At 72.6% G+C, this 57,671-nt stretch carries 40 protein-coding genes and 3 pseudogenes (2 of these 43 cut by a window edge); 18 read left to right on the forward strand and 25 right to left on the reverse strand.

Annotation, left to right across the window (positions count from 1 at the left end; translation table 11 throughout):
• From AC3ET4_RS06740 to AC3ET4_RS06750, 3 genes are all read right to left on the reverse strand, one after another.
• Positions 1–250: the beginning of an amino acid ABC transporter permease gene (locus AC3ET4_RS06740; RefSeq protein ID WP_431946952.1), read on the reverse strand. Its footprint begins 392 nt before the window's first position; only the first 250 of its 642 coding nucleotides appear in the window; it begins with the start codon at positions 248–250; its stop codon lies beyond the left edge, outside the window.
• Between the two features lie 6 nt (positions 251–256).
• Positions 257–1,219, reverse strand: coding sequence for a glutamate ABC transporter substrate-binding protein (locus AC3ET4_RS06745; RefSeq protein ID WP_431946954.1), 963 nt, complete (start codon positions 1,217–1,219; stop codon positions 257–259).
• 139 nt (positions 1,220–1,358) lie between these two features.
• On the reverse strand, positions 1,359–2,147 hold the full coding sequence (locus AC3ET4_RS06750; RefSeq protein WP_431947027.1) for an amino acid ABC transporter ATP-binding protein: 789 nt from the start codon (positions 2,145–2,147) through the stop codon (positions 1,359–1,361).
• A 130-nt stretch (positions 2,148–2,277) separates the two neighbouring features.
• Here AC3ET4_RS06750 and AC3ET4_RS06755 point away from each other — a divergent pair, with 130 nt between their 5' ends.
• From AC3ET4_RS06755 to AC3ET4_RS06775, 5 genes and pseudogenes are all read left to right on the forward strand, one after another.
• Complete coding sequence (locus tag AC3ET4_RS06755; RefSeq protein ID WP_431946956.1) at positions 2,278–3,264, forward strand: LysR family transcriptional regulator; 987 nt, start codon at positions 2,278–2,280, stop codon at positions 3,262–3,264.
• A 372-nt stretch (positions 3,265–3,636) separates the two neighbouring features.
• Positions 3,637–4,539 carry a metallophosphoesterase family protein gene (locus AC3ET4_RS06760; protein ID WP_431946958.1) on the forward strand — a complete coding sequence of 301 codons (903 nt, stop codon included), beginning with the start codon at positions 3,637–3,639 and terminating at the stop codon, positions 4,537–4,539.
• Between the two features lie 264 nt (positions 4,540–4,803).
• Positions 4,804–6,666, forward strand: coding sequence for an alkaline phosphatase family protein (locus tag AC3ET4_RS06765; RefSeq protein WP_431946960.1), 1,863 nt, complete (start codon positions 4,804–4,806; stop codon positions 6,664–6,666).
• A 282-nt stretch (positions 6,667–6,948) separates the two neighbouring features.
• Positions 6,949–7,712: pseudogene (locus AC3ET4_RS06770) on the forward strand (dienelactone hydrolase family protein).
• A 232-nt stretch (positions 7,713–7,944) separates the two neighbouring features.
• Positions 7,945–8,805, forward strand: coding sequence for an alpha/beta fold hydrolase (locus AC3ET4_RS06775; protein ID WP_431946962.1), 861 nt, complete (start codon positions 7,945–7,947; stop codon positions 8,803–8,805).
• Here AC3ET4_RS06775 and AC3ET4_RS06780 read toward each other — a convergent pair.
• Positions 8,800–9,693, reverse strand: coding sequence for a class I SAM-dependent methyltransferase (locus AC3ET4_RS06780; RefSeq protein WP_431946964.1), 894 nt, complete (start codon positions 9,691–9,693; stop codon positions 8,800–8,802). The genes AC3ET4_RS06775 and AC3ET4_RS06780 overlap by 6 nt on opposite strands.
• A 164-nt stretch (positions 9,694–9,857) precedes the next feature.
• On the opposite strand from AC3ET4_RS06780, the gene AC3ET4_RS06785 reads away from it, so the two are divergent.
• Together AC3ET4_RS06785 and AC3ET4_RS06790 are read left to right on the forward strand one after the other, a co-directional pair.
• Positions 9,858–11,735, forward strand: a complete 1,878-nt coding sequence (locus AC3ET4_RS06785) for an ABC transporter ATP-binding protein (RefSeq protein ID WP_431947029.1) — start codon at positions 9,858–9,860, stop codon at positions 11,733–11,735.
• Positions 11,736–11,825: 90 nt separating this feature from the next.
• Positions 11,826–12,155 carry a hypothetical protein gene (locus AC3ET4_RS06790; protein WP_431946966.1) on the forward strand — a complete coding sequence of 110 codons (330 nt, stop codon included), beginning with the start codon at positions 11,826–11,828 and terminating at the stop codon, positions 12,153–12,155.
• 159 nt (positions 12,156–12,314) lie between these two features.
• Here AC3ET4_RS06790 and AC3ET4_RS06795 read toward each other — a convergent pair whose 3' ends face one another.
• Positions 12,315–13,208, reverse strand: a complete 894-nt coding sequence (locus AC3ET4_RS06795) for an endonuclease/exonuclease/phosphatase family protein (protein ID WP_431946968.1) — start codon at positions 13,206–13,208, stop codon at positions 12,315–12,317.
• 461 nt (positions 13,209–13,669) lie between these two features.
• Here AC3ET4_RS06795 and AC3ET4_RS06800 point away from each other — a divergent pair, with 461 nt between their 5' ends.
• Positions 13,670–14,758, forward strand: coding sequence for a DNA polymerase III subunit beta family protein (locus AC3ET4_RS06800; protein ID WP_431946970.1), 1,089 nt, complete (start codon positions 13,670–13,672; stop codon positions 14,756–14,758).
• 52 nt (positions 14,759–14,810) lie between these two features.
• On the opposite strand, the gene AC3ET4_RS06805 is transcribed toward AC3ET4_RS06800, so the two are convergent.
• Positions 14,811–15,254 (reverse strand): HupE/UreJ family protein, encoded by a 444-nt coding sequence (locus AC3ET4_RS06805; RefSeq protein WP_431946972.1) that lies wholly within the window; start codon positions 15,252–15,254, stop codon positions 14,811–14,813.
• A 199-nt stretch (positions 15,255–15,453) separates the two neighbouring features.
• Here AC3ET4_RS06805 and AC3ET4_RS06810 point away from each other — a divergent pair, with 199 nt between their 5' ends.
• The 3 genes from AC3ET4_RS06810 to zwf all read left to right on the forward strand — a co-directional run bounded on the left by AC3ET4_RS06810 (position 15,454) and on the right by zwf (position 18,642).
• Positions 15,454–15,774 (forward strand): WD40 repeat domain-containing protein, encoded by a 321-nt coding sequence (locus AC3ET4_RS06810; RefSeq protein ID WP_488175909.1) that lies wholly within the window; start codon positions 15,454–15,456, stop codon positions 15,772–15,774.
• A gap of 371 nt (positions 15,775–16,145) precedes the next feature.
• Entirely contained in the window at positions 16,146–17,177 is a 1,032-nt protein-coding gene (gene gnd, locus AC3ET4_RS06815) for a phosphogluconate dehydrogenase (NAD(+)-dependent, decarboxylating) (RefSeq protein WP_431946976.1), read from the forward strand.
• Between the two features lie 7 nt (positions 17,178–17,184).
• Positions 17,185–18,642: a glucose-6-phosphate dehydrogenase gene (zwf, locus tag AC3ET4_RS06820; protein WP_431946978.1), complete on the forward strand. Its 1,458-nt coding sequence runs from the start codon at positions 17,185–17,187 to the stop codon at positions 18,640–18,642.
• A 54-nt stretch (positions 18,643–18,696) separates the two neighbouring features.
• On the opposite strand, the gene AC3ET4_RS06825 is transcribed toward zwf, so the two are convergent.
• Genes AC3ET4_RS06825 through AC3ET4_RS06835 form a run of 3 tightly spaced genes read right to left on the reverse strand, consistent with a single transcriptional unit; the run spans position 18,697 to position 21,403 of the window.
• Positions 18,697–18,939: a hypothetical protein gene (locus AC3ET4_RS06825; RefSeq protein ID WP_431946980.1), complete on the reverse strand. Its 243-nt coding sequence runs from the start codon at positions 18,937–18,939 to the stop codon at positions 18,697–18,699.
• A gap of 41 nt (positions 18,940–18,980) precedes the next feature.
• Positions 18,981–20,681 (reverse strand): hypothetical protein, encoded by a 1,701-nt coding sequence (locus AC3ET4_RS06830; RefSeq protein ID WP_431946982.1) that lies wholly within the window; start codon positions 20,679–20,681, stop codon positions 18,981–18,983.
• Positions 20,678–21,403, reverse strand: a complete 726-nt coding sequence (locus AC3ET4_RS06835) for an ABC transporter ATP-binding protein (protein ID WP_431946984.1) — start codon at positions 21,401–21,403, stop codon at positions 20,678–20,680. Before AC3ET4_RS06835 ends, AC3ET4_RS06830 begins: the two co-directional genes overlap by 4 nt.
• A gap of 76 nt (positions 21,404–21,479) precedes the next feature.
• On the opposite strand from AC3ET4_RS06835, the gene AC3ET4_RS06840 reads away from it, so the two are divergent.
• The gene (locus AC3ET4_RS06840; RefSeq protein ID WP_431946986.1) at positions 21,480–21,671 is read left to right on the forward strand and encodes a hypothetical protein; all 192 of its coding nucleotides are present in this window, start codon (positions 21,480–21,482) and stop codon (positions 21,669–21,671) included.
• Positions 21,672–21,768: 97 nt separating this feature from the next.
• Here the strand turns inward: AC3ET4_RS06840 and AC3ET4_RS06845 are convergent, their stop codons facing one another.
• From AC3ET4_RS06845 to AC3ET4_RS06865, 5 genes are all read right to left on the reverse strand, one after another.
• Entirely contained in the window at positions 21,769–23,019 is a 1,251-nt protein-coding gene (locus tag AC3ET4_RS06845) for an MFS transporter (RefSeq protein WP_488175910.1), read from the reverse strand.
• Between the two features lie 398 nt (positions 23,020–23,417).
• On the reverse strand, positions 23,418–24,680 hold the full coding sequence (locus AC3ET4_RS06850) for a TIGR02679 family protein (RefSeq protein ID WP_431946990.1): 1,263 nt from the start codon (positions 24,678–24,680) through the stop codon (positions 23,418–23,420).
• 266 nt (positions 24,681–24,946) lie between these two features.
• The gene (locus AC3ET4_RS06855) at positions 24,947–29,107 is read right to left on the reverse strand and encodes a TIGR02680 family protein (protein WP_431946992.1); all 4,161 of its coding nucleotides are present in this window, start codon (positions 29,105–29,107) and stop codon (positions 24,947–24,949) included.
• On the reverse strand, positions 29,104–30,387 hold the full coding sequence (locus tag AC3ET4_RS06860) for a TIGR02678 family protein (protein ID WP_431946994.1): 1,284 nt from the start codon (positions 30,385–30,387) through the stop codon (positions 29,104–29,106). The genes AC3ET4_RS06855 and AC3ET4_RS06860 overlap by 4 nt, the downstream gene beginning before the upstream one ends.
• A complete protein-coding gene (locus AC3ET4_RS06865; RefSeq protein WP_431946996.1) occupies positions 30,384–31,940 on the reverse strand; it encodes a TIGR02677 family protein in 1,557 nt (518 codons plus the stop codon). Before AC3ET4_RS06865 ends, AC3ET4_RS06860 begins: the two co-directional genes overlap by 4 nt.
• 263 nt (positions 31,941–32,203) lie before the next feature.
• On the opposite strand from AC3ET4_RS06865, the gene AC3ET4_RS06870 reads away from it, so the two are divergent.
• Together AC3ET4_RS06870 and AC3ET4_RS06875 are read left to right on the forward strand one after the other, a co-directional pair.
• Positions 32,204–32,503, forward strand: a complete 300-nt coding sequence (locus tag AC3ET4_RS06870) for a hypothetical protein (RefSeq protein WP_431946998.1) — start codon at positions 32,204–32,206, stop codon at positions 32,501–32,503.
• Positions 32,500–32,898 (forward strand): PIN domain-containing protein, encoded by a 399-nt coding sequence (locus AC3ET4_RS06875; protein WP_431947000.1) that lies wholly within the window; start codon positions 32,500–32,502, stop codon positions 32,896–32,898. Before AC3ET4_RS06870 ends, AC3ET4_RS06875 begins: the two co-directional genes overlap by 4 nt.
• Before the next feature lie 116 nt (positions 32,899–33,014).
• Here AC3ET4_RS06875 and AC3ET4_RS06880 read toward each other — a convergent pair whose 3' ends face one another.
• The 3 genes from AC3ET4_RS06880 to AC3ET4_RS06890 form a co-directional block, all read right to left on the reverse strand.
• Positions 33,015–33,419, reverse strand: a complete 405-nt coding sequence (locus tag AC3ET4_RS06880) for a type II toxin-antitoxin system VapC family toxin (RefSeq protein WP_431947001.1) — start codon at positions 33,417–33,419, stop codon at positions 33,015–33,017.
• On the reverse strand, positions 33,412–33,690 hold the full coding sequence (locus AC3ET4_RS06885; protein ID WP_431947003.1) for a type II toxin-antitoxin system Phd/YefM family antitoxin: 279 nt from the start codon (positions 33,688–33,690) through the stop codon (positions 33,412–33,414). The genes AC3ET4_RS06880 and AC3ET4_RS06885 overlap by 8 nt, the downstream gene beginning before the upstream one ends.
• Positions 33,691–33,897: 207 nt before the next feature.
• Positions 33,898–34,803: a phosphorothioated DNA-binding restriction endonuclease gene (locus AC3ET4_RS06890; protein ID WP_431947005.1), complete on the reverse strand. Its 906-nt coding sequence runs from the start codon at positions 34,801–34,803 to the stop codon at positions 33,898–33,900.
• Between the two features lie 395 nt (positions 34,804–35,198).
• Between AC3ET4_RS06890 and AC3ET4_RS06895 the strand changes: the two genes are divergently transcribed.
• Positions 35,199–35,990, forward strand: a complete 792-nt coding sequence (locus tag AC3ET4_RS06895) for a hypothetical protein (RefSeq protein ID WP_431947007.1) — start codon at positions 35,199–35,201, stop codon at positions 35,988–35,990.
• A 103-nt stretch (positions 35,991–36,093) separates the two neighbouring features.
• Here the strand turns inward: AC3ET4_RS06895 and AC3ET4_RS06900 are convergent, their stop codons facing one another.
• Positions 36,094–36,606, reverse strand: coding sequence for a DUF402 domain-containing protein (locus AC3ET4_RS06900; protein ID WP_431947009.1), 513 nt, complete (start codon positions 36,604–36,606; stop codon positions 36,094–36,096).
• 244 nt (positions 36,607–36,850) lie between these two features.
• A complete protein-coding gene (locus AC3ET4_RS06905) occupies positions 36,851–38,020 on the reverse strand; it encodes a hypothetical protein (protein WP_431947011.1) in 1,170 nt (389 codons plus the stop codon).
• 175 nt (positions 38,021–38,195) lie between these two features.
• On the opposite strand from AC3ET4_RS06905, the gene AC3ET4_RS06910 reads away from it, so the two are divergent.
• Positions 38,196–40,130 carry a GmrSD restriction endonuclease domain-containing protein gene (locus tag AC3ET4_RS06910; RefSeq protein ID WP_431947013.1) on the forward strand — a complete coding sequence of 645 codons (1,935 nt, stop codon included), beginning with the start codon at positions 38,196–38,198 and terminating at the stop codon, positions 40,128–40,130.
• Between the two features lie 297 nt (positions 40,131–40,427).
• Here AC3ET4_RS06910 and AC3ET4_RS06915 read toward each other — a convergent pair whose 3' ends face one another.
• The gene (locus tag AC3ET4_RS06915) at positions 40,428–42,311 is read right to left on the reverse strand and encodes a DNA/RNA helicase domain-containing protein (protein ID WP_431947014.1); all 1,884 of its coding nucleotides are present in this window, start codon (positions 42,309–42,311) and stop codon (positions 40,428–40,430) included.
• 2,019 nt (positions 42,312–44,330) lie between these two features.
• Between AC3ET4_RS06915 and AC3ET4_RS06920 the strand changes: the two are divergent.
• Positions 44,331–44,657: pseudogene (locus tag AC3ET4_RS06920) on the forward strand (Kelch repeat-containing protein); the annotation flags it as partial.
• A gap of 38 nt (positions 44,658–44,695) precedes the next feature.
• Here AC3ET4_RS06920 and AC3ET4_RS06925 read toward each other — a convergent pair.
• The 3 genes and pseudogenes from AC3ET4_RS06925 to pnuC all read right to left on the reverse strand — a co-directional run.
• A pseudogene (locus AC3ET4_RS06925) lies at positions 44,696–44,950 on the reverse strand (ATPase); the annotation flags it as partial.
• Between the two features lie 104 nt (positions 44,951–45,054).
• Entirely contained in the window at positions 45,055–46,158 is a 1,104-nt protein-coding gene (locus AC3ET4_RS06930) for an AAA family ATPase (protein WP_431947016.1), read from the reverse strand.
• Positions 46,155–46,814, reverse strand: a complete 660-nt coding sequence (gene pnuC / locus AC3ET4_RS06935) for a nicotinamide riboside transporter PnuC (protein WP_431947018.1) — start codon at positions 46,812–46,814, stop codon at positions 46,155–46,157. Before pnuC ends, AC3ET4_RS06930 begins: the two co-directional genes overlap by 4 nt.
• Before the next feature lie 256 nt (positions 46,815–47,070).
• On the opposite strand from pnuC, the gene AC3ET4_RS06940 reads away from it, so the two are divergent.
• Positions 47,071–47,553, forward strand: a complete 483-nt coding sequence (locus AC3ET4_RS06940) for a ribosomal maturation YjgA family protein (RefSeq protein ID WP_431947020.1) — start codon at positions 47,071–47,073, stop codon at positions 47,551–47,553.
• A gap of 23 nt (positions 47,554–47,576) precedes the next feature.
• On the opposite strand, the gene AC3ET4_RS06945 is transcribed toward AC3ET4_RS06940, so the two are convergent.
• Both AC3ET4_RS06945 and AC3ET4_RS06950 read right to left on the reverse strand, forming a co-directional pair.
• Positions 47,577–50,012 carry a helicase-associated domain-containing protein gene (locus AC3ET4_RS06945; protein WP_431947021.1) on the reverse strand — a complete coding sequence of 812 codons (2,436 nt, stop codon included), beginning with the start codon at positions 50,010–50,012 and terminating at the stop codon, positions 47,577–47,579.
• Positions 50,013–50,533: 521 nt separating this feature from the next.
• Positions 50,534–57,671 carry the 3' portion of a hypothetical protein gene (locus tag AC3ET4_RS06950; RefSeq protein ID WP_431947022.1) on the reverse strand. The gene runs 1,085 nt beyond the window's last position, so only the last 7,138 of its 8,223 coding nucleotides appear in the window; its start codon lies off the right edge, out of view; it ends in the stop codon at positions 50,534–50,536.

A 57,671-nucleotide genomic window follows, 5' to 3' on the forward strand; every position in this document is an offset into this window, starting at 1 on the left:
ACAGCGAGTAGACCAGCCCGATCTCGGGGAGCCCGAAAACGAACAGGGTGAGCAGCACGAGCAGCGGGACACTACGGACCGCGGACACGTAGAACCGTCCGAGCAGTCGCAGCGGCACAACCGGGCTGACACGGCAGAACGCCAGGAACGCGCCGATCAGTGCCGCGAGGACGAAGGTACAGGCGCTGATCTCCGCGGAGACCAGCAGCCCGTGACCGAACACGCCCAGGTGGGCGACGACGAAGGTCATGACAGATCAGTCGATCGTGGGCGGGGTGGGAGCCGGGCCGGGCACCTGGGTACCGACGGTGGCCTTCCACACCTTCGCCCAGGTGCCGTCGGCCTCGACCTGCTTCAGCCAGTTGTTGACGAAGGCCTTGAAGTCGGGGTCGTCGAGCGAGAGCCCGATGCCGTAGGGCTCCTGGCTGTAGGTGCCGGGGAGTACCTCGAGGCCGGGGTTGGACAGTGCGTTGCCCGCGAGGATTCCCTGGTCGAGGACGTAGGCGTCGGCCCGGTGCTGGCTGAGCGCCTGAACGCACTCGGTGTTGGTCTCGAACAGCTGAATCTTGGCCGAGGGCGCGGCTGCCTTAATGGCCGTCGGCACAGTCGACCCGGATTGGGTGATCACCGTCTTGCCGGCCAGGTCCGCCAGCGACTTGATGCCCGTGGTCCCCTTACGGACCTGGATGGCAAGGCCGTCGGTGTAGTAGGGGCCTGCGAAGTTGACGAGCTTCTCGCGCTCGGCAGTGATCGTGTAGGTGGCGAAGACGGCGTCCACCTGGTGGCTCTTCAGCAGCGCCTCGCGCGTCTGTGCGGTGACGTTGACCAGCTTCGTCGACGGCTTGCCGATGATGTACTTGGCGAGCAGCCGGGACATCGCCGCGTCGAAACCCTCGACCTTGCCGGTCGTCGGGTCGAGCAGGGAGAAGAGCGCGGCGGTCTGGGTACCGCCAACGGTGAGCGTACCGCGCTCCTTGATCTTGGCCGCGGTGGATCCCGCCGGTATCTGCGAGGCATCGGCCGGCTTCTCAGCGGCGATCAGCGCATCGATGGCCGATCCGTCGATGGCCGCCGGACGGGCTGCCTTCCCTCCCGGCACGGCCTCGGTCGTCGCGGATCCGCTGGAGCAGGCGGTCGAGAGCAGGGCGACCGCGGCGAGGGCAGCGGCGGCGGCGGCACGGCCTCTGCTGGTACGGGGGACTTCTCTGGACGTGGTCATGTGCAATCTCCTGTCGGGATGACGAGTTGGCGGATCGACGTACGAAAACCACGGCGGTCGGCGGTCGGAGCTGTGGCGGAAGCGGGGACAGCCGCTGCAGGAACAGCCGCGGACCTGGAGGGGCCCATCGGGGTGTCCGTCAGTGCTGCAACACCCTCGACAGGAACTCCGTGGCCCGTTCGTGGCCGGGTTGCTCGAAGAAGCGTTTCGGCGGGGCGATGTCGAGGATTCGGCCCGCGTCCATGAAGACGACCCGGTCGGCGACCTCGCGGGCGAAGCCCATCTCATGCGTGACCACCAGCATGGTCATTCCGCTGGACGCCAGCTCGGTGAGCACATTGAGGACTTCCTGGATCATCTCCGGATCCAGGGCCGAGGTGGGCTCGTCGCACAGCAGGACCGACGGTTCCATGGCCAGCGCCCTGGCGATGGCGACTCGCTGCTGCTGGCCTCCGGAGAGCTGAGGGGGGTGGGCGTCGGCCTTGTCGGCCAGGCCGACCCGGGCCAGCAGCCGTCGTCCCCGCTCCTGCGCCTCCGCACGCGACAGGCCGCGCACCTTCACCGGAGCCAGTGCGATGTTCTCCAGGGCCGTCAGGTGCGGAAAAAGATTGAACGACTGGAAAACCATGCCCGCGTCGGCCCTCAAGCGGGACAGCGCACGCCCCTCGGCCGGCAGGGGGACCCCCGACACCTCGATGGTGCCGGACGAGATCGTCTCCAGGCGGTTGACGCAGCGGCAGAGGGTCGATTTCCCTGACCCCGAGGGGCCGATGATCGCCACCACCTCTCCGCTGTGCACGTCCAGACTCACATCGTGGAGCACCTGGGCCGTGCCGTAGTACTTGTTCACGCCCCGCAGACGCACCAGCGGGGCTCGGTCCGCCCCCGCGGCGGCGGAAGAGGCCACGGGGTTGTCAGAGGGTTCGATCACAACGGGGCTCCTGCGATACAGCGCCGAGACAGCCTGTCGAGGGCCAATTCCAGTCGATCACCCGCGCATATGTCCAACGGGTCATTTTTCGTGGACTCATCAAAAGTCTTTATGGTTTCATCTGCGTGTGGACGTACAGCAGCTTCGCGTGCTCGCCGAGGTCTCGCGCACCGGCTCCTACACAGCCGCGGCCCAGGCCTTGGGCTACACCCAGCCCGCGGTGAGCTACCAGATGCGCCGCCTGCAGCAGTCCGTGGGTGCCCCGTTGGTCGTGCGCGTCGGGCGGGGGCTGCAACTCACCGAGATAGGGCACGCGCTGGTCCGCCACGCCGACACGATCTTCTCTGCTCTCAGAGCGGCCGACCAGGAGATCTCCGCGACCGTCGCGCGCAGGGGCGGCCTGGTGCGCCTGGTGGCCTTCCAGAGCAGCTGCGTCACGCTCATGCCACGCGTCATCGAACGGCTGGGCACACTGAGTCCGGATATCCGCATCACCCTGACGCAGGCTGAACCGATCGACGCGCGGAAACTGATCAGGAGCGGCGAGGGAGAACTCGGCCTGCTCTGCAACTGGGAGAACGAAAGCCTGCCGGAGGGAGAGGAGACCATGCTCCGGCTGGAACTGTTCACCGACCGCCGTTGCGTCCTCATGCGCGAGGATCACCCCCTGGCCGGCCAGGAGACCATCCACCTCGCCGACCTGGCGGACAGCGACTGGGTGATGGAGAGCATCCGGGACCGCTTCACGGCCGCATGCACCAACCTGGGTTTCTCACCCCGCGTGGTCGCCACGGTGGACGATGCACTGGCCATCCAGACCCTCGTGGCCTCCGGGCTCGGTATCAGTCTGATGAACGAACTGGCCCTGCGTTCCTACGTCGTTCCCGGGCTCGTCCATCGCCCGCTGAAGAGCTGGCCGCTTCGTCGCACCTACCTGCTCCTGTGGCCGGACATGCTCCAGGTCCCTGCGGTAGCCGCTACGATCCGGGCGGTGCAGTCCGTGGTCCGGTCCGAGTGGGAGCCTGTCTGGGGCCCGGAGAAACCAGCGGCCGACGGCACCCCGATCATCGACCTGGCCCCCCGGTGTGATGGGCCCGCGGGGGCCCATCCGTGAACCGCGGTGGCCCGGGGGATGCGTGCGGTCACTGGGCGACTCCGAGGAGCTGACCGCCCGCGCGCGCCGGTCCCGCGGGATGAGGCGGGACCGGGCGACCGGACCCTCCCGCACCGCGGTGAGGGGATCCACGCGGGGACGAAGAAGCCCCCGAAGACAAAGCACGCCCCAACCCGGAAGTCCAGGGTGGGACGCCCGTCGTGGCGCCGTCAGCTGGTACCGGCACCAATACCGGGATGAGCCCGGCCGCGCACGTCATGCGGTGGCGCAACCGCCTCGCCGCCCCGTGACCGGGTCCCGTCGCGCGCTGCCCCGCCCGCTGCGCGACGCCGCCCGGTGACGGCGCGGCGCGATCCGGGTACCGTACGCGCAATGCGGATCCTGCATCTCTCGGACACCCACCTCGACCGTTTCGGCTCACCGCAGGCGGGTGGGGTCAACGCGAGGGAGTCGCTGCGCGGACTGCTCAACGACCTCGAGCCGGTGGCGGACATCGACGTCATCGTCATCAGCGGCGACATCGCCGACGACGGGTCGCTGGACGCGTACCTCTCCGTGCGCGACATCGTCCGGGACTTCGCCCTGCGCCGCCAGGCACCGGTGTTCTACAGCACGGGCAACCACGACGAGCGGCGCGCCTTCGCCCGGGCGCTGGGCAGCGGGCACCTGCGCCCGGACGGCCGCAACCACGCCCTGACGATGCTCACCTCGCCCGCCGGGGAGCGGGCGGCCGTGAGCCTGGTGGACGGCTACCGCTTCGTCACGCTCGACTCGCTCGTGCCCGGGATGGGTTACGGCCTGCTCGGCGGGGCGCAGCTCGCCTGGCTGAGGGAGGTCCTGTCCGTACCGGCCCCCATGGGCAGCGTGCTGGTGCTGCACCATCCGCCGATCACGCTCGACGTCGAGGTGCAGCGTGCGCTGGGCCTGCGCAACCCCGGTGAGCTGGCCGACGCGATCCGCGGCACGGACGTCCGGCTGATCCTCTGCGGCCACTTCCACCTCCAACTGTCCGGGCACCTGGAGTCCGTGCCGGTGTCGGTGACGCCCGGGGTCGTCGGCCGGGTCGACCTGACCGCGCCGACCGGCACCGAGCGCGCCGTCCGGGGAGCCTCCGCGACCTTGGTCGAGATCGGCGCCCACGGCGGGCCGCTGATCCACACCCTGCACGCGCGCGACCCACGCGCCGGCGAAACGATCTACGAGCTCGACCGGCAGGAGGTCCGTACGATCATCGAACGCCTGGGACCGGGCGCCCGGACCGAGCACGGCGGCTGACCTCATGCGGGTGTCCCGCCGTTGCTCCCACCCGCTTCCCTGGCGACTCCTGACGCCGTCCGCTCGACGGCGGGTCAGGAGGGGCCCGGGCCGCCCCGGCCTGCCCCTTTCCGTAAAGATCCGCCCATATGTTGGGCCGTTCTCGTGATGCGCCGAGTCCGGGTGAACGGGGGCGGCCGGCGGGCCGTACAGGCTTGTCGGCGGCCCGGGCTCTCCCGTCCGGGTCGCCGTCCCTCACTGTGGCTCGCTCGGAAGGAACGTCGGGTGTCGCTCTCCAGCGCTCATCAGCGACCGTCAAGGGACCAGGCGGCGTCGACGGAGCGACAGCCCCCGGACGGGACCCCGTCGAAGACGGCCGAAGCGGAGCCGGGGGAGCCGGCGGAAGCGGCAGAAGCGGATTCACCCGCCCCGGAGGCAGCCGCCGGCGGCGGTGCGGAGGAGGAACAGGGCACGCAGGGGGACTCCGGCGCGCCGGGCTCGCCCACCCGCCGCCGGGAGCGGCATCCGGGCGTCCGGCGCGCCGCGTCGTGGAGCCTCACGGCCCTCGCCGCCGTCCTGGTGCTCTCCGCCTTCCTGATGCCCGATCGGCTCTCCCGTCTGACCGTCTCGCATTTCGCCCGTGTCCCGGCGGAGCCGATCCTGCTGGCCGCCCTGCTGCTCGTGCTGCCGCCCCGGCCGCGGCGCGCGGTGGCGGTGCTGACCGGTGTCGTCCTCGGTTGCCTGCTCGTCCTCGACTGCGTGGACATGGGCTTCCACCAGACGCTGCGGCGCCCCTTCCACCTGCTGTTCGACTGGCCGCTGTTCGCCGACGGGCTGTCGTTCCTGAAGGACTCGGCCGGGCGGAAGACCGCGTACGGCGCGCTGGCCGCGGCCCTGGTCGCCGTCCTCGCCCTGCTCGTCCTGATGCCGCTGGCGGTGGTGCGGCTCACCAAGGTGATGGCGCGGCACTCCCCGGTGGCACGCCGCGGCGCCCTGGTCGCCGGCGTGGTCTGGATGACGTGCGCGACCCTCGGCATCCAGGTCGCCGGGACGAACCTCGCCGCCAGGAACGCCAGTCTGCGGGTGCGGGGCCACGTCGATCTGGTGCGGCAGGGCCTGGCCGACCAGAAGGCGTTCGCGACGAAGCTTGCCGACGACCCGTTCGCGAAGCTCCCGCCCGAGCGCCTGCTGTCCGGACTGCGCGGCAAGGACGTCATCTTCACGTTCGTCGAGAGCTACGGACGCGGCGCGGTCGAGGACCCGGCGCTGGCCACGGGGATCGACGCGGTGCTCCGCGACGGCACCCGCCGGCTCGCCGACGCGGGGTTCTCCGCCCGCAGCGGCTGGCTGAGCTCCCCCGTCACCGGAGGGGGCAGTTGGCTCGCCCACACCACCTTCCTGTCCGGGCTGTGGGTCCCGGACCAGCAGCGCTACCGCTATGTGAGTTCCAGCGACCGGATGACCCTGACCAGCGCCTTCAAACGCACCGGCGACTTCCGGACGGTCGGCATGATGCCCGGCGTCACCCGGGCGTGGCCAGAGGGCCGGTTCTTCGGCCTGGACCACGTCCACGACTCGCGCGGCATGGGCTACCGGGGGCCCAAGTTCAGCTGGTCGCCGGTGCCCGACCAGTACACACTGTCGGCCTTCGAGCGCCTGGAGCACCGGAAGGCGGCCCGCCGGCCGATGATGTCGGAGGTCGTCCTGGTCTCGAGCCACACCCCGTGGGCCCCGATCCCCCGCATGATCGACTGGGACCGGGTCGGCGACGGCTCGGCCTACCACGCCGTCAAGAAGGAGGGCAGGGACCCCAAGGAGGTCTGGAGGGACCCGGCGCAGGTGCGCCGGGAGTACGGCAGGGCGATCCAGTACTCGCTCACCAGCCTCATCGAGTTCATGACGAGGTACGGCAACAGGAACACCGTGCTGGTCTTCCTCGGCGACCACCAGCCGGTGCCGGCGGTCGTCGGTGTCGACGCCGGCCGGGACGTGCCGGTCGCCGTCGTCGCCCACGACCCCGAGGTGGTGGACCGGGTGTCCGGCTGGGGATGGAGCGAGGGGCTGCGGCCCGCGCACGACGCGCCCGTTTGGCGGATGGACGCCTTCCGCGACCGCTTCCTGAGCGCGTTCAGCGCCCCGCAGCCGTAGCCGCGCGGCCCGCGGCCCGCGGCCCGGGTCCCGTCGTCCACCGCCGGCCAGGAGGCCGCGCGGGGCGCGACGGGCCCCCGGGGTCGCACCGGGGCGGCACTGGGGAAGACCGGCTGCCCGCGCGCCCATGGCCGTGGTAGCGTCACCGCGCAGTGACGACCGAGGAGGTGAGAGCAATCAACGCTGTATCAGGCCGGGTGCTCCCCTCCCGCACGGCTGCGCGGACCCTCTGACGCAGGTGTCCCCGGGAGTGCCCGCAGGCATCCCGAAAGGCACCGATCCATGCGCATCACCTCGCAGACGACCGCCGACGGCATCTCGGAACACCACTTCGTCCTGGGCGACATCACCGGTGTGCTCTGGTCCCCCGCCGGCGCGGACGGCGACCGCCCGCTGATTCTGCTGGCCCACGGCGGCGGCCTGCACAAGAGGGCCCCGGGCCTCCTGGCCCGCGCCCACCACCATGTGACCGCCGGGGGCTTCGCGGTCGCCGCCATCGACGCGCCCGGCACGGCGACCGCCCGCGCACCGCCGCCGACGAGGCCGCCGCGGCCCGCATCAGGGATGCCGTGGCCTCCGGCAGACCCGCCGCCCCGCTCGTCGCGTCCCACAACGCGGCGCTGGCCGCCCGCGCCGTCCCGGAGTGGCGCGCCGCCCTCGACGCCCTGCAGGGCCACGGCCGCGTCGGCCCCGACGTCCCGGTCGGGTTCTGGGGCCTGTCGCTGGGAACCGCCGTCGGCGTGCCGCTCGCGGCCGAAGAACCCCGGATCACCGCAGCCGTGCTCGGCCTGCTCGGCCACGAGTCCCTGGCCGGCGCGGCGGGCCGGATCACCGTCCCGGTCCGCTTCCTCCTTCAGTGGGACGACGAGCTGGTGCCGCGGGCGTCGGCCCTCGCCCTCTTCGACGCCTTCGCCTCCCGCGACAGGACCCTCCACGCCAACCCGGGCGGGCACCGCGACGTGCCGGAATCCGAGGTGGAGAGCGAGCACCGCTTCTTCGCCGACCGTCTCACCCGGGCCCCCGGTGCACGGCGCGCACGCCTCTGACGCCCGGCCGCCCACCGCCCTCGTCCGGCACGACGCCCCTCGCCCGGCACGACGCCCCTCGTCCGGCACGGCGCCTCGCCCGGCACGGCGCCTCGCCCGCCACGACGCCCCTCGCCCGGCACAACGACTCGCCCGCCACGACGCCCTTCGCCCGGCACAACGACTCGCCCGGCACGGCGCCCCTCGCCCGGCACGGCGCCCTCGCCCGGCACCGCTCCGAAAGGACTTCGCCATGCCCTTCTTCCCCTCCTACGACGGCGCCGAGCTCGCCTACCACGTGCTCGGCTCAGGCCGCCCGCTGCTGTGCCTGCCCGGTGGGCCGCAGGACTCGGTGTACCTCGGCGACCTCGGCGGCCTGTCCGCGCACCGGCGGCTGATCAGGCCGGACCTGCGCGGCACGGGCCTGTCCGGGCTGCCGGAGGACCTCGCCTCCTGCCGCTGCGACCGGCTCGTCGACGACGTCGAGGCCCTGCGCACGCACCTCGGCCTCGGCCGGATGGACGTGCTCGCCCACAGCGCCGGGGCGAACATCGCCGCGCGGTACGCCGCCCGGCATCCGGGAAACGTCGGCAGGCTCGTCCTCGTCACCCCGAGCGTCCAGGCCGTCGGCATCCCCGTCTCCGGCGGCCTCCGGCGCGAGACGGCCCTCCTGCGCCGGGACGAACCGTGGTTCGCCGAGGCGTTCGCGGCCCTGGAGGCCATCACGGCGGGCGAGGCCACCGCCGAGCGGTGGCAGGCGATCGCGCCGTTCTCCTACGGCCGCTGGGACGAGGCGGCACAGGCCCACCAGGCGGCCGAACGGACGCAGACGAGGGACGAGGTGGTGGCCGCGTTCGGCGCCGAGGGGGCCTTCGACCCGGACGGCACCCGAGCCGCGCTCGCCCGGCTGGCGGCGCCCGTCCTGCTGCTGGCCGGCGAGACCGATCCCGGGGCGCCCCCGGCCGCGGTCGCCGCGTACGCCGGCCTGTTCCCGGACGCCGCGCTCGTCGTCCAGCCCGGCGCGGGGCACTTCCCCTGGCTCGACGACCCCGGCCGCTTCGTGGCGGCCGTCGCGGACTTCCTGGCGGACGGGGCCGAGGTCAGGGCCTCATGACGTACGCCGGTGCCGGGCTGCCCGTACCGCGCGCACCAGCACCGGCGGAACGAGGTCCTTGGCGATACGGCGCGCGGCGCGGGCCCGTTCCCCGGCCCGGGACGCGTGGCCGCGGGGCGGCGCGTGGCGGGAGACCGGCGCGGCCGGGGCCTTCGCCCCCGTCCCCCTGATGCGGATCAGGGGCGCGCCCGCCACCTGGTCCACGGCGTGCCACAGGTCCTGACGCGTCCTCAGCCAGCTCAGCAGCTCCTCGCCCGCCGGGGCCGGGTCGCCCCAGGTGCCGTAGAGCTTGGTGCTCGTGACCACGATGGGCTTGAGTCCCGACGTCGCCACCGCCGCCCAGACGGCGGCGGCGACGCCCGGGCAGTGCTCGCTGCGGAAGTCGTCGAAGGCCGCGATGCCCTCGGGGGCCAGCAGCTCGCGCGTCGCCTCGATGTCACCGCGGACGTGCTCGTACAGATGCGAGGCGTCGACGTGCACGAAGCGGCAGCTGCCGGCGTCGACGTGCGAGGTGATCACCGAGGTGGGTCCCTGCACCATGGTGGGGAGCCGGTCGTGGAAGGCCAGGTAATTCGTTTCGAAAGCGCGCCGGGTCAGCGTCGCGTAGGCCTTGTCCATCTCGGCGCTGTTGGGGTCGTCGACCGCCGGGGAATCCCACAGGTCGCAGACGGTGAAGCGTTCCCCCGGGCGGAGGTAGTTCCCCGTGAAAATGGCGCTCTTCCCCAGATAAGCGCCGAGTTCCAGTAGGTCGCCCCGGTGCTCCCGGTCGCTCTGCCGCCGCAGGAACCAGTCGAAGAGCAATTGGTCCACGGGCCAGAACCAGCCTTTGACGTCCGCGAACCGCTGCGGCCGCGGAATTCCGTCCACGGTTTCTCCCGCATGTGGCATGAAGGCTCCCTGGAGAGGTGCTCCGCCGAACTGATCGTGAGGATATCGATCCGCGGCCCGTATCGTGGGACGCCGCCTCGCGAGGGCATCGCGCCGCCCGCGCCCGCCGTGCCGGGGCCGCTTGACCTCAAGGGCGGTCGAGGTTCTACGGTCGGTCCATGAGCATGGAAACCACGGCCTGGACACAGCTGCACAGCGTCATGAACGCCACGCAGGACCGCCGTCCCCTGGCCCGCGACACCCTGCGCCGCGTCGGCGCCTTCGCCAGGCCCCACCGGCGCCGCATCAGCGCGTTCGTCCTGCTGAGCATCGTGACCGCGCTGCTCGCCGTGGCGACCCCGGTCCTCGCCGGCCGGGTCGTCGACGCGATCGTCTCCGGCGGCGACCCCGGGCGGGTCACCACGCTCGCCGTGCTCATCGCCGTGATCGCCCTGGCCGAGGCGGGCCTCGGGCTGCTGGGGCGCTGGCTGTCCGCGAACCTCGGCGAGGGCCTCATCCTCGACCTGCGCACCGCCGTGTTCGACCATGTCCAGCGCATGCCGGTGGCCTTCTTCACGCGGACCCGCACCGGGGCCCTGGTCAGCCGTCTCAACAACGACGTGATCGGCGCCCAGCGCGCGTTCAGCAACACACTCTCCGGGGTCGTCGGCAACGTCGTCACCCTGCTGCTGACCCTCGGCGTCATGCTCACCCTGTCCTGGCAGATCACCCTGCTCGCCCTCGTCCTCCTCCCGGTCTTCGTCGTCCCGGCACGCCGGATGGGCACCCGCATGGCGCGCCTCCAGCGGGAGGCCGCGGCCCACAACGCCGCCATGAGCACCCGGATGACCGAGCGCTTCTCGGCTCCCGGTGCCACCTTGGTGAAGCTCTTCGGGCGGCCCGCGGACGAGTCGGCCCGCTTCGCCGAACGTGCGAGCCGGGTCCGGGACATCGGCGTGCGGACGGCCATGGCGCAGTCGGCCTTCATCACGGCGCTCACCCTCGTCTCCGCCCTCGCGCTGGCGCTCGTCTACGGGCTGGGCGGGCACTTCGCGCTCACCGGCGCCCTCGACGCCGGCTCCGTCGTCACCCTCGCCCTCCTCCTCACCCGGCTCTACGCGCCGCTGACCGCGCTCGCGGGCGCCCGCGTCGACGTCATGAGCGCCCTGGTCAGCTTCGAGCGGGTCTTCGAGGTGCTCGACCTCGAGCCCCTCATCACCGAGGGGCCGGACGCCCGCCCGGTGCCGGACGGGCCGGTCGCCGTCGAGTTCGAGGACGTCCACTTCGGCTACCCGTCGGCCGACAAGGTGTCGCTGGCCTCGCTGGAAGAGGTGGCGACGCTGGACACCCGCAACGGCGGCAAGGTCCTCCACGGGATAACCTTCCGCGCCGAGCCCGGCCACACCGTCGCCCTCGTGGGCTCGTCCGGCGCCGGGAAGTCGACCATCGCGCAGCTGCTGCCCCGCCTGTACGACGTCGACGCCGGCGCCGTCCGCGTCGGCGGCGTCGACGTCCGCGATCTGACGGCCGCCTCCCTGCGCGCCACGGTCGGCATGGTCACCCAGGACGGCCACCTCTTCCACGACACCATCCGCGCCAACCTGCTGCTCGCCGCGCCCGACGCCACCGACGGCGAACTGCGCGACGTCCTGCGCCGCGCCCGTCTCGACGGTCTCGTCGCCGAACTCCCCGACGGCCTCGACACCGTCGTGGGCGAGCGCGGCTACCGCCTCTCCGGCGGCGAGCGCCAGCGCATGACCATCGCCCGGCTGCTGCTGGCCGGCCAGCGCGTCGTGATCCTTGACGAGGCCACCGCGCACCTGGACAGCACCTCGGAGGCGGCCGTCCAGGAAGCCCTCGCCGAGGCCCTCGCCGACCGCACGGCCGTCGTCATCGCCCACCGCCTGTCCACGGTGCGCGCCGCCGACCTGATCCTCGTCGTCGAGGCCGGCCGGATCGTGGAGCGCGGCACCCACACCAAGCTCCTGGCGGCGGACGGCCGGTACGCGGAGCTGTACCGCACGCAGTTCCAGGAGGAGGCTGTGCCGGGCGCCTTGAGCTGACACGCTCCGGTATCGGACCGTCGCCCGTCCCGGGGGGGATGCGATCCTCACGCTCGCCTTTTCGACACGACGAAGCGGAAGCCCACGGACATGCGCGATCTCCTCCCCGAAGCCCCGAAGAAGCAAGACTGGTTCACCCAGATACGGAACCTACCCGTGTGGCAAGGGGTGCTCGTGGCAATGCCGTTCGGGCTGCTGTTCATCGGCGGCGCGATCGGCGGCGCCCTCGGGGCTTTGGGGGCCGTGGCCAACCTGAGGCTCGCCCGGACCTCGCTGGCGCCCGCGGCGAAGGCCCTGAGCATGGCGGGCGTCGTCGTCGGCTGCGTGATCGTCTACTTCGCCGTCGCGGCCGCGCTCGCGGCGGTGTTGCAGGGCGGTGCGCCGCCCCCGTTTCGCGTCAGGGCCACGAATTCCCGGTGACGCGCCGCTCGGCTCACCCCGGGGTGGTGGCTTCCACCGATCGACGATGTCCTGCTGCATCTTGGATGGGCAGCCGGCGCCGGCGGGCGGGACGGCGTGCGGGCTCGACCGCGACCGGCTCCGCCCCGTGACCGGGCGGAGCCGTCCCCGGGCGTCCGGTCAGGGCTTGACCAGGACCTTGCTGATCAGCGGCAGGTGGTCGGAGGCCGTGGGGTCGCTCTGCACGACGCGCGTGACGAGCGGCTTGACCTCGTCGGTGGTGTAGATGGCGTCGATGCGCTCGGTCGGGGCCTCGGCCGGGTAGGTCGCGCCTTCTGCCGGGCCGTGTGCCGTACGGGCCCACGCGTCGGTGTAGTGCGACTGCAGAGGCTGCGACTCGGGCGCGTCCGGCAGGGCGTTGAAGTCGCCGACGAGGACGGCCGGCTGCTTGTCGCCTATCAGGTCGACGATCTGCGGGGTCTGCTGGAGGCGGTCGGTCTGCGAGCTGGCGGCCAGGTGGGTGCAGTAGAAGTGGACGGACTTGCCCCGCACGTCCAAGGTGGCGTGCAGCAGGCCGCGCTGCTCCTGCCCGGGCGAGTTGTAGAGCCAGGTGTTCTCCGACGCCGTGATCGGGTAGCGGGACAGGATCGCGGTGCCGTACTGGATCCGGTGGTCGCTGCCGGCCGGGGGCGCCTTGTCGATGTTGGCGCCGAACACGACGTGGTAGCCGAGCAGCTTCGCCAGATCGGCGGCCTGGTCGGCCCAGTCGCTGCGTGCGGAGTAGTGGTTGTCGACCTCCTGCAGCCCCACCACGTCGGCCCCACTGCTGCGGACGACGTCCGCGACGCGCGGGACGTCGAGCACGTCGTCGGTGCCCTGGGCGTGGTGGATGTTGAACGTCATCACGTCCAGCACGCGCGCGCCGCGCCCCTCGGCGGCGGGGGCGTGCCCCGTGGTGGCCGAGGCGGCGCCGGTGGTGGCGGCGGTGAGCGCGCAGACGACGGCGAGTGCGGACAGGGTGCGGCGGAGCATAGGGGGTCCTTCTGGGACGGCTTCGAGGAACTCACCGATCATGGTCGCGCCTCCTGGCGACCGCGTGACGGCCAGGTGAAGTCCTCGTCCCCTCCCGGTGTCGGAGGCGGCACGCGGACAACCGGTGCACTGTCGGCCCTAGTCTCCGCGCGGGTTTGAGTGCTGCGCCGGTTCGAGCGGGACGGGGAGGGCGGCGGAGTTGGGCGGTCATTCGCCATCAGGTCGATCCGTCTTCTCTGTATGACCATGACATGCCACCAGGGTGCGGGACATGCGTCTTCGTCACCTCGCCGCCTTCGGTCTAGCGGTCGCCCTCGGCCCGCCCGCTGCAACCCCGTGAACGCGCCGAAGCCCTGCCGCTCCGTGGAGAGCTGACCGACGACGTGAGCACTGCCGCAGGGGCCGGACGCGCGCCGTCCGGCCCCTGCGGCACTGGCGGCTCCGGGATCCGTGTTGACCCTCGACCTGGTGGAGGAGGCAGAGTCCCCGGTGTGGAGAACGACATGCGCAGTATCGGTGAGCTGGCCCGGGACAGTGGACTGGGCGTGAGCGCGCTGCGGTTCTACGACACCGCTGGGGTGCTCGTCCCGGCCCGTGTGGACCCGTCGAGCGGTTACCGCTGGTACGTCCCCGAGCAGCTCGCGGAGGCCCGGTTGCTGGCGCGGCTGCGCCGGACGGGCATGCCCCTGGCGGACGTCCGCCTGGTGCTGGCCGCCTGGTCCGGAGCGGACACCGGTCTCGTCCGGAAGCTGCTCGAGGCCCAACTGCGCCGACTGGAACGGGGGCTGTCCGACGCCCGCGCCGAGTTCTCCGCGATCCGGGCGCTACTCGACCGCAAGGAGAACCTCATGACCGCTCCCGTCACCGACGCCGCCGTCCGCCTGGCCGTCCCTTCTCCGGACCTGGCCGCCGCACTGGACGCGGTCCGCTTCGCCGCCGGGACCGATCCCGAGCTGCCGGTGCTCGGCGGTGTGCTCTTCGACATCGAGGGCGATGCGCTCCACGTCGTCGCCACCGACCGGTACCGGATGGCGGTCGCGCGGACCGCCGTCACGGGGCACGGCGGGCCCCGCCGGCAGGTCGTCGTGCCGTCCCCGCTCGCCGGGGCCATGCGGGCCCTGCTGGACGGAGACCAGGCGTCCGTCGACCTCACGGTGGACGGTGACCTGGTCGTCCTGGCGGCAGGCGACCGCCAGGCCGCCGGTCGCTGCCTCGACCACGACTTCCCCGACTACCGCCGCATCGTGCGGCTGCCGGAGGGGCGCCGCGTCCTCGTCGACGTCCCGGCCCTGCGCTCCGCGCTGGAGACCGGGCCGGTACGCGCCGGCGAGGCGCGGGAACAGGACGGAGCCGCCCCCGCCGTCAGCATGCTCACGGTGGCCGCCGACGGCACGGTGGGCGTCTGCGAGGACGGCGAGGAGGGCCCCGACGACATCGCCGTCAACCGCGAGTACCTTCTGCAGGCACTCGCGGCCGGAGCCTCGGAGCGGCTGGAGCTGCAGTTCGGCGCTCCCACGGCCCCCCTGGCGATCCGCCGGCCGGACGCCGAGGGCACGTTCTCTCTCCTGATGCCCGTCCGCCTGGAGGCCTGAGCGCGCACGGCCGCCCGCTCGCCGTCACACCGCCACGGCCACCCGCTCGCCATCACACCGCCACGGCCGCCCGCTCGCAGAACCAGTAGCCGCTCACGAGCACGATGGGCGCCGTCATCGCGGGCAGGGCCCAGCGGTGGGCCGGAGTGCGGCGCAGCAGCGCCAGGAGCGGGAAGGCCAGGGCGATGACGGCGAGCTGCACGACCTCGACGCCGAGGTTGAAGCTGAGCAGCGACCGCCGGCCCGCCGTCCCGGACTCGAGCGGTCCGGAACGGCGGGCGGTGCCGCGGGCTGTCGCGCGAAGCCCGGACGGGCGGTACGTCGCCACCTTGACCGGGCACAAGACCCTGCGCCTCTGGGATGCCGTGAGCGGTCGGGAGATGCACCGGATCGTCCACAACAAGTACCTGAGCTCGTTGGCCTTCAGCCCGGACAGTACCCGGATCGCTGCGGCGGGGGAGTGGAGGGCGGGCCCCTGGCTGTGGGACACCGACACCGGTGACCTCCTGTCAGAGGGGCGAGGATGCGGAGCCGTCCACATCACGTTCAGTCCGGACGGCACAAGGCTGGTGACCGCGAGGCCGAGAACCTGGGGTAAGGGGTGGACGGTCTCGATCCAGCATGTGACCGACGGCAAGGAGCTCACGAGCTTCCGGACCCGTGACACATCCCAGCACTGCAGCGGGAGTCTTGCAATGAGCCCGGATGGACACCGACTCGTCGTGGCGGGTGGGACTCACACGTTCGTCCACGACTCGCTCACCGGGCGAGAACTCATCAAGGTCGACCACGGCTACTCGGTGGTGTGCTCTGTGGCGTTCAGCCCCAACGGCGACTGGTTCGCCACCGGCGTCGGCAAGACGGCGCGGCTCTGGGACAGCCGGGCGGGCGAGGAACTCCTCAAGATCACACACACCAAACCGGTGGTCTGTGTGGCCTTCAGCCCCGACGGCACCCTCCTCGCCGCCGCAGGCCGCGACGGGGCCGCGCAACTCTGGTCGCTCACCGAGGGCTGAGCCTCCCCCGTCGGCAGCGACCGCCCCGCAGCCCGGCCTCCGCCAGAGCGCGGGCAGAACGGTGGGAACGCCCGCCCCGTATGACGGCCCCGGGACCGGCCGCGCACGGGGCGCGGGGCACCGCGCGGCGCCTCGGCCACGTCACCGGGACGGCCCAGCGCACCCACGTCGCCCACACCACCGCGCGGCCCCCGGTGAAACGGGACATCGCAGGTCAGGGCCACCCTCCCCCCTCCCGCGCCGGTCGGCCGGCGCCGCCTCTCTTATCGCACCGAATGTCGCGGATGGGTAGATTTTCGAGGAGCCGCCCGAGGCGTGGCGCAATCAACCCTTCGGCCCGTCGAGGCCGCCGGAGAACGGGGAAACCGACGATGGCCACTGACTCACCCGTGCAGCTCGGCATGATCGGGCTCGGTCGCATGGGCTCCAACCTCGTGCGCCGGCTGATGCGCGACGGCCACTCCTGCGTCGTCCACGACCTCAACCGCGACGCCGTGCTGGAGCTGGAGAAGGAGGGCGCGACCGCCGCCGCCTCCCTCCAGGACTTCGTGGCGAAGCTGGCACCGCCCCGGAAGGTGTGGCTGATGCTCCCGGCGGGGGTCGTGCAGTCGACGCTCGACGAGCTCACCGCCCTGCTGCAGCCCGACGACACCGTGGTCGACGGCGGCAACTCCTACTACCGCGACGACATCGCCCGTGCCCGGCAGCTCGCCGGGCGCGGGATCCACTACGTCGACTGCGGCACGTCCGGTGGCGTCTGGGGGCTCGAACGCGGCTACTGCCTGATGATCGGCGGCGAGGACGAACCGGTGGCGCGACTGGACCCGGTCTTCCGCACCATCACGCCCGGCCGGGGCGACGCCGAGCCCACCCCCGGGAGGACCAGGACCGACGGAACGGCTCCCGAGGGCTATCTGCACTGCGGGCCGAGCGGCGCCGGCCACTTCGTGAAGATGGTCCACAACGGGGTGGAGTACGGGATGATGGCGGCCATCGCCGAGGGCCTCAGCATCATCCGGCACGCGGACGCGGGGCTCGGGCGCAGGGCCGTCGACGCCGAGACGGCGCCGCTGCGCGAGCCCGAGGCGTACCAGTACGAGATCGACGTGGCCGAGGTCGCCGAGGTGTGGCGGCGCGGCTCGGTCGTCGGGTCCTGGCTGGTCGACCTCGTCGCGGACGCGCTCGCCCGCTCGCCGGAACTGTCCCAGTACACGGGCCGGGTCTCGGACTCCGGGGAGGGCCGCTGGACGGTCCAGGCGGCGATCGACGAGAGCGTGCCCGCCCCCGTCATCAGCGCCGCGCTCGCCGAGCGGTACGCGTCGCGGGGCTTGGGCGAGTTCGGCGGCAAGGTGCTGTCGGCGATGCGCGGCGAGTTCGGCGGCCACGCCGAGAAGGCCGGGTGAGGGCGCCGTGGCGCACCGCTCCCCCTCCCCGAGTCACGGTCCGGTCCCCGACGACCACGTGGTGGTGCTGTTCGGCGCGACCGGCGACCTCGCCCGGCGCAAGCTGCTGCCCGGGCTGTTCCACCTCGCCAAGGCGGGGCTGCTGCCGACCCGTTACCGGATCGTCGGCTCCGCGCCGGCCCAGAGCGCGCTGAGCGGCGAGGAGTTCCGCAAGCACGCACGCGAGGCGGTCGCGGAGTTCGGCCGCTCGAAGCCCGAAGGCCGCGCGTGGCAGGAGTTCGAGGCCGCCCTGTCCTTCGGCGCGTGTGATCCGGGCGCCGCGGAGCCGCTGCTCGCGGCCGTGCGGGAGGCCGAGCAGGCCATCGGCGGCGAGCCTCGGCGGCTGTTCCACCTCGCGGTGCCGCCGAGCGCCTTCACCTCCGTGGTGGAGACGCTGGGGGCGACCGGCCTCGCCGAGGGCGCCCGGGTGATCGTGGAGAAGCCCTTCGGCACGGACCTCGCCTCGGCACGCGCCCTCAACGCGTCGATCCACGCCGTCTTCGACGAGTCCCGGGTCTTCCGCATCGACCACTTCCTGGGCAAGGAGTCGGTCGACAACATCCTCGCCCTGCGTTTCGCCAACGGCCTCTTCGAGCCGGTCTGGAACCGCGACCACATCAGTTATGTGCAGATCGACGTGCCGGAGAGCATCGGCATCGAGGGCCGCGCGCAGTTCTTCGAGGGCACCGGAACCTTCCGGGACATGATCGTCACGCACCTGTTCCAGTTGCTGGGGTTCGTGGCCATGGAGCCGCCCACGGCGCTGCAGGCGAGCTCCCTGAGGGACGAGAAGGAGAAGGTCTTCCAGTCGCTGCAGCCCGTGGACCCGGCGCATGTCGTCCGCGGGCAGTACGAGGGGTACCGGTCGGAGCCGGGCGTGGACCCGGAGTCGGACACCGAGACCTTCGTCGCGCTGCGCGTCGGGATCGACAACTGGCGCTGGGCGGGCGTCCCCTTCTATCTGCGCTCGGGCAAGTCCATGGGCGAGTCGCGGCATGTGGTGACGCTGGGCTTCCGGGAACCGGCGCTGCGCATGTTCCCTCTGGCCGCGCGCGGGCACTCCGGGGCCCGGAGTAACACGCTGATGATCGACTTCGACGACCCGGGCCGGATCACCGCGTCCTTCCTGGTGAAGGAACCAGGCCCCGCGATGCGCCTGCGCGAGGCGGAGATGGTCTTCGCCTACGCCGACTCCTTCAACACGATGCACGCGCTCGAGGGCTACGAGCGCCTGCTGCTGGACGCGATGCTGGGCGACCAGTCGCTGTTCACCCGCTCCGACGGCATCGAGCGCCTGTGGGAGGCGTCCACCCCGCTGCTGGAGAACCCGCCCCCGGTCGAACCGTACGCCCCGGGATCGTGGGGCCCGGACAGCGTCCGCCGGCTGATCGCGCCGCACCACTGGAGCCTGCCGGGCCGGGGGTGAGGGACAGGCGGCCGGTCGGGCCCCGCGTGCCCCGGGAGCCGGCCGCGGAAAGCGTCACCGGCGGACAGCCGCCCCCGCCGGGGTGGACGCACGGTGGCCGAGGACGGTGCGGTCGGCCGCGGCATCCGTCGGGACCGCCATCGCTGTCAGCGCGCTCACCCGCCCCGGCCTGCCCGCGCCGGCGCCGGCGCCCGCGTCCTGCCGTGCACCACGCTGCGCACCGCGGTGCCGCACGGCATCCTCGACGGTGTACGCGGTGGCGCGGACCTGCCGCCCGCCGAGCGCCGGGAGAACCACCGACGTGAGGATGCGAGCGGCACAGGCCGCCGCACCCCCGGTCAGTCCGCCAAGGGAGCCGTCAGGTTCCCGATCCGTGTGACCGCCCAGCGCACCATGATCACGGTCACCATGGCGCTCGCCGCGACAGCGGTGACGACCGAAGCGGCCGAGCCGGAATGCAGCGCCGTCAGGAACGGGACGACCAGCGTGACCACGGCCGCCAGCGCCCCGGCGGCGTACCAGCCCAGGAACAGCACCGGTCCCATGCTGCCGGTGGGAGACTGGGCCGACGACATCAGCAGATGATGCTTGGTCGCCCCCCGGCACGCGTTGACCAGCGAAGCGCCCACCAGCGGCGGTACCAGGGCCGGTGCCAGCAGCGCGCGAGCCCCCGCACCCTCCCCGGCCAGCACCCCCGCCGCCACCAGCGCGCCCACCAGCCCCAGCACGACGGGCACCGCCGTGTGCCGCAGCATCAGGCCGCGGTACGGATAGGGCGCCCACGACCCGCGCCGGGTGTCGTCGGTCTCCACCCGGGCCGGCTCCATCAGCTGGGTCAGCGCCCAGTAGCCGAAGACCAGTGAGGCCAGTGCCGCCGCCACGCCCGGCCAGCCGTGAGCCGAGGCCGCCAGCACCGCGCCCAGCACCGCCGGCACGCCCAGCACCACGGCCCGGCCCAGCCGGCCCGGAGTCCGCAGCAGCGCCAGGGTGTCCCGCCACGGCACCGCCAGTTCCGGCCTGCGGGGCGCCGGCAGCCTCCATCGCGCCGACCGGGCCCCGCCGGTGACCCCGGCCACCGCCTGCCGCGCGGTACGGAACTCCACCGTGCGCAGCGCGGCCATCACCCCGGTCGCGGTCCGCGAGCGCCGCCGTACCGCGGACAGCGCCAGCGACCCGGCGAAGCGGTGTGCCGCGGCCAGCGCGCCGGCCACCACCACCGTCAGCAGGACGCCGGCGGCCGGGCCGCCCGGCAGCGAGGCCGGTGTGGGGGCCAGCGCGGCAAGACCGGCCCAGCCCCAGGGCCCGGACCACAGCTCCACCCGTTCCAGTGCGGGCAGCCGGTCGCCGCCGACCGCCATGACGGCCTGCGCCACCAGCGCCAGCACCGCCATGCCGACGTAAGGAGTGGCCAGCCGGGCCCAGCGGGCCACCCGCTCGCTGCCTTCCACCGCGGTGGCCAGCGAGGTCGCCAGCAGCGGCAGGCCGCAGCCGCCCAGCAGGCACCACCCGAACGCGGCCGGCAGCCCCACGCCGACCGTCAGGCTCAGCGCGACCGCGCCGATCGCCGCGACCAGCAGCCCGGCTCCGCCGGTGATCGCCGCCGACCCCCAGAACCACGGCCGCAGCACTCTGCCCACGCGCACCGGCTGGGCGAGCAGCCAGTCGACGGTCTCACGCGGCGGCACCACCGGCCCGCGCCACTGGGCGTCCCAGGCGGCGACCAGCAGCCATCCAAGACCCAGCGCGCAGGACCCGGCCGGCAGCGCGGCCAGGATCGCCGGTCCGTGACCGGAGTAGTCGGCGCCCATCGACCTCTCGAGGAACAGCCCCATGGTCGGCAGCGCTCCCCACACCGCGAGGAGCAGCGCCACGCAGTACAGGGTGTAGGCGATCTGGCCGGTCCTCTTGCGGCGGTGCGGGCTGCGCAGGTCGCGGACCAGCCGCAGCGTCTCCGGCGTCCAGTCGTCCTCGTCGGACCAGGCCGCGGAGTGCTCCCCGGTCCCCTCGGTCTCCCCGGTCTCCTCGGCGAGAGTGGTCACCGGGCACCCTCCGGGCTCTCGGCCAGCCAGGTGAGTCCGTCGGTCCCGGTGGCGAGCACCTCGTCCGGGTGGCCGTCGGCGACCACCGTGCCGTCGCTGAGGACCAGCACCCGGTCGGCGACCGCCCGGGCCAGTTCCCCGTGGTGGGTCACCAGCAGCACTCCGACGCCGGCCGCGGTCTCCTTCGTGATCAGGTCCGCCAGCTGCCGCCGCGCGCCCGGGTCCAGTCGCTGTTCCGGCTCGTCCAGCAGCAGCAGGTCGCGCGGCCGGACCATCGCGGAGGCCAGCAGCAGGGACTGCAGCTGCCCGGAGGACAGTGCCCCGGGCAGCGCGTCGGCGTGGTCGGACAGCATCCGTTCGGCCAGTACGTGGCCGATCCAGTCGCCGGCGTCCTCCACCCCGTGGGCCACCGCCACGAGCTGCAGATGCTCGCGCACGGTCAGGTCGGGGTAACAGGCCGCGGTGTCGCCGACCACGGCCACCCGGGCCCGGACCGCCGGGTCGTTCTCGTTCATCGGCTTGCCGTCGAACGTCACCGTGCCGGTGCTCGGCTTGTCCCGGCCGGCCGCTATGCGCAGCAGTGTCGATTTGCCCGAGCCGTTGCGGCCGAGGAGCGCCACGCACTTCCCGGACCGCAGTCGCAGGTTCACGGTGGCCAGCGCCGTGCGCCTGCCGTAGACCCGGCTGACGCCGCTGAGCTCGAGCAATGGTGGTGCACCCATGTCGCCGGGCCTCTCGTCGAACACGATCGCTGTCCCCGCTTCGACCTCGGGACGACGGCCCGGAGCGGCCCGGCCATTGTCCATCGTCCGCCCGGCCGCGGACCAGCGGCGTCGGCTGGGCCTGGACGCGGTGCCGCTGAGAGGGGTCGCCACCGCGCCGGACGTCCGTCCGATGCGGCCGTACGACTGCGTCGCCGAGATCGTGCGCCACCTGCGGGAGGAAGGCGACGTCATCGCCCCCGAGGACCTGGCCCGCAACTCGCCGTAGCTGACCGAGCACATCCGCCGCTTCGGCGAGTGCTCCACCCACGAACCCGGCATCCAGCCCGAGGCGTACGACAAGGCTCTTGGCGGCTACTCCCTGGTCACCTCGTCACTTCCGCGGCAACACCCGGCTGCGGCCGGGTCCGTACACCCCAGCGGGCAAGTGGCGGGCCGGCAGCACCCAGCGCCGCGAAGAACAACGCCAGCAGCAGCCAGCCCGGCGTGCCGAGGCCGAGTACCACCGTGGTGAGGATGGCCGGGGCAAGAGCCTGGCCCGCGCTGAAGCCGAGGCCGAGGACACCTTGGTATTGACCCTGGGCATGGTCGGGGGCAAGACCGAATCCCAGGGCGAGGCCCGCCGAGGACTCCCAGACTTCTCCCAGGCTGTGGATGAAGATCGCGGCCAGGACCAGTCCCGCTGCCGCCCAGACAGGGGCGTACGCCGCCAGCGCCATCATCGGACAGCTGACGAGGAAGAGCAGCCCCGCGGTGCGAAACGCCCTGCCGCCGTCGTACGGGGTCTCGATACGGGAGCCGATCCTGTTCTGCGTCAGTACGCAGAAGGCGGAATTGACTGCGAACAGCGCGGCCACCGTCCAGCGCGGCGCTTCGGTGTGCTCGGAGATCCAGATCGGCAGGAGCAGGGAGACCACCGGGTACTGCAATCCCATGGCCCCGTAGAGGGCGGTGAAGGTCAGGAACGGACGGTCCGCGAAAGCGAGCCAACGGCGCTGCCGCGGCGGTGCGGCCGGCACCGGGTAGCGGGGTAGCAGGAGCAACAGGGTCGCACACAGGGCGAAGCTCGCCGCGTTGCTGAGAATCAGCGTGACATAGGCGCCGCGGGTGCCCGCCGCCAGCGCCAGCCCGGCACCCAGCGTTCCCAGGACGACGCCCAAGTTGACGAAGGTGCGCAGCTTCGCACGGAACACGGCGGGTCGCTCACCCCCGACCCGGGCCACCAGAGCCCCCCACGCCGCCCCTCCGACCGCCGCGGCGATCTGGTCGACCGTCGCGATGATCGTGAGTGCGGCCCAGCTCTCGACGAGGACGAGGGCCGCCATCGACGCCGCCTGGGCCGCCAGGGCCGACATCATGATCACGCGTGCGCCGTGCCGGTCAGCGAGATGGCCCCCAGGTATCCCCGCGCACAGGCCGATCACTGCGGCGATGGTGGGCGCGGCGCCGACCCGCACCGCAGGCAGGCCCACGACCAAGGTGAAATAGAGCGCCGACGCCGCGTTGAACAGACCGTTGCCGACCCGGTTGACGAAACTGGCGGCGACCAGCACGCGCTCCGGCCCACTGTTCCCCGCCATCCGGGCTGTTCGACCTGCCAGACCGCTCTTGATCATGGAGCGCAGGCTAACAGCGCCGCAGAACCCGCCACCGTCGTACGAAGATCGCGTGCTCTGACGGCGACGCAGGCCCCGACGCGTGTTCCATCCTCTGAGAGACGGCGTCGGCGAACGAAGGGATGAAGACAGGAACGGTGGGCGTCCGGTGAACCCGGACTTTCCGCGACCTCACGGCGCCGCGCATCCCATCGGATCCGATGGCGATGAAGAGCCTCCCGGGCGGCCGGCCCCGACTCGGGCCACACGCGCCGGCCGACCAAGAGACGGCGGTGGCCGCGCCGGGGGCGTCGACGTGGACGCCGTCATGGCGGTGGTCGCCGCGGTGAACGCCTATGCGATCGGCGCAGTGCGCCGGGAGGCCAGCATCGGCCAGTGGCGAGGCCCCTCCGCCCGAATCAGCGCGTGCGGGGCCGTCCCGACGGCTCGGGCGCGAGGTCGGCGAGCAGGGTGTCCAGCACCATCTCCTCCTCCACGCGGACCCCGTGAGCGGCCAGGGCTTCGGCGAGTGGCGGGTCCCACGGGGAGGCCGCGGGGAGGCCGGTCAGGGGCAGCGCGCTGTCCCTGGCGACGGCGCGGTAGTCGGCGGCCGTGTAGCGCCAGGGGATCCACGGCACGCGGGCGAGCAAGGCGGCGGCGATGCGCAGCCCACCCCAGTCGAAGTCACCGTGGTAGCGCAGGCTCGCACCGTGGTCCGCCATCCGGCGCAGAAGCGTGAGGGCGGCGGCGGAGGGCTGGCCCTGGAGGCACACCAGGGGTGGGCAGTGCGCCCCGTACGCGTCGGCGGCGGACGCCATGACTGCGGGGTTCTCGCAGACGCGCACCACACCCCCCGGCGGGATCGGCACAGCACCCGAGGCGAGTTGACGGAGCGTCAGCACGGCGGGCTCGCCGTTTGCGGTCAGCCAGTCCAGAGCGGGGGTGCCGCGCAGGCCGAGGGTGAGGACGGTGGAGGACAGCTCGTCGCGCAGCAGTCCGGCCGAGGCCCATGCCTCGCGCCGCCACCCCGTCCCGGAGCCATCGGGGAAGCCGGTGAGGGCGCGGATGCCGGACAGGGTGAGGGTGGCCAGCGGCGTGCCGTCGTCGAGCGCGTGCGCCGAGCCGAGGACGCGGGCCGCGAAGGCGGGCAGCGAGACCGCGGGGTCGGCGGGCAGTTCGCGCAGCGCCCGAGCGGTGCTCGCCAGCAGCTCGTGGGCGGCCCGCGGCGTGCGGGCGAGACGGCGCACCACCCCGTCCGCCCGCAGCCGCTCCGCCCAGGCGGCCAGGTGGGGCAGCTGATCCAGGGGCGCGTAGGCGGCCCGCCAGGCGCGGTCCTCCGCGGCACGGGTCAGCCGGGCGGGGACGACGGGGCCGGTGAGGGCGACGACGGCGGCGGCGAGGCCGTCGGGGCTGACCGCCGAGCGGCGCAGCACCGCGTCCACGGCCTCCAGCCGGACGGTCAGGGAACCGCCGCCACCGGGTGGCCGGCCCAGCAGGCGCTCGGCGGCGCGGCGCTGGGCCTCGGTGGGACCACGCAGGGACACCGCGCCCGTGAGGGGTTCCTCACGTTCCATCCGGCGGCGGACCCGTTCGACGAGCCAGCCGAGGTCGGGCCCGCCGAGCAGGCGCCGTAGGCGCGCCGCGTCGACGGGCGCCGGATCGGCCGTCCGCGCACCGGTCACTCCAGGGTCCGGCTGTGGCAGCCCGGGCGGTGAGGCGCACGGTGTGCCCGGCGCCGGGAGGGCCGCCCCCTCCGGGGCCGCCACCGGTCCCGCCGATGCCCCTACCGGCGCCACGCAGGGCACCGGCGCGGTGGCGGTCGCCGCGGATGCGGCGGCGGGCGCACACGGATCCGGCGCCGACGGGCCCACCCCCGCGGGGAGGACGTCACCGGGCGAGCGGCGCGTGCCTGGCGCCGGCGGCGGCGTCTCGCCGCCCCCTTCCGGGGTCACGGCCACCGGCCCTCCGTCCGCGCCGCGGCCGGCTCCGCCGGCTCGGCTCCCTGCGGCCCGGCCGCGGGCCCGGGATCCTGGCCCCGCGTCCGGGTGGCGCCGTCCCACTCCCAGCGCGTGACCAGCACCGCGGCGACCTCGTCGATCCGGGAGAGCTGGGCGATGGCGACCCCGGGCACCTGCGGGTAGCAGGCCCATTCGCGTTCGCTGGTCATCACCACGTCCAGGTCGAAGGCGTGCAGCAGTCCGAGGCACTTGGCCCGGGAGTCGTCGTCGACGCCCGCGAACGCCTCGTCGAGGGTGACCAGGCGCGGCGCGTGGGGGTTGCCGGCGGTGGCGTAGTGGGAGGAGGCGGCGGCGAACAGCGGCACGCTGACGGCGAGGACGCGCTCGCCGCCGGAGGCGGGGCCGGTCGCCGGGACCCACCGGCCGTGCTGGTGGCGTTCGATGCCGAACTCGTGCCAGGCGCGGTAGTCGAGTGCGGCGGTCAGGTGCTCCAGCCAGCTGCCGGAGGCGTCCTCGCTCTGCCGTGCGGCGATGCGCGCCTGGAGGAACTCGCCGACGGCGGCCCGGTCCTGCGGTGTCCACGCGTCCGCGGACTGGCGGAGCCGGGCGCGTGCCTCGGCCAGCCCGGCCGGGGCCTTGCGGGAGGGGCGCCATACCAGGCGCAGTTTCATCCCGGTGGAGGTCGGCCGCTGCTCCAGCTCGTCGTTCATGGCGGCGACCTGGCGTTCGGCCGTGCCGATCAGTTCCTGCAGGGTTCCGGCGACCTCGGTGACGAGGTGGGTCTCCAGGATCTCGCGTTCGTGGGCGGACAGGATGCGGGTCAGTTCGCCGACCTCGGCGGCGAGGGCCTCGGCCAGTTCGGGTACGGCGCGGGCGCGGCCCTGGTAGACGATGTCGACGACCATGCCCTCCTCCACCATGCGGACGGCGGCCGAGTGCCCGTGCCGGGACAGGGCGTCCTGAAGGGTTTTCAGCTCCTCTCCGAGCCGTTTCTGGACGCGTTCCCAGGCGGCCTCGGAGTCGTCGGTCGCGCCGAGTCCGGCTTCGATCGCGCGGGCGAGGCCGATGGCGGCGGTGGCGCTCCACGGTCCGGCGTCGGGATCGGGGACGTCGGCGCCGGGCAGCGCCACGGTGAGCAGTCCGGTGCCGGTGAAGCGCTGGAGTGCGGCGATGGCCTCGGCGCGGGCGGCCACCGCCCCGGCGATGTCCCGTTCGAGCTGCTCGATGCGGCCCGCGGCCCGGCCGGCGCGTTCGACGGCGGCGGTGTGGTCCTGCCGGGTCTGCTTCTGCCCGGTGGCGTTCTCCCGCAGGGCGGCGGCCGTGTCGGCGAGGCGGCGCTGGAGTTCCGCGACGGCGGCGCCGACGGTGGAGCGCAGGGTGGTGTGGCGTTCGTCGGCGGCCGCCGCCTCGTGCGCTGCCTCCTCGGCGCGCAGGGCCAGTTCCGCGGCGCGCTCCCCCGCCCTCCCGGCGTCGTCGTGTTCGGCGCCGACGGCCGTGGCGGCCTCGGCGCGTTCGCGCAGGGCGGGCCACAGGGCGGCCAGGGCGGTGTCGAGGTCGGCCAGGGCACGGCGTACGGCGTCGAGGCCCGGGCGGTCGGCGGGCAGGCCCAGATCGGCGGCGGCGGCGGTGAGTTCGCCGGCCGCGCGCTCGGCGCTCCCGGCGGCCTCGGCGGCCTCGGCGGCCCTGTCGTCCCTGCGCCCCGCGGCCCTGGCCGCCTGCTGGGCGGTGGCGGACAGCCGGGCGTGCGCCTGCCGCAGCGCGTCGTCGTCGGGTACGGAGTCGAGTTCGGCGTCCAGGGTGCGGCGGCGCGCCTCCAGGGACTCGGCCTCGGCGGCGACGGCCGCCGCCTGCGCGCCGAGTTCGGCGAGTTCCGCGCGCAGCTCGGCGATCCGTGCCCGCCGGGCCTGCTCGCGGGCCCCTTCGCCGATGTACTGCGCGGCGGGTTTCGCCCAGCGGCCGGTGAGCGCGCCGACCCGGAAGCTGCCGTCGGCGTGGATCCAGGTGTCCGTGGCCGGCGCGTCCGGCGCCGGGCCGGCGGGCCCGTACCCGATGGCCGTCAGGAGCCGGGCCACCGTCGTCTCCCCCACGGCGGCGGCACCCGCGTCACCGCCGTCCACGGCCGGGCGCAGCACGTCGGCGAGGCTGGGTCCGGGGACGGGGCCGCCACGCGGGTCGAGCAGGATGTCGTGGCCGTCGGCGCCGCGCGCCGAGCCGTCGGGCCGCACCCAGGCGTCCAGGAGGCCGGAGGCCTCCAGTGCGGCCTCGATCCCGGCGCGCTCCGCCTCCCCCAGGCCGTCGCGGAAGTCGACGAGCCGCCACAGCGGCGCGCCGGTGCTTCCCTCGCGTACGCCGGGGGTGCGGGTGTGCGGCGCCTGCGGTCCTCGCTGGCCGCCGGACTCCAGGGCGGCGAGCTCCCGTTCGGCCTCCTGACGGCGCAGCACCAGGGCGCTGTGGCGCTGGGCCGCCTCCGCGGCCTGGGCGGCGAGCACGCCGGAGAGCGCGCGATGGGCGCGGGCCGCCGTGTCCCGCGCCGGGTACGGCCCGGTCAGATGGCCGGTCCACTCCTGAAGCGCGTCCAGCAGCCCGGTCGGGTCCGGGTAGGCCAACTCCGTCCAGCCTGCCGCGCGTTCACGGACGGCGTCCAGCAGGCGGCGGGCCTCCGCCCGCACGGCGGCCTGGGCGTCCTCGTACTCTCCCTGCGCGTGGCCGAGGTCCGCCTCGGCCTCGTCGAGCCGGCGGGCCGCGGCCTGGTGCTCGGCGGCGGCGCGGTCGGCCTCGTCGGCGAGGGCCTGCACATGGGTGAGACCGCGTCGGCGGCGGTCCGCGGCCGCCTCGACGGCGTCGCGGGCAGGCTCCCCCTCCTCGGGAAGGGGCACCCGGGCCGCGGCGGCGGCCTCGCGGACCCGGTCCAGCGCTCTCGCGGCCCGGTCGTCCGCGGCCGTGAGCCGGTTCTGCGCCGCCGACAGCCGCGCCAGGGCGCGCGCGTGCACCTGCTCTGCCTGCCGCCGGTCGCCGTCGGCGCGTTCGCGGGCGGCGGCGGTGCGCTCGGCGTGCCGGGCGGCCTGCTCAAGTTCGTGGGCGCTGCGCATCTCGGGGCCCTCGCGCAGGGCCGCGTCCTGCGCCTTGAGCCGTGCCTCGGCGTCCGCGAGGTGGGTGAGCCGCTCCTCGGCCGCGTCGCGGTCCGCCGCGGCGGCCGCCTGCTCGGCTCGCGCGCCGGCCAGGTCCCGTTGCAGCGCCTCGTACTTGGCGTGCTCGGCGCGCGGCAGCCGGGCGCGGCGGCGGGAGGCGGTGCGGGCGTAGCGGCGGTAGTGGTCGAGGAAGGCGGAGGCCGCCTTCTCGGCCTCGGCGGCGGCGCGCAGCTCCTCCTTCTCCTCGTCCAGGGAGCGGAAGGCCTCGGCCACGTCCGCGATGACGGCCTGGTCCACCGGCGGCAGCGCCTCGGTGAGCGCCCTCGACAGCGCGGCCTCGTTGGGCCGCTTGGACAGCTGGGGCTGGCGCAGCTGGATGAGCAGGTCCACGAGGGCGGCGTACCGCTGCTCGCCGAGCCCGAACAGGGCCTCGTCCACGGCCCTGCGGTATGCCGCCGCCTGGTCGTAGACCATGCCGTGCCCGGCGACGGCCTCGGCGATCCGGTCGCGGGACAGCGGGGTGCGCGTGGCGTCCAGGAAGCTCAGGTCCTCGCCGACGCGCTGGTCGGTGACCAGGTACCAGTGGCGGACGACGCCGCGTCCGGAGACGGCTTTCAGGCCGCAGGCGAGGGTGCGGTAGTGCTCCTCGCCGGTGGTCTCGTCGCGGCGGCCGAACTCGATCCAGGTGTAGCCGAGGCGCTCGGGGTGCGGGTGTTCGCCGCCGAGCAGCAGGTTCCACTCCATGCGCTTGCCGGGGTCGGCGTCGGGTTCGACCCGCCGGGCGGACAGGTCGCCGTCGAGGAGGAAGGGCAGGGTGAGGGCGAGGACCTTGGACTTGCCGGTGCCGTTGTTGCCGCGCAGCAGCAGGCGGCCGTCCTTGAAGTGGAACTCCTCGCAGTCGTAGAGGAAGAGGTCGACCAGGCCGATGCGCAGCGGCTGCCAGCGGGAGCGGCCGGGGCGGGGCAGCGAGGCCCCGGGGACGGGGGCCGTCGAGGGGTGGCGGGGGGCGGGGAGCGTGGTCATCGCTGCGGGGTCCTCGGCTGGGCGGCGGTCTTCGCCGGGTCTTCGGTGTGGGCGGGGTCGGCGGCCTTGTCCGCGGCGTCCTTCCGCCCCGTGTCGCGTACGACCGTCTCGCCCACGGCGTAGCGGGCGAGGGCGGGGCGGGGCGCGACCCCGTCGGGGGTGCGGACGGCGAGGGAGAGGGCGGTGAGTTTGGCGACGGCCTGCTCGACGAGTTCGCCCTCCGTCCCCGGCTCGCGGGCCGCCTTGGACCAGAAGCCGCCGTGCTCGGCGGCGAGTTCGCGTACCCGTCGCCGCAGTTCCTCGGTGCCGACCGGTCCCCGGCGGGCGGCGAGGTACTCGGCGAGCAGCAGGGTGACATGGCCGTGGGTGCCCTGTTCGGGCATGCGGACGTCGGTGAGGTCGTCGTCCGGGTCGACCATGGCGATCCCCTCGGCGCGGACCTCGGGCACGAGCCCGGTGAGCTCGGCGATGCGGGCGGTGAGGAAGCCGCGCTGGCGGGTGAGGTAGGCGAGTTCGGCGTCGGTCAGGGTGTCGTAGTAGAGGACGGGGTCGTCCAGCAGGCGCCGGGTCAGGCTCCGCCGCAGGGCGCGGAAGCGCAGTTCGTCGCTGTCGAGGGCGGTCTCGGCGGTCAGCGCTGCGAGGCGCTCCTCGAAGCCGCCGGCCTGGATGAGGGAGGGGCCGTGCCGGGTGGCGAGCAGTCCGGCCAGCACCCGCCGCTCGACGTCGTACAGGGCGTCTCCGGCCCCGCTGACATAGGCGTCCTCGTCGCCGGCGACCCGGCGCAGCACCCCGAGGGCGAGCAGCAGGCGGACGACGGCGGCGAGGTCGAGGCGTTCGTCGCGCCGGTCGAGGGTGAACGCGATCCCGGCGGCGACCAGTTGGGGGTCGGCGGCGTCCAGGACGACCTGTTCGGCCAGTCGGCCGAGCGCGATCTGCGCCTCCCCGCGCTCCAGCGCCGCCAGGGCCAGGCACAGCAGGACGTAGCGGCGGCGGGTGAAGGGGGCGGCGGTGCGGTTGGCCTCGCGGGCGGGGTGGGTGGGGTCGGTCAGGACGCCGGGGGTCTTGCGCAGGCGGGCGGCGTCCGCGTCGACGACGAGGGACCAGCCGGTGTTGCGCTCGAACCATTCGCGCAGCTCGGAGGCGTTCTGCCGGACCAGCCGGAAGGCGTCGGCATGGGGGCCTCGGGCGAGCAGCAGCGGATGGGCCAGCAGGGCGCGGGCGGCCTTGCGCTGGTCGGCGGCCCGCTGCCCGTCGAGGACCTCGGCGAGGGGGGTGCTCACGGAATCTCCTGGGTGAGGTCGACGATCTCGACGAGGTGGTCCGGACCCCGGAAGACCCCTCCGGGGGTGTGGATCTCGGCTGTCGTCCCGTCGCCGAGGGCGGTGAGGCGGATCTCCATGGAGCCGTCGTTGCTGGTGGCGACGGTGTGCTCCAGGCCGGGCCGCCAGGTGGCGAGGGCGTCGCCGAGCAGGTTCAGGAAGAGGGAGAAGGCGAGCGGGTCGAGTTCGCCGAGCGCGGAGAGCCGGACGGTGCCGTCGGTGGTGAGGCGGGCGCGGGCCGCGGCGGTCTCAGCGGCCTGCTTGGCGGCGAGCTCGGCCAGCCTGGCGCGCGCCGCGGAGCGGTCCTCGACCCTGCGGGGCTTGCCGCGCCTCTCGTAGCTGCCGGTGCGGCGCAGCTGGGGGCTGATGCGCAGCGGCTCGGCCGCGGCCCAGGGCGTGGCGGCGGGCAACGGGTGCGCGGTGCGGGCGGCGAGGGTGTCGGCGTCGACGGTGAGGTGGCGGGCGGGGTAGAGGCCGAAGGCGGCGCGCCACAGCCGGTGGCGGGCGTCGTCGTCGGGGGCCTGCGCGAACCAGCGGGCGAGGGTGCGGAAGTCGGCGGAGCGGTCCGAGCGTCCGGCGCGCCGCTCGTTCAGGACCCTTACGACGGCCAGCAGTTGCGGGATCGCGCCGAGCGCCCGGCCGCGCAGCAGCCGGGCCTGCGACTCGCGTCCGTCGCGGCTGATGAACCAGTCGCCGAGCCCCGCCCAGCGGGCCCTCCACCGCTCGTGGGCCTCGTGCTGGGCGCTGCCGGCGGCCTCGGGTGCGGCGTCGGCGGCTTCGCGGGCGGCGGCGATGGACAGCAGCGGTTCGATGCGGTCGGCGAGTTCGTCGATGAGCGCGGCGATGCGGCCGCCGAGGGTGATCAGGTCCTGGATGAACCGCTCCAGGTAGCCGATGAGCTGGTCCTTGTAGGCGAGGAAGGCCTCCTCGGAGACGTCGTGCAGGTCGATGGTGCGCTGCAGCGAGCCCATGAAGGCGCGGGCGTTGTCGGCGAGGGCCGCGAAGCGGCTGGCCAGTCCGTCCAGCGCGAGGTGGGTCTTGGCGGGGTCCGGCTCGTCCTCGGCGGCGAGCACGAGCAGGGCGCGCAGTTGGGTGACGATGTCGTGGAGGGCGACGGCCTGCAGTGAGCCGCGCCGGCCGAGCGCGTCGTCGTACGCGGCGAGCGCCTCCTCGGCGGCCTCGCCGGCCTGGGTGAGCTGGTAGACGTACCGCTTGCGGTAGAAGTCCTCGACGGCGGTGACCCGCGCGGTGTCGGGGTCGGCCCGCAGGTTGCCCCACTCCGGCTGACTGAGGCTGCCGAGGGCCTTGGCCACTGTCTCCGCCTCGGCGGGCCGCACGTCGAGCGGCAGCGCGGCGTGCACGTCCTCGGGGCGCAGGTGGACGGCGTACCGCTCCTTGGCGCGCAGGAACACCCGCATGATCTCCCGGTAGAGGGCCGCGGTGGGGGTGGTGAGGTGCGCGAAGGGGCCGTAGGCGGGGCCGGACGGCTCCTGGGGCGGTGGCGAGCTGGTCATCGCCGGTCATTCTGTCGGACGGACGGCTCGTGTGGCGAGTCCTCGCGGAAGGGCCCGGTTCCGGCCCGGGCCGGGCTCCGCGGCGGGGGCCCTTGACGTTCGCGTCGGCACGCTCATACCAGAGCCCTCGGGGAGCCGGCGGTCCCGCCGTGATGCCGTCAAGCAGGTTGGGGCATGGTCGCTACGAATCTCACCCACCCTCCTTCTTGCGAGATATCCGTCATTGTCTGCCGTACGTCGAGGGCCGCGGTATGGTCAACGGTATGGCGACGAAGAAGTACACCGTGACCCTCCCCGAGGAGCTTGCCGAGGCCATCCGGGCCGAGGTCGGGCCCGGCGGCTTCAGCCGTTATGTCACGCAGGCCATAGAGCGCCGGCGGGAGCAGGACCGGCTGGGGGAACTCGTCGACTGGCTGGAGTCCGAGTACGGGCCGATCACCGGGGACGAGCTGGCCCAGGCCGAGGCCGAACGCCTTGAGATCGAGCGCAGGCACGCCGAGCTCGCCCGGGCACGACGCGCCGACGCCGGGGAGAAGTCCGGCCGCACCCAGGACGCCGCATGAGGGGTGAGGCGGTCTACCTTCTCGACAGCGAGGGCCTGTCCCAGACCGTACGGGGGGAGCCCTCCATGAAGCGGCGCCTCAAAGTCGCCAAGATGACCGGGACCCGCGTCATGACCACGTCGATAACCCTCATCGAGGCCTTCGACCCGAAGCGCCGCCTCCCGGCATGGCAATGGGCGCTGTCCCTCATCCGGGTCGAGCCGGTGACCGAGGAGATCGCACATGCGGCGACCGGCCTCCTGAAGGACACGGGGCTGCACGGGCACAAATACGCCATCGACGCGGCCCTCGCCGCCGTCGCCCTGCGGCAACCGGGCCCGGTCACGGTCTTCACCTCCGACGAGGACGACATGCGCAGGCTGTGCGGCGACCGCGCGGTGGTCGTCAAGCTCTGACCGGTCACCCGGTCACCTGACGGTCTCGGCCACCGACGCGTCGGGCGCAGCCGCACGGAAGGGCGGAAACGGCGGACTCCAGGCAACCCGGCCGAGGGCACACCACAGTGAGCGGCTCACAGCGAGACCACCGTGAGAGCGCTTTCCAGCCCCTTGAAGTCATCGCCGTTTCGCGTGTACAGCGGGAGCCCGTGAACCGAGGCGATGGCCGCGATCATGAGATCGATCCGGCGGGGGCGCGGGTCGCGCTCCGCCTTGAGGACCAGGGCGACCAGGGTCCCGTAGCGCGCCGCGGCATCGGCGTCGAAGGGCAACGGCTCGAAGTCGGCCACGGCCGCTCCCAGCATCTCCATGCGCTGGGCCCTGGCGACGGGATCCTTGGCCAAGGCGACGCCCTGCTGCAACTCCGCCATCGTGATCGAGGTCAGCTCCGGGTGCACCGGCAGGTCCAGCGGATCGAGCACTCCGAGATCGATGTACGCACAGGTGTCGAGCACACCCGCGGGGTGCCGCTCAGCCACGCTCGCGCTGCCACGGATCGTCGTCGCCCACGCGGTCCGCTCCGCCGAAGAACTCCTCGGCTTCGCGCCTCATCTCGCCATGGTCCACGCGGGGCAGCCGGTGATGCCGCGCAACCAACTCCTCGGCTCTCGGACGACGCCGTCGCCGTATGGGACGGAGCTCGGCGACCTCGACGCCGTTCCGGGTGATGTGGAACGTCTCCCCGCTCGCCACGGCGTCCATGACGGCGGCGGAGTTGTTGCGGAACTCACGTTGCGTGATCGTCTTCACACGGCCAGTGTAGCGAGCCGTGTCCCGCTGTGCTACACAACGAGCTGTGCTACACAACGAAGGGACGATGACGCGCGCAGGACCATCGGCAGGGGGCCCGTCCGATCACCGGCGGGTGACCCGCACCCGCGAAGGCTGGGCACGACACGACGCCGCAGGCGCCCATGCGGTCCCGGGACCCGCAGGGGTGCCCGCGGGGGGTCGCCGTCAGTTCGCCACGGCTGCCGCGCGCGGCTCACCGCGGAAGACCTGCGAGGTGTGCCACTCGATGTGCTCGGCGGCCACCGGGGCGCTGCCGGGCTGCGGGCCGAGGAGCGGCCGTCCGGCCAGGTCGATCACCTGCGTACGGGCGGCCGGGCTCCGCCCGGTGAACTCCCGGGACACCGTGACCCGGCGGGCCGGGTCCAGGCCGAGCACTCCCTTGTCGAAGAGCTTGTGGTGCAAGGAGCACAGGCACAGCGCGTTGGAGACGTCGTCGGGGCCCCGGAAGGCCCACCACTTCACATGGGCCGCTTCCAGTCCGACCGGAGCGCGCCCGATCGCCCCGTCGTAGCCGCAGAAGGCGCACCGGTACTCATAGGCGACGAGCACCCGCTCCCGCATCTCCGCGTCACGCCGCCGGGGACGCGGGATACCGGGGACGTCCCCTACCCTGCCGGCGGCCTCGAGGTCCAGGCCCACGTCGGCCGCGATCTCCGCGTGCAGGGACGGCAGGAAGTGAGCCTCCAGCAGCAGGTGCGCCAGCCGCCCGAGCAGTCCCGGGTCGGCGGTCAGCGCGGCCCGGAGCCCCGGCGCCAGCCGCCCCTCCGCCCCGCTCTCACGCAGAGCGCGCACCCCGGTCCCCGGACTGCCCGGCCCGAGATGCGTCCGCACCTCCCAGACGCCGTCGTTGACGAGGTGATGGAAGGGGTACGCGGGATTCGTGCGGCGGTGGGGACCGTACTCGCGCAGCAGTCCGGCCAGTTCCTGCTCGACGTCGGTGTAGCGCAGGGGCTCCCCCGCGTCCCGCTGGAACCGTCCGAGTGCGTACAGCATCAGCAGCGGCTTGTGCGGCGCGCGCTCCCCGTTCTGCGACCACTGCCGCAGGTTCCGCACACGTTGCGTCCAGTCCACGGGTGGACTCTAACGGGTGCTCACGAGACGTCCGCATGGCCGCGAAGGAAGACGGTGCACGCCGCGACCGGTGCCCGGTTGCCCGGGGGCCGGTGGTCCGGGACAGGCCGTGGACGGCCGGGGGCCGGTGGCCCGGGTGACACCTGCCAAGGACTGTGAAGAAAGAACCAGAACCCCGCCCCACCTGCCCTCTCCCCCAAGCAGTCACCCGTAGGGGTGACTTGGAGGCGCGAAGCCGGAAGGTGGGGGTATGGTCGCGGCAAACAACCCCACACAAATGAACGGCCCCGGCAGGGACTACCCATCCCGGCCGAGGCCTGACCACCCAGGAAGAGTCAAGCTTCCCGATGGCTGAGCCGCAGTCTAGCGCGCCCGCGCGCCCGTCCGCCGAGCCTGTGACATCCGGTGCCGTCCACGTACGACGCCGCCTCACAGCGAACTTCACGATCCTGTCCAACCGCCTCGCCCAGCGCCCCGGAAGCGCCGTGACCGTCGGCGTCGGGGCCTACCTGATGTCCGTACCGGACGGGGTGCCCGTCAGCATCGAGGCGCTGCGCAAGCACTTCACGGAGGGCGAGACGCGGCTGGCCCGCGCCCTGAACGAGCTGGAGGCGGAAGGCTTCCTGGAACGGGTGCCGGTGCGCGCGGCGAACGGCCAGATCCGCACCCGTACGTACGTCTACGACGACCCCTCCCCCGCCGCACCGGCAACCGGCGAAGCGCGCAACGCGGCGCCGCCCGAGCCGGAACCCGCGCGGGCGCCGGAGCCGCAGCCCGCCCCCTCGCCCACCCCCAAGCCCACGCGTTCGACGGCGCCGCCCGCAGCCGAGGCGGTCGCCGTACTCGCGGCGCTGCGCCTCAGGGACCCGCGGCTGCTGCTCTCCGAGCGGGACGTCACGCGGCTGGCACCCGCCGTGGAGGACTGGCTACGGCGCGGCATCGCCCCCGACCGGATCGCGGAGGCGCTCAGCGCGGACCTCCCCGTGCCGATCCTGCGCAGGCCGGCCGGGCTGATCGCCTACCGCCTACAACACCTCAAACCGATCGAGGCAGCACCATTGCCCGCCCCACGTGCCCAGCGCCCGCACGTCCTCCCGATGCAGAACTGTGACGCCTGCGACCGCGCCCACAGGTCTGAACACCCGGGCCTGTGCCGCGACTGCGCCACGACGGCGGCGGTCGCCTGACGGGCACGCCGCCCGCGGGGCGCCGCAACTGCGGTGGCTCACCGGGGAAGGCACGCTGGGGCGGGCGCCCACTCGCCATGGCATCGTGACCGGCCAACCGGGCTCAACGGACTTGGGCAAGCCAGTGGCGGTAGCCTGCGCCGAAGGGCTCGGTGCCATCGCGCAGTGCGGCGGACAGCCACTCCGCCGTGCTCTCCGCACGGCTGACGCCGTGCGGCGGATAGCCGTAACGCGCCTGGTGAAGGGCGAACTCGTCCTCATCGTCGACGTACACGGACCCGTCCACGCGTGTCCGGCAGACGTCCAGGTCCAGGTCCACCGTGATCACTTCACCGGTGCTTGTCCACTCGGGCGGCGTGGTGACGTCGCAGTACACGTCCAGCCGAGCGGGCACCTCCTGGAACAGGGCCGTCCACCAGGTGTCCCGGGGAAAGAGCATGACTCGCCGCTCCTGGGTGGTGTAGACCTCGGCTTCCTCGCCCTTGCCGTAGACCGTACCGATCGGCGCACCGAGCCACACCCCGAAGTCGTCCTCGCCCAGCCGCAGCATGGTGTGGTGCCAGTGCGGACTGCCGTCGAACTTACGGACGACGACCCGAACCTCTCCGTGATCCATGCTGAGAGGCTACGGTGCGCGCCACCACGCTGGCCGCGGTGACCGTCCCGGACACGGGCGGCTGGGCCGCCTACCAGTCCGTGCACGTGCCGGTCACCTTCGCGGCGGGCGACCAAGTGGGCAGGCCCCACTGCGAGAAGGGCGACTTCAACATCGACCTACCTGCGGTTGTCGTAGCGCAACGGGCGGCCCGCCGTCACTCCTCGATCGCCAGGAGAGTGACGACGGGCACCGTACCGTGCGGTCACCGGGGGATGCCGATGGCGTCGAAGCGCTGCATGAGCGAGGGCTTGCCCCGGTGCACGACCCGCAGTTCGCCGACCCGCCGGTCGAAGTCAGCCGTGCCGCCGGTGCGGGCCTCCATCTCACGCAGGTCCGCCAGGAGTGCGACGGCGGAGTCGTAGGCGCCGGACTTCTTCTGAGCGATCAGGTCGTCGACGTCCAGCCACACCTGTTCGACGTCGCGGGCGAGGCGGTCGAGGTGCGCCTCGCGCGCCTCGGCGGCGGCGCGCGCCCGGCTCCGTTCGGCCGCGGCGCGGGCGACGCGCTCGCGCTCCCGGCGTTCCGTACGGCGGGCGTGGGCCAGGTCCAGGAGCTCGGCCGCGCTGCGCGGTGCGGTACCGCCGCGAGGGGCCGGGACGGTGGTGGCGCGGTAGCGGGCCAGAAGGTGCGGTCCTGGAGAGGGCGCCGTACCCAGGGCGGCCTCCAGCAACAGGGTGTCCTTGTCGGCGGCGGGGAGCCCGGCGATGAAGGCCGCCAGGGCCTTGCGGCTCACGGGGCTCGCGGTGGCGGGTCCGCTGGCCTCGGCGGCCACCGCCAGCAGGTCCATGTCGACGCCGATGAACTCCGCGAGGGCCCGCTGGGGACCGGTGAGCGATCCCAGCCCCGCGGGGACGGGCGGCTCGACCTCATGGGCGTACTCCTCCTCATCGTCCTCCGCCAGCTCCCAGGCGGTGAGCCCGGCGAGCCACGCCAGATACAGCGCGCGCAGGTCTCCCGCCGCGAGTTCGGAGCGCAGTCCCCCGAAGGTCGAGAGCGTGTAGTGGGTGTCGAACTCCCACTCGGCACCGTCCTCGGAGGACACGGAGAAGTCCAGCAGGGTGTGCCCGGAGCGAGTCCAGACGCCGAGCGACTCGTCCATGGCGTAGGCAGTGGCTTCCTTGGCCCTCAGCGTCCCGGCGGGCAGACGCAGGACGAGGCGGCGGCTGCCCCAGTTCGCGTAGTACAGGTGGGCGTCGTAGAGCTGCTCGACCAGCTTCGTCGGATCGCCCTTGAAATCGCCCCAGTGGTACTCGTTGACGAAGCGGGTCGCGGTGATGTCGGCACGCGTGGACAGCGCCCGCACCCGGGCGACCTCGTCGTCGTCCAGCGGACGGTCAATCGCGAGGAACTCGTAGTACTGGTACTCGCTCACGGCGTTGAAGCCTACCGGCCAGCAGGTGATGCCTGCCCTCGCGCCGACAACGGACGGAGGCAGGCTGGGACGGTGCTCTTGGCGGTATCGCCGAAGCGGCCGACTGCTAATTTGTGGAGATCGTACGGCGGCCTCGTGGGGGGAGCCTCCGGGCCCGGAAGGCAGGCAGCAAGACGTGCAGATTTCGCAGATCCTGGACAAGGTCGACGCAGGTGACATCGCCCTGCCCGAGTTCCAGCGCGGCTACGTGTGGACCCGCGACCAAGTCCGAGGCTTCTTCCAGTCGTTGTACCGCAACTACCCGATCGGCGGCTTCCTCACCTGGAGCACCAAGGCGGAGGGCGCCGACACCAGGGGCGGAGGTTCCGAGAAGGACGGCACCATTCACCTCCTGCTCGACGGTCAGCAGCGGGTGACCACCCTGTACGGGGTGATGCGTGGCCGCCCGCCCCGCTTCTTCGAGGGGCATCCCGCCACTCTGACCGGTCTGCACTTCAACCTGCAAACCGAGGTCTTCGAGTTCTACGCGCCCGCGAAGATGAAGGACAACCCGGTGTGGGTGGACGTCACCGCCCTCTTCCAGGGCGGTCTGGGGAATCAGCTGCTCACCGTCACCCAACTCGCCGAAGGCGACGCGAGCCTTCAGGTCGCCTACATCGAGCGCCTCAACCGGATCACGCAGATCAAGGACCGCAGCGTCCACATCGACGAGGTCACCGGCGAGGACAAGACGATCGACGTCGTCGTCGAGATCTTCAACAGGGTGAACTCCGGTGGCACCAAGCTGTCCAAGGGAGATCTGGCCCTGGCCGCCATCTGCGCCGCATGGCCCGAGGCCCGTCCCACGATGAACGCCGCCCTGAGCACGTGGTCAGCCGCGGGGTTCGACTTCAAGCTCGACTGGCTGCTCCGCAACGTCAACGGGGTCCTTACCGGCGAGGCTCAGTTCTCCAAGCTCGCCGACGTCGACGTACCGGCGTTCCAGACGGGTTTGAAGGACACCATCGACTCCATCGGGTTCCTGCTCAACGCCCTCGGCGGGCGGCTCGGCCTCGACCACGGACGCGTCCTGAGCGGCCGCGGCGCTTTCCCGGTGATGAGCCGCCTCCTCCACCACCATGACGGCTCGTTCCCGGACGCGATGACGCGGGACCGGCTGTTCTACTGGTACGTCCACAGCTTCCTGTGGGGCCGCCACACAGGGGCCACCGAGACGGCCCTCAACCAGGACCTGCAGGCGCTCGACGACGGAGGGGTCGACGGGCTCATCGACACGCTGCGCCGCAGCCGCGGCGGCCGGCTCCTCGTCGGCCCGGACGACTTCGTCGGCTCCAGCATGGGATCGCGCTTCTACCCGCTGCTTTACATGCTCACCCGGGTGTACGGGGCGCAGGACCTCGGCAGCGGGGTACCCCTGCGGGACGGCATGCTCGGCCGGCTGAGCTCTCTGCAGGTCCATCACGTCTTCCCCAAGGCCCGGCTGTACGAGCACGGCTACAGCCGTGCCGAGGTGAACGCCGTCGCCAACTTCTGCTTCCTCACCCAGGACACCAACCTGCGCATCGGTGCCAGGCTCCCTGTCGAGTACCTGGAGGAAGTCGAGGCCCGGGTGCCGGGCGCCCTCGCCTCGCAGTGGATTCCCACGGACCGCGCACTGTGGCGCGTCGAGAACTACCCGGCCTTCCTGGCAGCCCGCCGCGAGCTCCTGGCCCGTGCGGCAAACGACTTCCTGCGGGCACTGCACGACGGCCCGTCACCGGTCGAGCTCACGCCGTCCTCAGCGTTCGGCACCGCACGTTCCGCCGTCGCCACGGCTGAACCGGCCGCTGACGAGGATGTGCCCGGCCTCACGGCGCTCCTCGCCGAACTCGAAGCCGCGGGCCTGGCGGCCCCGGAGCTCGACAGCGAGGTCAGCGACTCCCGGAGCGGGGCCGCGATCACGGTGGCCGCCGCCTACTGGCCGCAGGGCCTCCAGGAGGAGCTGGGTGTCCCCGTCGTCCTGACTCCGGACACCACTGCGGAGGAGCAGGCGGCGCTCGAGGCCGGCGACTACCGCGTCTTCCACAGCACCGACGCCCTGCGCCGCTACATCGCCCATCTCCACTCCTGACCGCGACGAGCCAGCCACGCGATGCATTTCTGGAGGGCGTCCACATCGCCGTACGCACTCTGATGTCCGAGCAACACCCCTCTCTGCCGACTGCGCGCGACTCGTCAGCTTGGTCACAGGGGAGCCGATCTGAGTAGGACGTGACTCCCTGGGGCCTGCTGCCTCCACATGCACGAGGCCCCTCAGCTCTTGGACCGCCGGGCCAGCTCCTCCGTCATTTGCCCGCCTGGGGGAACGGACCGCGGCATCGGCATCCCTTTCCGCCAGCTGCACGTGGGCAGGCCTCACAGGTCGCGATCAGACCAGCGCAGCGCTCCGGTCCGTTCCCACCAGCTCGCGCAGCTTGCGCCTCGTCTCCGAGTCCGTCGAGTACACGACGGTGCCCACCATGCCGCGTGTCAGCAGCACCTTGTAGGTGTTGCGGATCAGGCGGTCCACGTCGGCGTCGGGGGTGGACTTCCTGAAGACCGGGTCCTTGGACTTCGTACGGTCGGTGACCCATCGGTCCTCGCGCCACACAAGGTCGGGGCCGATGATGACACCCGACCAGTCGTACTCGAAGCCCTGGGCGGTGTAGACGCATCCGATCTGACCGAATCCGGCGGAATCGGTCGCCCAAAGAGCGGACGGCGGAGCGCCGGAGATGGCGCGTTCTCCGCGCAGGTTCCAGGGGCGGGCCCAGTCGCCGATCACCACGTCCGGGGGAAGCGGTTCACCGGGCTTGGGCTCGGGTGACCACGGCCAGCAGTAGCCCGCGGACATCCGGGCACCGTGGCCCTGGGCGCGGCGCTCCTCGAGGAACGCCTCCATCTCCTGCGGTGCGTCGGCGACGAGGAGCTGCAGGCGATCGTCGGGTTCCCAGACCACCGAGCCACCGGGTTCCAGACCGAGGAGGCGGCCGACCCACCGCAGATAGGCGTCGCTGCCGCCGCAACGGAACTGGCTGTCGAGCGGTACGACGCTGCAGGCCAGACCCTTTCGTGCGGCGGCGGCCTTGATCTCGGCCACGGTACCCATCTCGCCGGGGCGCACGACCTGGTGCTCGTCGAGAAGGAAGACGGGGACCCGGGCGACGTCGATGAGCTCGTCGATCTGTGGCTTGCCCGTCCGATGGGCGGCCGAGGTGTAGCGGTTCGCGGAGGTCTCGCGGATGCGGTGCGCCTCGTCGCATATCACCACGTCGAGGGTGTTCTTCTCGGTCGTCATGAAGCTGTTGAAGTACTTGAAGAGGTCCTGCACCTCGCGCTTCCGCGCACCCGCGACCTTGCGCATGGTCCTGGTGAAGGACTGCGAGCCGGTGGCGTGCAGGGCCGGCACGCCCTCCCGGTACAGGTCGCCGAGCAGGGAGAGCGCAATGACGCTCTTACCCGTCCCCGGGCCGCCGGTGACGACCACGACCTCCTTGTGGTCGGACCGCTTCGCCTTGCGTACCGCGTTGAGCACCATGCGGTAGGCGACCTGCTGCTCGTCGAGCAGGACGAACTGCTCGCGCTCACGCACCTCCTGCGCCGCGACGGCCATCAACTGCCGGGACGGAACCGTCTTGGCCGCCTGCAGCTCGTCGGCAGCGCGCGTCCCGGCGTGCCTGTCGCTCAGCTTGGCGCGCAGGTGCTCGATGAACGCGCCTCTGCTCTCGGCGGTGAACAGCTGGCCGCGGTCGTCGAGTTCGATCTCCCGCAGGCCGCTGACCCCGAACTCCGTCGCGTTGTGGAGGTAGGCCACGCCGCTGACCCGCTCGGGGTGCTCGGCTACCGCGCCGTTGAAGTTGACCAGGTAGTCGCAGTAGCGGCGCACCTGCTCGATGGGGTTGAGCACCGGGTGCGCGTAGGCGTCCACCAGGCACAGGGCCGGATCGTCCTCGTACGGTGCCGCCTGGCTCCACTGCTTCAGCTCGACGATGACGTAGGAGGGCTCGCCCGTGGACGGATGCACCCCGGCCAACACGGCATCAGCCCGCTTGCTGTTCAGCGGCAGCGCGTACTCCAGCATCACTTCCACGCCGCCGAGCCCCGCGTCGTTGAGCGCGCCTACCAGCCCCGGGATGCTGCGCTCCCAAGAGCGGGCCTCGGAGGGCCCCGGGCGATAGCCGTGCATGTGGACGAACTGCTCAGTCAGGCGGTGGTAGAGCGACCCGTCGTGGGCCATGACGGCGACCGTCCTGGCCGACTCGCGGAGCAGCAAGGAATTCCCCCAGGCAGCACGAAGTGACTCGTGCGGGTGGGGGCGTGTCCTTCGAGACTCCGCCGGAGCGGAGCGGAAGCCCGTCGGGCCGCGATGATGTGATCAAGGATAGTCATGTGACAGGCGGCGGTGAAGGTGCTGTGTGCGGCGGTCTTTCGCCATCGCTCGGTGTTCTTCACTGCGATCGCCTCTGCCACCCGAGGCGCCGAGGTCGGTACGATGGTGGCCCCCTCGGCAACCTCTGCGATCACGCCGCTACAGCGGCTCGCTCCTCGTGTAGGGGGTACCGTTTGTTCCGCGGGCACGGCGATCCGGCCCAGTCACGCGAAACGATGTACTCCGGCCGTCCCAGTACTCCAGCACGGTCTGGTAGGCCCGCCAGCCATCGGGCAACTTCGGGACCAGCGAGGTGGAGGGGTGGTTGTCGAGGAGCCCCCGGCGGGCGCCGGTGCGGGTCCTCGGCCTGGAAGCGGCTTCGGGATTAGTCAGGTCAATGAGTGGGCCGATCCAGCCCAGAGCGGCGGCCAGGTGCAGTAGGGCGCCGAGCGGGCCGGGCCCCTGCTTTCGCAGGAGGCGCGCCGAGACCGGTCGACGAGGGCGGACACATCAGATCCACCGGCACCCGCCGCTGGGCGGGCTCGCCCCACGCGAACGAAGGCTGCCCGAACGCACGGGTCGGCCGCCTCCTTGCGAGTTGCACTGAGAAGGCGTCAGCACGCTTCGGCGTGCGCCCATGACCAGGGTCGGCGGAGCGCGGGGACACACACGCCGCCGGTGGCCTCTGCCCGCCGGGCTCGCCATCGTCACCCCCTGAGCGCCACTCCTCGCCGCCCTGCGCCCCTCGCACCTGTGGCGGCGGCGACGCAGCTGCGCTCCCCACCGCCGAGTGGCCGGGCATCTTCCTCGCGGGCCGCGCGCACCAGCCGAGCGCCCAGGCCTGTTCCAAAAGGCCGCATTTGGCGAAACGGCTGGGCCTTCGAGGAGTCGGGCCGCTACGGCAACGAGACAGGCGGCGAGGGCGGCTTCGCCATCGCCGACAACGCCGCGTTCACGCCCCTCGACTCCCAGCTGATCAGCCCGTCCTACGACCTCACCGACGTGTCCGACCCCGAACTGGCCTTCAGCACGATGTACTTCGGGTACGCCGACGACGCGATCACGGTCGACGCCACGTCCGACGGCGGCGCCACCTGGAAGAGGGTGTGGAAGGCGCCCACGGGCTTCGCGGACCACGCGAAGGCCGAGATCCCGCTCACCGCGTTCGCCGGGAAGCCCGACGTACGGGTGCGTTTCCACCTCGTCACCGACGTCGGCTGGTACTGGGGCGTCGACGACGTCTTCGTCGGGCAGCGGGACTTCGACGCCACCCCCGGCGGCCTGGTCACCGGCCTGGTGACCGACGCCAACACCGGCAAGGGCCTGGTCGGCGCCACCGTCACCGCCAAGGACGACCCGCAGGTGACCGCGACCACCGTGGCCACCCCCGGCGATCCCGCGCTCGACGACGGCCTGTACCTGATGTTCTCGCCCGACCTGGGCAAGCACGACGTCACCGTGGCCAAGCCCCGCTACACGGCGCTGACCAGGACGGTCGACGTCGCGGCGGACAGCACCGTCGCCGTCTCCCACGCCCTCAAGGCCGGGCAGCTGACGATCCTCCCGGACTCCGTCGAGGCGTCCCTGGGCTGGGGCACGTCCGCCACGCGGAACCTGACGGTCAAGAACACCGGCGGCGCGCCCGCCACGGTCACGCTGGACGAGAGGTCCGGCGGCTTCCACCTCCAGGCCCTCGGCGGCGGCGCACCCCTGCAGACCGTGAAGGGGAGCTTCTCCCCGCACGCCAGCATGGCCGGCCCCGCCTCGGCCCGGCGCAAGGCCGCAACGACCGCCGCCGCGTCGGGCAGCGCCTGGCAGACCGGCCCCGACCTGCCGGAGAAGGTCCTCGGCAACGCCGTCGGCACCTCCGAGGGCAAGGTGTACTCCGCCTTCGGATTCAACGGGCTCGAGGTCACCAGCGCGATGTACGTCCTCGACCCGGTCGTCGGCACCTGGACGAAGAGGACTCCCGCGGAGGACGCCCGGGAGGCTCCCTCGGCCCAGTTCATCGACGGCAGGTTCTACGTCGTGGGCGGCTGGAAGCAGGGCATCAACCCCGAGACCGACCGCAAGCTGGAGATCTACGACCCCGACAACGACACCTGGAGCACCGGGGCGTCGGCGCCCGTCGCGTACGCCGGGCAGGGCAGCGCGGCCGTCGACGGCAAGCTGTACACGGTCGGCGGCTGCGACGAGCGGTGCGGCACCGCCGAGGCGTACGCCTACGACCCCGGAACCGACGCCTGGTCACGGATCGCGGACTACCCGGAGCCGACGTCCTGGGAGTCCGAGTCCTCCAGCACGCCGATCTGCTCGGCGGTGGAGAGCGCCGACTCCAGCTTCTCGTCGTCGCTGCCCGCGGCGGCCGCCGAGGCACGCAGGTCGGCGAAGCTCCGCAGCAGCACGTCGAGCAGGGTGGGCGGCACGTCCAGCTCGATCTGGTGGCGGCGCAGCAGTTCCTCGGTGCGGAAGCGGACGATCTCCGCCTCGCTCTTCTTGTTCGTCACGACGGGGATGCGGACGAAGTTGAAGCGCCGCTTGAGGTACGTGGGCCGGGGGCACCGCCGATCGCGTCCGGAAGGGCCGCCGGCATCGGCTGCCCCCCGTCCGCGCCCGTCCGACCCGCGGCGCCCTCGGCTCTCGCCCCTCAGCGCGGCGAGGGGAGACCGCCCCGTTGCGGCAGCGGCGCGGCGAAGTCCCAGCCGCGGGCGAGCAGCGCGTCCACGGCCGTCACGGCCGTCCGCAGGCGCTGCTCGTGCGGGCCGCTGAGCACCACGTACGGCAGGCCCCGGCGGTCCAGTTCGGTGCGGAAGCGGCCGGTCATCCAGGAACGCAGGTGCTCGCCGTCGCGCAGGCCGTCGTCCTCGAGGGGCACCCCGGTGTCGTCGGTGAGCAGCCACAGGTGCTGCCGGCACCGCTCGGCGACGGCTTCCACGCGCGGGTTGCGGCCGCCCATGTAGCGCTCGTGCCAGATGGTGGTGGCCATGGCGTCGGTGTCGCAGAACAGGACGGGCGAGCCGGTCCGCGCCGCGGCGTCCTCCTCTTCGAGCTGGCGTTCGGCGATGACCTCGAACTCTTCGGAGGACCAACTCACATCGTCGAACGCCGCGTCCGGTCGGGTGGCCAGCAGCCGCGCGTACTTCTCCTCGCTGTAGGTGCGCCCGTACTCGGGCACCCACCGCGTCGCCTCCCACACGCCTCCGCGCGACCGGTAGTGCTCGGCGAGGGCGCGGGCCATGGTGGTCGTGCCGGTGGACTCGGCGCCGACGACGACCACCCGGCGGGCCAGGGCCGCCCGCACCGGCGCGGCCAGGTGGCGCCAGCAGGCGACGGGGTCCTCGCGGACGGCGGTCCCGGAGACGGGATGAGCGGTACGGCGCAGATCGACCGTCACCGGCACCGCGCCGAACCGGCGGCCGAGTTCGAGGCCGTACGGCTCGGAGGTGAAGACGGCGTCGACGGGCTCGGGGACCGCCGCCTTGAAGACGGCCATGTGGGCGTCCCAGACATCGGGGTCGGTGTAGTCGACGGGTATCTCGTCCACGGCGCCGACGATGTCGATGCCCGCCTCCGGGTGCACCTCGCGCATCCAGGCCACGCGGTCCGCGAGCGGGATCGACTCGACGGCGGAGGCGCAGACCAGCACGGTGAGGCGGCGGCACCGCGCGGCGGCGGTGCGGACGAGGTGGTGGTGGCCGGCGTGCGGCGGGTAGAACTTGCCCAGCACCAGCCCGTGGTCGAACTCGCTCACGCCACCGCCTCCGTCCGGACCGCCGGGCCTGCCGCGCGGGTCGCCGCCTCGGCCCGCCAGCCGCGCAGGCCGGCCAGGCACAGCAGCAGGAAGCCTGCGTAGAGGACCGAGGTGAGGTAGAGGCCCTTGTGGGCGTACAGCGGGATGTAGACGAGGTCGGCGGAGATCCAGAGGTACCAGGACTCGATCTTCTTCCGGCACTGGCCGTAGGTGGCGGCCAGCGACAGCGCGGTGGTGAGCGCGTCCCAGAAGGGCACCGTGGAGTCGGTGAAGCGGTCCAGCCCGAGGGTCAGCAGCACGGTGGCGACCGCCGTGACGGGGGCCAGCACTGCCCACGTACGGGGGCCGGTACGGCTGATCGGCAGCCGCCCTGCGCCTGATCCCGCGGCGGCCCAGGACCACCATCCGTACGCCGCCAGCACCACGTAGACGACCTGCAGGGCGGCGTCCGCGTAGAGCCCGGCGCCGGCGAAGAGCAGGATGAAGAAGAGGTTGTTGGCGATGCCGACGGGCCAGTTGGCGATGTGCCGGCGGGCCACGAGCCACACGCACAGCGCTCCGCTGCCGAACCCGAGTACCTCGACCCAGCTGACGGGGGTGTCCAGCAGCGTGAACAGCGGCTGCTGAAGGGGGGCGAGCACATCCGCGAGAGACACGCGGCGACCTCCTATAAGTGTCACCCTGACGATAAAGGCGGCGGGGTGGGCGGGGCAAGGGGATTTCCGCGGAGGCGGCGGCGCCGTTGACGCCGGAGGGGTCCACGGCCGACTGCGGGCGGCGTGGGTCGCCCCGCACCGACGTGGACCCGCCCGCACCGACGTGGACCCGCCCGCGCCGACGTGGACCCGCCCGCACCGACGTATCCCTACGTCGGCAACCCGCCGATGCGCCCCGCCCCGGGCGTCCGACAGGATGACCCCCGTGACCTTCCTCCCCGGTACCCCTGCCCGCGCCGTCGACACGAGAGGGATCCGCACGGCGGCGGCCGCTGCGGCGATCGTCACCGTCGGCGCCGGGCTGGGGTTGCGCGCCATCGCGGCGGGCAGCGCGGCCAAGTACGGCGGGGATGCGCTCTACACCGTCCTGGTGCTCGCCCTCGTCGTCCTCGCCGCGCCACGGCTCGCGCCCCTCAAGGCCGCCGCGACAGCACTGGCGTTCAGTTGCGGCGTCGAGTTCCTGCAGCTCAGCTATGTGCCGGCGGAGTTGTCCCGGCGCAGTACCATCGCCCGCCTCGTGCTCGGCTCCACCTTCAACGCACCCGACCTGCTCTGGTACGCCGTCGGCGCGGCGGCGGGCTGTCTCGCCCACACCGCCGTGCGCGCCCTCCTGTCACGATCGCGGGCGCCGCTGACGCCACGGCCGACGCCCTCCCGGCCCGGCGGGCAGCCGGGCTGACGACCCGCGGCGCGCCCCCGGGCTCAGCGTCCCGCCGCGAGCCGCACCGCCAACTCCCTTGCCGAGGAGGGGACTCCGCGCACCCGCTCGCCGTACTGCGGGTGCGCCTCGTCGAGAGCGGGGACCAGTGGCCGGGACCGTTCCGCGGGGACGCGTTCCAGCACCGTGGTGCCCGTCTCCGCCTCGAGGGCGGGGGCGTAGCCGGCGGCGCGCAGGGCGGCGAGGGTCTCCTCCGGGGGCGCCGTGGAGATCAACACGGTCGGCGCGATCTTCCGCAGGCCCAGTTTGGCGAGGCCGCGCGTCTTCGCGACCTCCTCGATCAGGGACGTGTCCTCGGAGCGGACGCAGCACGCCGAACGCACCACCCGCAGCCGCCCGTGGGTGCGGGCGACGTCCTTGACCGTGTACGTCAGCGGCTGCGGGAGTTCCGTCCCCGGTCGGCGGACGGCGGACAGGCGGTCGAGGATCTCTTCGGCGTCCCATCCCGCGTCGAACGCCCGGCGCAAGGAGGCGGGGGTGATGCGCCAGACCACGGCGTGCCCCTCGGACTCGATGTCGCCGACCGCGGACAGCAGCGCCGCCAGGTCGGGCGCGGGCGTGCCGGTGACCGTCGCCGTCGAGTCGGCCTGGAACCGGGCCGTGGTGCTCGGCGGCGGCAGCATCGCGCGCAGCGCCTCGCGCAGCGTGGCGACCGCCTTGGCCAGGGCGGGGCGCTCGGCCAGGCCCTTCCCCAGCCGGTCGGCGCCTTCCGCGGCCGGGTCGGCGTCCGTGCCGGGCACGGCCGGGTAGTGGCGGGCGGCCCCGGCGTCCAGGAGTCCGACGACCGCGCGGCCGGCTTCGGTGAGCGCGCCCCGCACCACCAGGCCCAGCAGTTCCGCCTCGGCCACCGTGGCCTCGAGCATGCCTTCCAGTTCCTCGTTCTCATAGGGGCCCAGCAGCACCGGATGGAACCAGACGGCGCGCTCGAGGAGTTCCTCGCGTGCTTCGTCCCCGGCGGCGAGCCCGCGGCCTTCCGGCAGCGTCGCGAGCGCCTTCAGGACGCCGTGCCGCAGCGGCGCCGCGTACGGGTCCTGGGGACTGACCAGCGCCACCGGGGTCTCGTCCGCCTCCGGCCAGTAGGTGAACACCTCGGGCACGACGGCCCAGGTGGCCGCCAGCGGCAGCAGCTTCCCGGCGGGGGTGGCGGCCGCCCAGGCGTCGTAGCGCTCGCTGGGCAGCAGCCGCGTCGGCGGCTTCGCCGCGGGGGGTTGGCGGCGCCCCCTGCCGCGGGCGGCGGGTTGCTCCTCCTCGGCCTTGGGGGCGGCGAGGCCCGCGTTCACCGCGAGGTCGAGCCACAACCGGGTGTGCTCCTCGCTCGTCCCGGCCGCCTTGGCCAGTCTCCTGGTCTCGCGCACCGCGATCCCGCCCGCCTTGCGCACCGCCACGGGCTGCGCGGCGAGTTCCCGCAGCACCAGTTCCACCCGCCACGCCGCGGCCGCGGCGGCCACCGCGCCCTGGCCCGCCCAGTCCCGGGGCAGCGGCGCAACGCACGTCAGCGGTTCGGGATCCAGGCTCGGCACGGGCGCGGGCTGCTGCCCGCGCAGGGCGCGGCCCACCTCGTACGGCAGCTCCACCAGGTCCTGCCCGACCGGCACCACCATGCCGCGTTCCGCGAGCCAGTCGGTGCCCTCGTCGCCGCTGCCGCCCCCACGGAAGACGTACTTGTCGTCCGGCCCCGCGTAACCGCCGTACCGGGAGACGAAGCAGTGCGTGCGCAGCAGCGGGGGGCCCTCCAGCATGTGCCCGAGCAGTTCGTGGGCCGCCGCCGGGGCGCCGGCGACCAGTTCCCGTACCCGGTCGCCGTCCGCGAGCAGCGCTCCGATCGCCTTCTGCGCGTCCGCGCGGGTGCTCAGCCCGATGCCGAGGACGGCGGCGATCCGCTTGATCTCCGGCGCGTTGTACGCCCGGGTGAGCAGCGTGTCGACCGGCCTTCCGTAGCCGTCCATCCGGGCCGACAGTGCGTGCACCCGGGAGGGCAGCGCCAACTGGCCGGGCGGCGCCGGAAGCAGCAGGGCCCGCTCCCGCAGCCGTTCCAGGGCTCGGGACGTCCTCTCGCGGGGCGTGCCGCCCTGTTCCAGCCAGTCCAGCAGCTCGGACTCGGGCACCATCCGGGTGTAGGGGTCGACCGGCGGCGGCGCCGGGCGCCAGGCGTAGGCCTGCCGCCCGGCGTCGGGTGCCGGCCCGTACCTCTCCAGGGCGCGGGCCGCCACGCACGCGAGCAACTGCGCCTCACCGCCCGTTCCGGCGGCGACGGCCCGCTCCACGGACTCGTCGGTGAGCAGGTGCTCCGCGAGGTGCCGGAACGTGGCCATCGGCATGTAGCCGGCGGCCTGCGGCAGTTCGCGCTCTTCCAGCAGGGCGGTCAGACGCTCGGCGGAGAGTCCGGCGAGCCACTTCTCCAGGGCGGTACGTGTATCCACCCCGCGAGCCTAGAACACCCCGGGTCTCCCCCGGGGGCTGCCCGGAACGATCTCACTCCTCAAGGGCGTCAGAACGAGGCGCGGCCCCGCGGCACGGTCTGCCGCCGTGTCGCGGGGCCGCGCCCCGCGGTGGCCGCTCGGGGTCCCAGGCGCCCGGTGGCTACGTTCAAGGGGAGGCCTCCACGCTCACTGCGGACAGATCTCCTCGGACTCGACGACGTTGTCGCCCGTGAAGATCTTGACTCTGTGGTCGAGGATGTCGGCGAGTCACACGGCTATCCGTCGGCGGGTGCCGACAGCAGGATGTCGGTGCTGTACGCCCCAGTCCTGTGTGTGGGCGATCTTCTCTCGGCGGCCTGCCGGGTCGCGGTGGTGACGGCGACGTCGCGCCCGACGGTGGACGCCGCCAGTCGCGACGACCTGCCCGCGACTTCGTGGTGCGCTCAGCGCGAGGCGGGGCCGAAGTCGGCGCCGCCGCGGCACTCCGGGGGAAGGAGCTGCCGCGGCGCCGCCGTGGGCTGTCAGGACGACATGGTCGGCGGGCAGACTTGCACCGCGGAATTCGCGTCGGCCGACATCTGGATGTGAAGGCTGCGGCGAAGGGACGCGACGCCGGCTTGAACGGCTTGGATGGCCGCGGGGATCATGTGGACCGGGGTGGAATGGACCTTCACATGGATCACCGAGGCCGGATCGCTGAGGGTCGCCTCGGGGAGCCGGCCTCTGATGCCCGTCACCAGTGCTTCCGCCGCCACGGTGGGATGCGCCAGCCTCCTGGGGTAGTCGGCGTGGGTCGGCTCGTCGACCCCGAGCAGTTCCCACAGAGGGAGGGGGTTGGACGCGGTTCCCCAATCGACCACCGCATCGGGGACGATCACGGTGTCGTCCTCGCGCGGAGTCGGCGTCAGGACTTCCGCCCCGGCCTGGTCCGGCAGGAACACGGACTCCGTCGTGTCCAGGGCCGTCGTGACCCGGGCCGACGTGTCCCGAACCGAAGTGACCCGGGCCGACGTGTCCCGAACCGACGTGTCCCGAACCGATGTACCCGTCATCGACGTTTCCAGCCCGGCTGCCGCCGAGGCCAGGTACGGCGACGTCCGTCCCTCCCGCAGCGTCGACCTCGGCTCGTTCAGGAACGCCGGAGGCGCCTCCAGGAACCTCCGCTGCCGGTCCTCCTGCCGGCGCCCTGGGCGGGTGTCGTCGATCCGGACCTCGGGTATGGACGGCTGCTCCCGCGTCCCCTCCAGGGAACCGGCAGCCGGATCCCTCTCCAGGGGAGAGCGATCCGGCTTCTCCTCCTCCGCCTCCCGCAGGCCGGACTCCGCCACAGGGGCCAGATGAATCCTCTCCTGGTCGAGCGTGTTCGCCCGCAGGTCATTGATCACGGCCACGGCCGCGTCGATGGTGAAACCAGGCGCCGTGGAAGCGGCGACGTTCCCGGTACCCCGTGCCAGTGCGCGGAGTTCGCTCAACTGCGTCTCGGCCAGGCGCTTGAGCCGGCCGGCTTCCTCGTAGCGCGTGTTCAGCGCGGTGGTGTACGCCCTGGCACGTCTGTCCTCCTCGAACGCCCGCCGCATCCGCGCGGTCTCCGTGTCCTCGCCGGTCGACACACGGCGCAGATCGAGTACGGCGTCCCGCGCTCGGCGGTTCGCTTCCGGACGCAATGCGTCCACTTGCTCCTGATGGGAACGCCACCGCCGGGCCTGCTCATGCGCCGAGTCGATCAGTTCCGGCAGGCGCTCGTCGAGCGTGTGCAGGGTATGGCGCCGTTGGCCCAGTTCGGCGACCACCGCGGTCGAGAAGTCGTACAGGTCGTTCCAGGATGTTCGGTAGATCCGCACCATGTCTTCCTGGCCCAGCCCGTAGACCTCGGCCGCCGCCCGGGTCTCCGGGGAGAGCAGACCCGCGTCCGCGGCCATGTCCACGGTCAACGACGTCTCGTCGAACGTCGTGGGGTCGAAGTCGTGGACGCGTCCGGTCCGTGTGATCCAGTACTGCCGGCTGCCGCCCGTCGGCACCTGCACGTCGAGCCGTACGGGCACGTCCAGTTCGTGTGCGAGATCCCGGGCGAGGTAGGCCGGCTCCAGATTCAGGTACGCCACCGTCGCGGGCATCTCGACGGGCCGCAGCGGCTTCCCGGCATCCGCGTTCCTGCGCTCGAGGATCGTGTTGACCTCGCGGACGATGTCGTGGACGGCAGCCGGCACGTCCTGGACCTCGGCGGGAATCGCGGGGAAGTCCGCGCTCCACTGCGTCCACCGCGCCTGGGTGGCCGTCGGGATTCCGTCGGCTCCGGCGTCCGGGCTGACCATGCGGAGCGCCCACGTGACGGTGTCGCGGAACGCCTCGACCGCCATGGCCGCGGGGTCGTATCGCAGGACCAGCGCGTGCGCCGGGGACTGGAGGGTGCCGGGCAGTGCGCGGGCCACGTGCCGGTAGAGGCGGTGGGGCTCGACGTCACCCCGGCGTCCCGCGCTGATCACCAGGGGCGTCAGGTTCACGACCGGTGCGCGCTCCAGCAGCGGCCATGGCGTCTCCGTGTGGTCGAGCTCCCGCCTGCGCCGGTCGATCCGCGCGCGCAGTTCCTCGATCTCGCCCTGGTGCATCGTCAGGTACAGGTCACCGGTGATCGGGTCGCTGAGGAACGTGCCCTTCAGTTTGCTCCCGGAGCCCATGAGGTGCTTGTGGTACTTCACCAGCTGCGCGCGGAACTTGCCCTGCACCCTCACCAGGGAGGACGGGCCGAGCATCTTCACATGCTGTTCGCGCCGTGCGTTCTGGGCCAGAGAAGCCCCGATGTTGTGGCTGTTGCCGCGGGTGCCGGTGCTGGCCGGCGACCCGTTCAGCGAGATGGCGGGATCGGTGGTGTGGACGTTCCCCGCGGCGCCGCCGGTCAGAGCGACCGTCGCCTCCCAGCGGTTGCTGCTCGCGAAGGCCGAGGTTCCGCTCTGGTGCTTGTGGTAGCTGCCGGGCCCCGTGCCGGCGATCGGACCCAGCACTTCGAGGTTGTACAGATCGCCCCGCAGTCTGAGGTCGAACCGGTCCGAGGAGTGCCCGGGTATGAAGGCGCCGCGGAGGAGTTCGTACGTTCCTTCTCTGCTCGCGGTCTCGATCACATGCTTGGGCAGGTGCTCGCGGGAGAACAGGGGGCGCAGGACGGGGCTGGTACGTACCGCCTCGCCGCTCGCCTCGCTCCCGTAGGCCTTGACGAACATGTCCATCACGATCGGGAGCGCGCGGTCCAGCAGGCCGCCCGCGATGTGGGTGTCCGGCGGCAGCGCCGGCAGCGGCGTCAGGTCGCGGGCACGTCGCGGGCCGGGCACCGGGGCCTCGAACTCGCCCAGGCCCTTCGGCACCTGGAGGACGAGGCTGCCGGAGACGACGGTCTGCTGCGGGATCGAACGCTGCGGGTCCCGCTTGCGGTACAGCTCGGCCAACTTGTTGTTCAGCCAGCGTCCCGCCATGTTGATCCGCCGGGTCGTGACGGTCAGTTCGTGTTGGTACGCGACCAGGTAGTGGCCGTCCCAGGAGTAGACGGTGCGCTCGCTGATCTCGCTATCGGACTCGTTCACTCCACGGTGATGACTCTCCGTGAAAGCGAGGGACGCCCCACCGGAGGGGTGCTGACCAGCCGCATTGAGCTTGCCGACGGTGAAACCGAGCCCGCCGTCCCTCGATGTCCCCCTGGACTTGGCCGCGTACTCGTGCGTGTAGTTCTCCAGGCCGGTCGCGGGCACGAAGTCGCGCACCTCGGGGGCGGAGGTCAACCGGTCCTGGAGATGGATCTCCACCACGTCCGCCAGGAGCCACCCGATCGGGTTGACCAGGAACAGCCGGTGGCCGTTCCCCGAGATCATGTCCTCCCACAGGGCCTGGTCGCGGCCGTCGGCGAACATCGCCTGGAGGGCGTTGACGCCGAGTTGCAACCGCCCGATCAGGCGCCCGTCCTCGGTCCGCACTTCGGGACTCGACGACAGCAGTCCGGGAGCCGTCCGCTCCACCGTCCTGCGCACGATCTCGTAGGTGGAGTCGCCCCCCTTGTACGTGAGGGAGTGGACTCCGGAGTGGCCGAAGATGTTGCCGTCGGGATTTCCCGTCAGCAGGTACTCCGGGAGGCGTACCGGGTCCCCCGGCCTTCGGGGGTCGTGCAGATCGTGCTCGAAGACCGCGTTGAAGCGGTGCCTTCGCGCCGCGTCGAGGATCGGCGACGCGCCCTCGCTGTGCAGTCGCGCCAGGATGCGAGCCGCGTCACGGATGTCGGTGAGTACCGGCGCGTCGGCGGCGGACTGCTCTTTCCAGCGGACCAGCACGCCCGCCATCGTGCTGCCCGACAGTCGCAGCTCGTGGTCCTTCCAGCGCCGCAACACGCTTTTGAGCTGGTCCTCCGGTAACGGTACGATTTTGTCCGCGTACTGCAGCAGCGCCTCGGGTTCGGACAGCAGATAGAGCATGGTCCGGCCGGGCACGTCCGCCGATCCCCTGCGCCGCGAGGACGGCAGCAGCTTTCCGTGCTTCTCCTCGCTGCCCCTGACGTGGAAGGTGACCGTGGTACTGAAGACGTAGGCACGGTTGAAGTCGAGCTGGATGAGTTCCTTGCCCGCGGTGCGGACGTCGCTGGAGTTCCGGTTCCCCTGCCACCGGCGTGAGCCGGAGACCCCGCCCTGGAGGGAGACGCCGGGGTGGGACGCGAGCGCATCGCCCACGCTGACGTCGAGCGTCGTCCAGCTCACTCCGGCGCTGCTGCGCTCGGAGGTGCCCACGCTGGTCAGGCCGAGCTTGATGATGCCCCGCACGAATTCGCTGGTGGTGGCGGCCTCGAAACGGGACGGCCCCATGGTCATGTTCATGGCCACCTGTCCGAAGACGGACCGACCCAGGAACCGGGAGTCGAAGAAGGAGTCGTCGTGCTGCTGGTTGTTGGCCATCTCCTTGACGTGCGCACGGGCGAGAACACCGCTGGTGAGCGCGCTGATCTCCAGATCCGCGGTGCCGTTCGGGCCGGTCATGTCCGGCAGGATCCCCGCGACCGCGGGCCGCAGCCCCGTGGAGTCGAGGTAGTACACGACAGCGTTGGCCAGCGTCTGCGGCGGGGTGGTCCGCACGGTGGCCGGGTCCTCGTAGGACTGGTGGTCGATCGGCAGCAGATGCGCCGTGGCGACCTGATCGGGGAAGTGTGCGCGCGCCGGGCGGCGGGGAGGCGTGCTGAGGCGGCCTGCGAGACTCGAATGCTCGTACTCGATGGTCACGGAGTACGAACTGGTCACCTCGAACACCTCGGACGTGCCCGAGTACTCCAGGAGTTCCGGCCGGTTGGTGAAGGTCCCCACCTCCTGGCCGGCGCCCACCTCGCGCCACACGCCCCCTCCGGTGGCACCCCCGCGCAGCTGTCGAGCGATGCCCTTGAAAGTCGCGCCGATTCCGATCCGTCGGCTGCCGGCGGAGCCGAAGGACACGCCCCCGCCGCTCATACTCAGGTTGACCAGGTGGTATTCGTCGGTGCTGCCGACGTGTCGCGGGGGCTTGTCCTCCGCTTTGCCGGCTGTGACGGTGATTTTGGCCGCGTCCACATCGACGTCAACGCCCATGGTGCCGGTCGGCAGGCGCAGCGTGAAGGTCACTCCGTCCTGGTGGAGCTGGTCGAAGTGCGCCTCCAGCCCGCGCCTGGAGATGACGTTGTCGAGCCGCTCCCTGTTGTCCATCTGAGCCTCGAACATGTTCCCGTGCGACCACCACCCCCGGCCACGCATCGGTTCGCGCTCGGAGGCCGGCAGGAAACCGCGCCGTGTCAGCTCTCGCTCGATCCAACTCTTGATCTGCCGAACCGTGTCGTCTGCGACGTCGACCAGTCCCATGCCGATGCCCTTGCCCTCCGTCACGTACGAGGGCGGGGTGCGGACCCGGTCCGGTGCTCTGCGTACGTCGCGGAGCGACGCCGGCTCGTACGGCACCACATCGGGCAGGCCCGGGGCGCTCTTCGTGCGTGGCAGGGCGGGCACGGCTTCACTGTCGATCGTGAGTTGGTGCTTGTACGCCAGCCCTTCCGTTGTCCGAACGAGCGCCCGGCTCACGACGACTGGTGTTTCGACGGATTCCTGTCCGGGGACCGACGTCACGGCGACGTAGGAGGTGCGGAGAGCGTGGGTACCTGTCGGCACCGCCGAACGCGGCACCAGCACCGCCAGGCCGGATCGATCGGCCCGGAGCGAGTCCTCGGAGGACCAGGTCATGTCGGCGTTCAGGCCGACGCCCAAGCCCAGATCGGGGTGGAGCTGGGAGGGCACCAGGCTGAACTCGGCGGGTGTCACCTGCACCGAGCTGGAATGGGAGATGCTCTGGGAACCGCCGGTGACCGTCACCGCCGTACGCACGTTCTCGATGTGGGCCTGCTTGTCGGTGGCTCCCACCCGGCGTGCCGGCTCCGCGTCGCCGTCCATGCGCCGGGCGCGCACGGAGACGGTGGCGATCGTGCGGCCATACTTGTCGCGTAGACGGAACGGGTAACCGCCGCTGTTGTTGATCGCGTCGTCCAGATGGGCGTCCAGCTTCTGGATCCTCTGGAGCAGCTCGTTCCGCTCCGTCGAGCCCATCCGCAGCACCACTCCCTGCGACTCCAGCGCGCCGGTGACGGCGTCGAAGAGCACGGGGATGTTGGTGAGCCCGGAGGCGAAGTAGGTGGACGGGAGACGGTGCGCGTCGTCGCCGGCGGCGCGCTGGTCGATGCGCACCTGGGCCGGCGCCTTCTGCAGATAGTGGTTCGGCACCACCAGCATCAAGCTCTCGGTGATCCGGTCCTGCGCGACCACCGTCGGTGCGATCTCCTCCCAGCGCTGAGCGACGTTGGTGCGCACGCGCATCGACCACCGGGGCCGGTAGGAGAGCAGAGTGGCGGCACCTCGGTTGTCCTCGACGTGGCCTCCTTCGGTGAAGTCGGAGACGCCGCTGCGGCGTGAGAAGGAGTTCGCCACACCGGACACACCGACCCCGCCACGGAAGACGTTGAACACGGGAACGGGGGTACCCACCCCGAACGACAGGAAGATCGCGCCGCGGGTGGCGCCGGTCGTGCCGGAGTGGTCCTGCGATCCCGAGCCGGTGAGATATGAGGCGTTGATCGTCCCCTTGACGACGAACGGCTCCTCCTGTCCGGGTGACGCCGCGGCGCCGGTGCGACCGGCGGGCGTGACGCCCTCGATGTGCGGGAGCTCCTCGGGGATGGTCTCGAGGGTCGAGGGGCGGTCGTAGGAACCGGAGGAGCGTTCCACGAGCCGCGGCTCGACCGCGTCCAGGGTGAAGAGGACCTCGGCCGGCCCCAGCGGGACCTGGAGCCCGGTGACGTCGTGGCCCTGCTCGCCGGGCGCTGCGCTCGGCTCGCCGGGCACCAGGTAGCGGTAGTTGCTGAACAGGCGGTGCGGCAGGCGGTCCCAGTCGAGGTCGGAGACCTCACCGGCCCGGTCGCCCAGGATGTCACGCAAGGTGGCCACCACGGCACCAGTGTTCGGCAGCGCGGCCCTGGGCACTCCGATGCTGCGGATCAGCGGATCCAGCTCCAGCACCTCCGGCACGGACGGACCGGGCGTGAGGTCCTCGGTGCCGCTGCGCTCCAGGTCGACAATGGTGTCGGGAACCAGGGCGTCGGTCCCTTCGGTCCCGAGTCCTTCG

The sequence above is a fragment of the Actinacidiphila sp. bgisy167 genome (genome assembly GCF_057707665.1).

Excerpts from the sequence above, each read along its gene's own strand:
- AC3ET4_RS06845 (WP_488175910.1), bottom strand. The coding sequence starts at position 23,019 with ATGATCAAGAGCGGTCTGGCAGGTCGAACAGCCCGGATGGCGGGGAAC.
- AC3ET4_RS06855 (WP_431946992.1), bottom strand. The coding sequence starts at position 29,107 with ATGACCACGCTCCCCGCCCCCCGCCACCCCTCGACGGCCCCCGTCCCC.
- AC3ET4_RS06810 (WP_488175909.1), top strand. The coding sequence starts at position 15,454 with ATGAGCCCGGATGGACACCGACTCGTCGTGGCGGGTGGGACTCACACG.
- AC3ET4_RS06940 (WP_431947020.1), top strand. The coding sequence starts at position 47,071 with ATGACCCCCGTGACCTTCCTCCCCGGTACCCCTGCCCGCGCCGTCGAC.
- AC3ET4_RS06785 (WP_431947029.1), top strand. The coding sequence starts at position 9,858 with ATGGAAACCACGGCCTGGACACAGCTGCACAGCGTCATGAACGCCACG.
- AC3ET4_RS06775 (WP_431946962.1), top strand. The coding sequence starts at position 7,945 with ATGCCCTTCTTCCCCTCCTACGACGGCGCCGAGCTCGCCTACCACGTG.
- AC3ET4_RS06760 (WP_431946958.1), top strand. The coding sequence starts at position 3,637 with ATGCGGATCCTGCATCTCTCGGACACCCACCTCGACCGTTTCGGCTCA.
- gnd (WP_431946976.1), top strand. The coding sequence starts at position 16,146 with ATGGCCACTGACTCACCCGTGCAGCTCGGCATGATCGGGCTCGGTCGC.
- AC3ET4_RS06875 (WP_431947000.1), top strand. The coding sequence starts at position 32,500 with ATGAGGGGTGAGGCGGTCTACCTTCTCGACAGCGAGGGCCTGTCCCAG.
- AC3ET4_RS06900 (WP_431947009.1), bottom strand. The coding sequence starts at position 36,606 with ATGGATCACGGAGAGGTTCGGGTCGTCGTCCGTAAGTTCGACGGCAGT.
- AC3ET4_RS06835 (WP_431946984.1), bottom strand. The coding sequence starts at position 21,403 with ATGGGTGCACCACCATTGCTCGAGCTCAGCGGCGTCAGCCGGGTCTAC.
- AC3ET4_RS06790 (WP_431946966.1), top strand. The coding sequence starts at position 11,826 with ATGCGCGATCTCCTCCCCGAAGCCCCGAAGAAGCAAGACTGGTTCACC.
- AC3ET4_RS06865 (WP_431946996.1), bottom strand. The coding sequence starts at position 31,940 with ATGACCAGCTCGCCACCGCCCCAGGAGCCGTCCGGCCCCGCCTACGGC.
- AC3ET4_RS06795 (WP_431946968.1), bottom strand. The coding sequence starts at position 13,208 with ATGATCGGTGAGTTCCTCGAAGCCGTCCCAGAAGGACCCCCTATGCTC.
- AC3ET4_RS06780 (WP_431946964.1), bottom strand. The coding sequence starts at position 9,693 with ATGCCACATGCGGGAGAAACCGTGGACGGAATTCCGCGGCCGCAGCGG.
- AC3ET4_RS06745 (WP_431946954.1), bottom strand. The coding sequence starts at position 1,219 with ATGACCACGTCCAGAGAAGTCCCCCGTACCAGCAGAGGCCGTGCCGCC.
- AC3ET4_RS06870 (WP_431946998.1), top strand. The coding sequence starts at position 32,204 with ATGGCGACGAAGAAGTACACCGTGACCCTCCCCGAGGAGCTTGCCGAG.
- AC3ET4_RS06800 (WP_431946970.1), top strand. The coding sequence starts at position 13,670 with ATGCGCAGTATCGGTGAGCTGGCCCGGGACAGTGGACTGGGCGTGAGC.